The sequence below is a fragment of the Amycolatopsis sp. NPDC003676 genome, assembly GCF_053587275.1.
The window spans coordinates 1-55521 of the sequence record NZ_JBSFNS010000013.1 but is presented as its reverse complement, the minus strand read 5'-3'; the positions used below and the strand labels follow the sequence as shown (position 1 = coordinate 55521).

Here is a 55521-nt window from a genome sequence, read left to right as displayed (position 1 = left end):
CTCGCCCCACTGGTCGAGAATCTGCTTCGTAGCGTGGATCAGCAGCGGGACGGTGGCGTACTCCCATTTGGTCGCACTCATGACTCGGGAGCGTAACCAAGCGGGCAAGGCCCCTCCGGACCGCCGCCGCCGAAAGCCCGTCACCCGTCCAGGGCAACGCCTGGCTAGGCCGGGCGAGTGTGGGTCAGTTCACATCCGATCGTCGCTCGCTAGCGTGGGCACGTGGAGACCTGGCGGATCGTCGCGACCGTGCTGCTCGCCGTTGCCGGACTGCCGCTCGTGCTGGCCGTGATGGCCAAAGCCAGGGACCGGAAGAACGACTCCGGGCACGTGGCCGTGTCCGGCGCGGTCACCCTCACCGGGCTGATCGTGGTGGCAGTGCTCACGCTGACGGTGCTGCCCGCCCTGGTGACCTGGATCGTCGTCGCGGCGGTCGCGGCTGCGGTCAGCGTCATGATGCTGGCCAGCTGAGCACCGGTTTAGTGTTGAGGATGTGACCACACCCTCCGCCGGCTGGACCGACGAGCTCGCCAGGGCCCGGCTGCATTTCGTCACCGGCAAGGGCGGGACCGGCAAGACCACGCTCGCCGCGGCGCTGGGTCTCGCACTCGCCTCGCGCGGGCGCCGGGTGCTCTTGATCGAGGTCGAGGGCCGCCAGGGCATCGCACAGCTTTTCGACACCGAACCGCTGCCGTACGCGGAACAGCGGATCGCGTCGGTCCCCGGCGGCGGCGAACTGCGCGCGTTGCACATCGACGTCGAAGCGGCGCTGCTCGAATACTTCGAGATGTTCTACAACCTCGGGTTCGCCGGGCGGACGCTGCGCCGGATGGGGGCGATCGAGTTCGCCACCACGCTCGCGCCGGGCCTTCGCGACGTCCTGCTGACCGGGAAGATCAAGGAATGCGTCGGGCGCACGGAATCCGACGGCCGCCACACCTATGACGCGGTCGTCGTCGACGCGCCGCCGACCGGACGCGTGGTGAAGTTCCTCGACGTCACCAAGGCGCTCACCGACCTCGCCAAGACCGGCCCGATCCGCGGCCAGGCCGACGGCGTCGTCCGGCTGCTGCACTCCGGCGAGACCGCCGTGCACCTCACCACGCTGCTGGAGGAGATGCCGGTGCGCGAGACCGTCGAGGCGGTCGCCGAACTCGACGGCGCCGACCTGCGGCCGGGCGCGGTGCTGGTGAACCGGGTCCGCCCGCCGCGGCTGCCCGCGCGCTCGGTGACCGCGGCCGCCGACGGCCGGGTGGACGCCGACCGGGTGCGCTCCGGCCTCGCCTCCGCCGGGCTGAACCTGCCGGAGGCGACGCTCGACGCGCTCGTGGAGGAAACCGTGGAGCACGCCGTCCGCGTCGCCGCCGAGCAACGAGCCCGGGAACAGCTCACCGAGGCTGATCTGCCGACGCTGGAGCTGCCGGATCTCACCGACGGCGTGGACGTCGCCGCGCTCTACGAACTCGCCGAAACGCTGCAGGAACAGGGGGTGCGCTGATGCCCGCCGACACGGTGCTCGACGTGGACGCCCTCCTCGACGACCCGGCCAGCCGCGTGATCGTGTGCTGCGGCTCCGGCGGCGTCGGCAAGACCACCACCGCCGCGGCGCTCGCGCTGCGGGCCGCCGAGCGCGGCAGGCAGACCGTGGTGCTCACGATCGACCCGGCGCGCAGGCTCGCACAGGCGCTCGGGCTGCGCGAACTGGGCAATCACCCGAAGCAGGTGCAGGTCGAGGGCTTCGAGCCCAAGGGCGAACTGTGGGCGATGATGCTCGACATGCGTCGCACGTTCGACGACATGGTGCGCGTGCACGCGGGCCCGGAGCGGGCCGAGCAGCTCCTGCAGAACCCCTTCTACCAGACCATTTCCACGTCGTTCTCCGGCACGCAGGAGTACATGGCGATGGAAAAGCTGGGCCAGCTAGCGGCGACCGACGAATGGGATCTGATCATCGTCGACACGCCGCCGAGCCGGTCCGCGCTCGACTTCCTGGACGCGCCGACCCGGCTGTCCACCGCGCTCGACGGCCGGATGATCCGGCTGCTCACCGGTCCGGCGAAGGCGGGCGGCTGGGGTCTGCGCAAGGTGGTCAGCGCCGGGTTCTCGATGTTCGCGAAGGCCGTGTCGACGATCATCGGCGGCCAGCTGCTGGCCGACGCGTCGGCGTTCATGCAGGCCTTCGACAGCATGTTCGGCGGATTCCGCGAACGCGCGCGCAAGACCGCCGAGCTGCTGCGGTCGTCGGGCACGTCGTTCCTCGTGGTGGCCGCGCCGGAGCCGGACGCGCTGCGCGAGGCGTCCTACTTCGTCGAGCGGCTGGCCGGAGAGTCGATGCCGCTGGCCGGTCTGGTCGCCAACCGCACGCACCCGGTGCTCGCGCCGCTGTCCGCGACCGAAGCGCTGACCGCCGCCGAGTCGGTGCAGAACGCGCCGCTCGCCGAGGCCGTACTGCGGCTGCACGCCGACCGCGTCGCGCTGGCCGAACGGGAAAACCGCCTGCTGGCGCGCTTCACCCGCGCGCATCCGGAAGTGCCGCTGACCCGGGTGCCCGCGCTCGCCGGTGACGTGCACGACCTCGAGGGCCTGCGCGACATCGGAGCAAAGCTGACGTCGTGAGCGGCTGCGCCTGAGCACAGCCGCTCACGAGCAGGTTTTCAGCCCGCCGCGGCGGCCAGCGCGTCCCGCTTGGCCGCTTCGAGCAGGTCAGTCCAGCTGGTCACGTCCGGGCGACGGCGCAGCAGGGCGCGCCGCTCCCGTTCCGTCATCCCGCCCCAGACCCCGAAATTGATCCGGCCGTCGAGTGCCTCGGAGAGGCATTCGGTGCGGACCGGGCACCCCATGCACACGGCTTTCGCCCTGTTCTGTTCGGCGCCTCGCACGAACAACCCGTCGGGATCAGCGTCCCGGCACGAGGCATCGACCCGCCAGCCAACCTGATTGGTTTGCATACCCCCAGCTCCCTCATCTGGTGTATGGCACCAGCGAAGGCGAAGCTCCCGCTCCCACCCCCGCGAGCGTTTCCCACTGCGCCGCACGTCGGTGACGGCACCTCCCCGGTGCCGCTGCCGCTGTCCGGACCAGCCAGGCTCCCACCCGGGCTGCTCCGTCTGTCGGCATCTACGTGAGACGTTGACGGACTGTAGGGTCCCTCGGTTCCCTCCGTCGAGACCTAGCATGCATTCCGTTACCTGAGGTCACGTCACGGGGTCCCGTTATTGATCGCTCGCGGGGGGCGCGCGGGCGTGAGGTCACGAAGGCGACACGAGGCTTCAGTACCCTGGCTTTCGTGCGCAAAACGGATGGTCTTTTCAAGCTCATCGGCCTGTGCCTGCTGGCAGGGGTGCTGGTCGCCGGGATCATGTTCCCGGTGGTAGGCGCCGCGGGGGTCGTGTCCAACCAGGCGAGCGAGACGGTCGACAAGACGTCTTCCGACCTCGCCGACATCCCGCCGCCGCTGGTGACGACCATCACCGACTCCGGCGGCAAGCCGATCGCGACGCTGTACAAGCAGTACCGGATCCCGGTCCGGCCGGACCAGATCAACCCGGCGCTGAAGTGGGCGCTGCTCTCGGCCGAGGACAAGGCGTTCTACGAGCACCACGGGGTGAACTGGGGCCGGACGCTGCGCGCCGCCGTCTCCAACACCGCGGGCGGGGACACGCAGGGCGCCTCGACGATCACGCAGCAGTACGTGAAGAACTACCTGATCAACGTCGTCTACCGGGGCGACAAGAACGGCCAGGCCAAGGCGCAGGAGCAGTCGCTCTCGCGCAAGCTCAAGGAAGCCCGGATCGCGATCAACCTCGAGACCAAGCTCTCGAAGGACCAGATCCTCGCCGGCTACCTCAACATCGTCGAGTTCTCCCGGCAGATCTACGGGGTCGGAGCGGCCGCGCACGCCTACTTCAACACCACGCCGGAGAACCTGACCGTGCCGCAGGCCGCGCTGCTCGCGGGCATCGTGAACAACCCGATCGTCCTCGACCCGTGGAATCATCCGGACAAGGCGACGAAACGGCGCAACCTGGTGCTCGACCGGATGGTCAGCAACCAGAAGCTGGCGAAGGCGGACGCGGACAAGTTCAAGGCGGAACCGCTCGGCGTGGTGCCGGACACTCCGCAGAAGCCCGCGTCGAACTGCACCGGGGCCGGTACCGAGAACGGCTTCTTCTGCCAGTACGTCCAGGACTATCTGATCAAGGCCGGGATGTCGGAGGACCAGCTCTACACCGGCGGGTACACGATCAAGACCACGCTGGACGAGAAGGCCAACCACGAGGCGAAGGTCTCGGCCGAGCAACAGGTGAGCAAAACCCAGAAGAACGTCGCGAACACGCTTTCGCTGATCCGGCCGGGCAAGGACCGGCACGAAGTGGTGGCGCTCGCGGCGAACCGCGACTACGGCATCGACGCGGATCAGGGGCAGACGACGTACGCGCTCCCGTCCGGCGTGTTCAACACCGGCGGCGCGGGGTCGAGCTACAAGATCTTCACCACCGCGGCGGTGCTGAACCAGCACATCGCCGGGATCTACAGCAACATCCCGATCGGCAACAGCTACGTCTCGCACGTCTTCACCGGCAGCCAGCCGCACTGTCCGGCGACCGGCGCGCCGAACACTCGCTGGTATTGCGTGGGCAACGCCGGCAACGGCTATCCCGATTCGGGTTCGCTGCAGCAAGCACTGGCGACCTCGCCGAACACCGCGTTCGTGGCGCTGGAGGACAAGCTCGGCAGCACCGGGCCCGCCATCGACATGGCGACGAAGCTCGGCATGCGCGAGACGATGGCGAGCAACCCCGGCGGCGGCAAGGTCGACCCGAAGTCGACCGACACGGGCAAGAACCAGTCCCAGGCCCAGGCTTACGGGCCCAAGGGCAATTACCCGGGCACGGGTGCGTTCACGCTGGGCTTCAGCCCGACGAGCGGCCTGGAAATGGCGAACGTCGCGGCGACCATCCTGAGCGGCGGCAAATGGTGCCCGCCGACCCCGCTGGCGTCGGTGACCGACCGCGACGGAAAGCCGGTGCCGATCAAGGAAGCGGCGTGCGAGCAGGTCGTGCCGGAAGGCCTCGCGAACACCATGGCGGTCGGCATGAGCAAGGACGACCAGCCCGGCGGCACGTCCGCCAAGGCCGCTGAAGCAGTCGGCTGGAACCGGCCGCTCGTCGGCAAGACGGGAACGACCCAGAACAACGGTTCGGCGACCTTCGTGGCCGGCACGCCGCAGATGGCCGGTGCGGCCATGGTGTTCCGTCCGGAAGGCGGCAGCGGCGGTCTTTGCTACAACGGCGTCGGCGACGTGTCGACGTGCGGCACCGGCAACATGTTCGGCGGCAAGACGCCCGCGCAGACGTGGTTCGGCGCGATGACGAACATCATGAAGGACCAGCCGGTCGTTCCGTTGCCGCCGGAGGATCCGGCTTATACCAACTGAATCCGGTGAAAACGGGGCGGGAGACGCGATCTCCCGCCCCGTTTCGCTTGTCCGGGCTCAGCCTTTGAGCGCGATCCGGAAAAGCCGCACGATCGCGATCAGAAAGCCGGGTCCCAGCGTGATCAGCCACACCTGCGGCGCCCAGTGGCTGGGGATGCCGCGGTCCCAGTACTCGTAGGTGGGCCACCCCAGCGAAAACAGCACAACCGCGGTCAGCGCCCAGGGTTCTGTTCGCCGGCGCCACGGGAACGCCGCCAGCACCACCAGCAAAATGAGCACCGCCAGCAAAAAGAGAAACGTGATCGCCATCGCGAGGCTCCGCATCTCCGTCGGACTGGTCCAATCCAATTCGATCCAACGACGCCAGGAGCCGGATGTCGAGAGAGCACCGCTGAGACCTTCGCCCTACGCCATCCGGCACCGGCCACGGCGGACGACCCGATCGAACACGTATCCTCGACCTTGTGAGCACGCTCGGTAACGCCAGTCCGCCCGGGGGCACCGCGAAGCGGTTGGCCGCAGGGACCATCGCCCTCGGGGCCGCCACCCTCGGTTACGCCGTCGGCATTGAACGCCGCCGCTTCACCCTGCGGACCGCGGAACTGCCCGTACTCGCGCCCGGCACGCCGCCGTTCACCATCCTGCACGTCTCCGACCTGCACATGCTTCCCGGCCACCAGGCCAAACAACGCTGGGTCGCCGCGCTCGACGAACTCGACCCGGACCTCGTCGTCAACACCGGCGACAACCTCTCCCACCGCACGGCGGTCCCGTCCGTGCTTCGCGCGCTCGGCCCGCTGCTGGACCGGCCAGGGGTGTTCGTGTTCGGCAGCAACGACTACTACGCGCCCAAACCCAAAAACCCCGCGCGCTACCTCATGCCCCGCGGCAAAAAGAAGCGCATCCACGGCACCCAGCTGCCCTGGCGCGACCTCCGCGCGGCCTTCGTCGAACACGGCTGGGTCGACCTCACGCACGTCCGCCGCACTGTCGACGTCGGCGGCCGCGCCGTCTTCGCCGCCGGAGTCGACGACCCGCACCTGCACCGCGACCGGTACTCCGACATCGCCGGCCCCGCCGACACCACCGCGGCCGTCCGCCTCGGCGTCACCCACTCCCCGGAACCGCGCGTTCTGGACACCTTCGCCACCGACGGTTACGACCTCGTCCTCGCCGGCCACACCCACGGCGGCCAGCTCCGCATCCCCGGCTACGGCGCGATCATCACCAACTGCGAACTCGACCGCAGCCGCGCCCGCGGCGCCTCCCGCTGGGGAGCCCGGATGTGGCTCCACGTCTCCGCCGGACTCGGCACCTCCCCCTATGCCCCCGCGCGCTTCGCCTGCCCGCCGGAAGCGAGCCTGTTGACGCTGGTCCCGCGCGGATCCGGGGCCTCCGACCCCCGCAAACCAGCCCCGCGTAAAGCCGTGAAACCCGTCCGCTAGACTTACTCCCGACCCGCTAAGCAGTACCTCGGGGTGTGGCGCAGCTTGGTAGCGTGCCTCGTTCGGGTCGAGGAGGTCGTGGGTTCAAATCCCGCCACCCCGACGTATGAAGGCCGGGCAGTCACGAGATCGCGACTGCCCGGCCTTCACGTTTCCCCGGTTCCACTGCTCCGCGTGCCGATCGCGTTCGCGATGCGCATGGGGACAGGCAGCCGCGATCTTGATCCAGGTGGTTCCGCACCCTCGCTGCGAAATCGGAAAGCAATGGCCTTTCAGGGACCGCGGCTATTCTGCCGCGATGGTTTCCCGCGGCAAGGGCATCCGGACGGAGAGAACGGTAATCCTGGTTCTCGGGCTGGCCTTCTCGCGTTAAGCCGCAGCGGTCAAGGCTGGGTCAATCCGGACGCGGCGTTCACCACGTTCGCGGCGGGTGCGGGTCTTTTTCCGGCCACGCCCGGTAATGCCGCCCGCGGACTAGCAGGTAGCGGTCAGCTCTTGCCAGCACTGCTGGAAGTCTCCGACAGCGGCGGTTCTCGCCCAGGACCAAGCGGACCGAGCCGCGGAGGTCACCTGGTCGCGATCGTTCGCCCCGGCTTCCGACAAGGCGACGGCCAGCCGGGATTCCATGTAGGCGGCCAGGGACCGGTAAGACAGCTCTTCACGGAAGCGAGCGCGCTCGACGATGTCGGTGAATCCGGCGTCGGCGACGTGGGCGGCGATAGCGCGACCCGCGAAAGGGTCGCCGCCCGCGCGGCGGCGCACCAAGTAATAACCGCGCAGTGCGGCGTCCACGTTTGCTGTTCTGGGCCGGATTTTCGCCCGGCTCCAGTCCGGCGCGGCCAACGCCAGCCTGCCGCCAGGGCGCAGGATGCGGCGGATTTCGGTCAGAGCCGCGTGCGGATCGGACAGATGCTCGAAGAGCGAATGAGAGAACACCACGTCGATCGATGAAGCGGCAAAGGGAAGTGCGTAGACCGCTCCGGCCACGTAGTCCGTTGTGGACGGCGAAGCGGGTGCCGTTGGGCAGACGCTGACGCAGATCACCCGCACGTCCGGGGCCAGGGAGCTGAGGATCGAGCTTTGGCCGCAGCCCAGGTCCAGGACTCGGGAGCCTGGAGTGAAGAGTGATCGGGCGAACGCGGCGCGGTCACTCGCTGTGCGCGTGTTCATCATCGACAGCGCGTCTTGGGCACAGCCCGGCGCGTAACCCTCCAGCACCCCGCACAGAGTACGGGTGGAAGGTGGCAGGATCGAGGGGTGAGCACGCAGTCAGGCAACCAAAATCCGCCCGCGGTGGTCCCGGACCGCCTGTTCGACGACGCCGAAGCCGAAAAGCGCTGGCTGGCGCGGTTCCACGCGCCGCGCATCTCGGTGCCCGAATGGGCTCGCGACGCACCCGATGCCAACGTGTACGTCTCCAACGCCAGTGGCGTTTGGGAGGTTTACGCGTGGGACCGGGCCACCGACAGTCACCGGCGCGTCACCAGCCGGCCCAACGGCACCCTGCACGCGACGCCCGCGCCCGACGGAACGGCCATCTGGTGGTTCGACGACACCGACGGCGACGAGTTCGGATCGTGGCGCAGCCAGCCCTTCGACGGCGACAGTTCCGCGGCCGTCAAAGCATTGCCCGATATTCACGACGGATACCCGGCCGGTCTGGAGATCGGCCGGCGAGTGATCGCGGCCGGCGTTTCGACCGACGACGGCAGCGAACTGTTCGCGAAAATCGACGGCGTGACCGAGCGTTTCTACCAGCACTCGGACGACGCCGGGATCGCGTCGATGTCGCGTGACGAAAGCCTGCTCGCTATTTCCCATTCCGAGCACGGGGATTCGCGGCATCCGGCGTTGCGGGTGCTGTCCACCGACGGGTTCGCCACCGTCGCGGAGAAATGGGACGGCGAAGGAAAAGGCTTGCAGGCGCTGGAGTTCTCGCCGCTGCCGGGCGACCAGCGCGTCCTGGTCCTGCACGAACGCCGCGGCCGCGAAGAGCTGCTGGTGTGGGATGTGCAGGCGGACACCGAAACCGAACTGCTGATTGATTTGCCCGGCGAGGTCGTCGCGGATTGGTATCCGGACGCGCGCGCGTTGCTGGTCGTGCACTTCCACGAGGCGCGCAGTTCGTTGTACCGCTACGACCTCGACACCGGCGAACTGTCCGCTGTGGACACTCCGGCTGGCCGGATCGGCGGCGCGGGCGTGCGCCCGGACGGAACCATCGAGTACTCGTGGTCCAGCGCCGCGGAGCCCGCCGCGGTCCGTGCCCGCGCGGCCGACGGCACCGATTCCGTCCTGCTGACGCCGCCTGGCGAACGCGCACCGGGTTCGTCGCCGGTCACCGACGCGTTCGTCGAGGGTGTCGGCGGCCGGATCCACGCGCTGGTTTCCCGGCCGGCAGACGCTCCCGACGGCCCGTTGCCGACGGTGTTCTCCCTGCACGGCGGCCCGCACGCGGCCGACGAGGACCGGTTCTCCGCCTACCGCGCGACCTGGCTGGACGCCGGATTCGCCGTGGTCGAGGTCAACTACCGCGGCTCCACCGGGTACGGCTCGGCATGGCGCGACGCCATCGAAGGCCGCCCGGGACTGACCGAACTGGAAGACGTCGCGGCGGTGCACGACTGGGCTGTCGAAAGTGGACTGTCCGATAAGGACAAGTGCGTCGTGAACGGCGCTTCGTGGGGCGGATACTTGACCCTGCTGGCAATGGGCACCCAGCCGACCCGATGGGCCGCCGGCGTCGCGGGCGTTCCGGTGGCCGATTATGTCGCCGCTTACGAGGACGAGATGGAACAGCTCCGCTCGTTCGACCGCGCCCTGTTCGGCGGCGCCCCGGACGACGTGCCCGCGGTGTACCGCGAATGCTCGCCGCTGACGTACGTGGACGCGGTCGCCGCCCCGGTGCTGATCCTGGCCGGGGACAACGACCCGCGCTGCCCGATCCGGCAGATCGAGAACTACCTGGACCGCCTCGCCAAGCGCGACGCGCCGCATGAGTTCTACCGGTATGACGCCGGGCATGGCTCGTTGGTGATTGCTGAGACGATTAAGCAGACGTCTATTGAGGTGTATTTCGCGTTGCGGGCATTGGGAATGCGTTGATGGGTTGGGCCGTCCAGGTTCTCCTGGACGGCCCGGCTCACAGCCCGCGCTTAGCGCCCTTCAACCGCTCCACCGCAGCATCGTCCCCCTCGTAAGACACCTGCACCGCGTCCCTCCCGAAGACGAACAGCAGCAGTTCCACCGGCTCCCCCACCACGGTCACCACCGGAGTCCCTGACTTCACCGAAGCCGACTGACCATCCGGAGTCCGCAGCACCACCCCGACCGGCGACTTGCGCAGGTTCAGCTTCGCCGTCCGCGTAGCCAGCCGCCAGGCCGCACCGTCCCGCGAAGGGTCAGCCGGGCGCGGGGACCAATCCGGCTGCGCGCGGCGGACATCCTCGTGGTGCACTAAAAACTCAGCGCTGTTCGTGGCCTCGTCCACCGGACCGATGGACGTCGGCCAGAAGCGGGACGGGCCTCGGCGCACCTGGCCGACCAGGTCGTCCCACGGGCGCGCCGCGACGCCGTCTTGCACCTTCTGCGTGTGACCGGCGAGGGCGGGCACCACGATTCCGGGCATCGCGTCCGGCCGGTGCTCTCGCACGACCAGATGCGCGGCCAGATCCCGCGTCTGCCAGCCCTCGCACAGGGTCGGGGCGTCCGGGCCGAGCTGCTCGAAGAGGTCGCTCAGCGCTTGGCGTTCATCCTTGGCAAGGCCCATGCCAGCCAGGTTACTCGCCAGTTAGTGGTGGAAGCCGGTCGATGTGGCGGGATCGTGCTGCGGGGATGGCTGGCGGTTCAGCTCCGGCAGCACGCGCTTCAGGTCGGCGAGCAGCAGGTCGGCCAGGTCGTGCGTGAAACCGTTGCGGACGACGACGCGCAACACAGCCAGGTCGGTGCGGTTGTCCGGGAACGTGTACGCGGGCACGAGCCAGCCGCGTTCGCGGAGGCGGCGGGAAACGTCGAAGACATCAAACGCAGTGATGTCCGAGCACGTGGTGAAGGCGAACACTGGCAACTGGTCGCCGCGGGTGAGGAGCTCGAAGGGTTCCAGCTTGGCGATCTCGTCGGCCAGATACGTCGCCACGTCACGCGAAGCTTGTTGCACCGCACGGAAACCTTCGCGACCCAGCCGGACGAAGGTGTAGTACTGCGCGGCGACTTCCGAGCCAGGGCGCGAAAAATTGAGTGCGAAGGTCGGCATGTCGCCGCCCAGGTAGTTGACGTTGAACACCAGTTCCTCGGGCAGCGCGGCTTTGTCACGCCACACCACCCAGCCGACGCCGGGATACACGAGGCCGTATTTGTGCCCGGAGGTGTTGATCGACGCGACGCGCGGCAGCCGGAAGTCCCACTCCAGGTCCTCGTCGAGGAACGGGGCGATCATCGCGCCGGACGCGCCGTCGACGTGCACGGGGATGTCCCAGCCGGTCCGCTCCTGCAGCGCGTCGAGAGCGGCCGCGACCTCGGCGACCGGCTCGTAGCTGCCGTCGAAGGTCGAGCCGAGGATCGCGACGACGCCGATGGTGTTCTCGTCGCAGAGTTTCACCGCTTCTTCGGCGGACAGGTGGTACCGGTCGCCCTCCATCGGCACCAGGCGCGGCTCGACTTCCCAGTACTCGCAGAACTTTTCCCAGCACACCTGGACGTTGATGCCCATCACCAGGTTCGGCTTTCCGGTCCGGCCCAGCTTCGACCAGCGCCGCTTCAACGCCATTCCGGCGAGCATGCAGGCCTCGGACGACCCGGTCGTCGAACAGCCCATGATGTCGGTCGGATCGGGCGCGTGCCACAGATCGGCGAGGATGTTGACGCAGCGGCGCTCGAGTTCGGCGGTCTGCGGGTACTCGTCCTTGTCGATCATGTTCTTGTCGACGCATTCGGCCATCAGCTCGCGCGCCTGCGGCTCCATCCACGTCGTGACGAACGTGGCGAGGTTGAGCCGCGCGTTGCCGTCGAGCATCAGCTCGTCGCGCACCAGCTGCAGCGCGGTGTCCGGCGGCAGCGAATCGTCCCGCAGCCGGTCGCGCGGCATCGTGAAGTCCGCGGCGAGCGCCGGATTGCTCCCGGCGTACAACGGATTCGTGCCCGTCTTCCGGTCTGCCCGATCTTGTTTCCCCTGATGCAGCACCATGGCAGCGAACCTACTGCGGGGCGCCAGTGCCGACCACCGGATGCGGAAAAGCCGCCCGCGGAGAAGGCGGACGGCTTTTCTTCAGACGGAGCGGGTCAGGCTTGCTGCGCCTGCCACATCCAGTGCGCCTCTTCCAGCGCGCGAGTGATCTCGATGAGCAGATCCTGCGTCACGAGGTCGCTCTTGTCGGTCTCGTCGATGCGCTTGCGGAGCCGTTCGATCAGCGTCGCGAGCGTGTCGACGATCGCGGAGATGGTCGAGTCGACGGACTGCCAGTTGTCCGGGTACTCCGGAGCCCCGGAGGTCGCCACGACGGTTTTCGCCTTGCCGTTGGGCGAAACCCCGATCGCGGCGGCGCGCTCGGCCACCTCGTCGACGTACTGCCGCGCGGTCGACACCAGCTCGTCGAGCTGCAGGTGCGCGCTGCGGAAGTTCTGGCCCACCACGTTCCAGTGCGCCTGCTTCGCGATGAGCGAGAGGTCGATCAGATCGGTCAGCGTCGCCTGCAGCGCGTTGCCGGTGATCTCCTTGTCCGCGTCGGAAAGCGGGCTCTTGATGGGGGAAGTGGTCATCTCGGGTGTCCCTCCTCGGTCCTGTTTCAGACGGTGGTAGTCAGCTCCACCTCGATGTTGCCGCGGGTCGCGTTGGAGTACGGGCAGACCTGGTGCGCCTGCTCGACCAGCTGGTCGGCGTCGGCCTTCGCCAAGCCGGGCAGCGAGACGTCGAGCCGCACGCCGAGCTGGAACCCGGCGTCCTTCTTGAACACGCTCACCGAACCGGTCACCGTCGCCGCCGGCAGCGCGACCTTCGCCTGCCGGGCCACGGCTTGCAGCGCGCTCAGGAAACACGCGGAGTACCCCGCGGCGAACAGCTGCTCCGGGTTGGTTTTGTCGCCGCCGGGACCGCCCATCTCCTTGGGGATCGCCAGCGACTCGTCGATCACGCCGTCCGAGGACGTCACGTCGCCGTTGCGGCCTTCTCCTCGCGCGGTCGCGACGGCGGTGTAGATCGGCTCGGCCATGCGTGTTACCTCCTCATTGGGGACGCCTCCGGAGTCAGCGTCTCAATGAGTTCAACGCTCCGCATCCGCGGAACAGTGCCCCGGCATGGCAGTCATCACCCCAGGAATAACCGGGATATGAGGAGGCCAAACGTCAGCGCGCGCGAAGCAGCGCGTGCTCCGCGACCTGCTCTCCGATGAGCCGCAACGTGCGGACGCTCTTCTCGTCGGAAGCGCCGCCGCCCTCGTCGAACTTCGTCTCGGCGGAGTTGATCGAACCACCCAAGGGAGTGGACCAGCCGCGCAGTGCGTGCGTGATCGTGCGGAGCTGTTCGAGCGTGGTGACCGCGGCCTGCCAGCCGTACGCGACCGCGGCGAGACCGACCGCGCGGCCGTCGAGGTAGGGACGGGTGTCTTCACGGAGGTCTTCGACGTAGTCCAGGGCGTTCTTGACCAGCCCGGACAGCCCGCCGTGATAGCCGGGCGAGACGACGATGAGCCCGTCCGCCTGGCGAATGCCCTCGATGAGCTTCCTCGCGCGTTCGTCCCGTTCTGGGATGGCGGTGTCGTAGAACGGCAGGACCAGCTCGGGACCCGGGATCAGCTCGGTCACGACGCCGCGTTCCTCAGCGGCGGCGAGCGCGATGCGCAACGCGCGCTCGGATTGCGAGCCCTCTCGCAGCGAGCCGCCGATACCCAGCACCTTGACGTTTCGTCCCGAAGTCACAGGTCGAGGCTAACCCCTCCACCTAAGTAGAGGACCAGGATCTGAGACGGAGGCTTGAGTCACACACCGACTGGACCAACGTACCTACTGGCAAGTAGCCTCGGCTCATCCGGCGTTCGAGGAGGAACGATGGCGATTCCGCCGCAGATCCGCGTCCAGACTGCCGCCGCGCAGTTGTTGTTCTGGCTGCCCCGTCCGGTGCGCAGGCTGATCGCCGGAGCGCCGCTGCGGCTGGACGGCCAGGAACTCGCCCTCGACGCCCAGTTGCTGCTGCGGTTGCAGAAGCTCTCCGGAGCTTCGCTGGTCAACGGGTCGGTCGAGCGGTCGCGCGCGCTGCTGGAGGCGAGCCAGCACCTGGTGAACGGCAAGCGAGTCAACCCCGTCGCGACCCGTGACGTCGCCATCCCGTCCGGCGACGCGTCGCTGGACGCCACTCTCTACACCCCGGCCGGGCTGCCCGAACCGTCGCCACTTCTGGTGTTCTTCCACGGCGGCGGCTGGGTCATCGGCAGCCGGGCCACGCACGACAACGCCGCGCGCTACCTCGCGAAGCACGCCGGGGTCCGAGTGCTGTCCGTGGAGTACCGGCTCGCGCCGGAGAGCCCGTTCCCCGGGCCGGTCGAGGACGCGCTGGCCGCGTTCGACTACGCACACGCCAAGGCGGCTGACCTCGGCGCGGACCCGGACCGGATCGCGGTGGGCGGCGACAGCGCGGGCGGCAACCTGTCCGCCGTCGTCGCGCTGGAGGCGACTCGACGCGGCGGCCCGGCGCCCGCGTTCCAGCTGTTGATCTACCCGGCCGTCGACTTCACCACGCGACGCCGCTCTCGCGAACTGTTCGGCGAAGACCTCTTCCTCACCGACGAGGCGATGGTGTGGTTCGAAGGGCATTACGCGCCCGAGGGCGTCGACAAGGCCGATCCGCGGATGTCGCCGCTGCTCGCGTCTGACCACAGTGGACTCCCGCCCGCCTACATCGTGACCGCGGGCTTCGACCCGCTGCGCGACGAAGGTGAGGCGTATGCGGAAAAACTGCGTGCCGCGGGGGTTCCGGTGGCGCTCAGCCGGCAGGCCGACCTGATCCACGGATTCCTCAACTTCGCCGGGGTCGGGACGCGGTTCCGGGAGGCGATCGCGGAGATGGCCGGTGCGTTGCGGGTGGGACTCGCGAAGCGCTCGTGAGCGGCGAGGCCGGTTAGAACCGGCGCTCACGAGGCTTGACATGGAACGGAGCCTGGCGCGGCGAACCGCACCAGGCTCCGGGCCTTTTCCCCTCCTGTTTCAGGCTGCTCAGGTGCCAGGCACTGGCACCGGTGCGGGCACCGGCGGAGCCGGAAGCGGCGGCGTCGGTACCGGCAGCGGCGGCACCGGCACCCCGCCGAGCAGCCCGCCCAGCAGGCTGGTCACCGCGGCGAGCAGGCCCTTGACCAGGTCGCTCACCGCCTTCAGCGGTCCGGGAAGGTCGGGCAGCGGCGGGATCGGCAACGGCGGGATCTGCCGCGGCGTGGCCGTCGGGTCGGCGAGGAGCCGGTTGGACTCGTCCGCGCGGACCTTCGCCGCCGACGAGAGCTGCTGGGTTTCGGATTGGACCTGGTAGCGCTTGCCGGCCGCGATGTCGGCGAGCACCGGGCTGAGCTTGCCCAGGTCCGCCCTCGTCTTCGCGACATCGCCCGCGTACGCCACCTTGGTCAGGTCGTCCCGCATCTGCAGTACCTGCGCGGCGACGGCTTGAGTGGCCGAAGAGCCCTTGCCTCCCGCCGGGCTCGCGGAGGCCATCCCCGAAGTGCCGACGGCCAGCAGACTGCCCGCGGCGACCACGGCGATGATCCGCCCGATCTTGCCTTTCATTCTTTACCTCCCTGGCCTTTGGGACCTGCCGGGTAAATCGATACCCGCCGTGTCGGACGAACACCAGCCGATCACCGGATAGGGAGTTTTTCTAACCCTTACGTGCCGAATCCAAGAACGGGGAACCGGCCCGCAATTGATTAACGTGGACGGCTTGCGCGTCCCCCGACGATCACGGACCGCGGACCTGAATCTGACTCATAGTAGCCGGATTGCCCGAATGGCGGCACTGCTCACTCACACAGGCGTAGTTCGTGATCGATTACCTTCATCACCCCGTCGGGACGCGCGATCTCGCTCGTCCGACCGTGGTGGGTCCCCCACGCACGCACCGCCGCCCGCATTCGGGTCCGCACCCCTTTTTCCGGGGCTCGCCGCCGGTTCGACCGGAGAACTCCAAGGTCGGCGCGGAAATCTGAAAAACTGTTCGCGAATGGGCGGCGAGAATGCTTTTTCGCGTCGCCGATGAAGTTATCACCCAGGTCGCCACCGCATTTTCCGGCCCCGCCGAACGCCTGCGCGACACCCGACCGGGTGTCGAGGCGGCGCGTAGGGGGTGTGACGAAAAGAAGTTGCACGCTCGTACCAACTCTTGCTCTCATGGGGCACGTGCCTTTTCAGCCGTATCGCCGCGTCCTGAGCGTCCCTGGGGTCCGCCCGTCGATGGCGCTGATGTTCTTCGCACGCGTACCCATGACGATGACCGGCGTGACGCTGACGCTGTACGTCGTCAGCGGTCTCGGCCGGGGCTACGGCGCGGCGGGCGTCGTCGGCGCGGCGGTCACGCTGGGCATGGCACTCGGCGCGCCGTTGATCGGGCGCACCATCGACCGGTACGGCCTGCGTCCGGTGGTCGCGGTGTGCGGGCTGTCGTCCACTGCGTTCTGGTTCGCGGCTCCGCATCTTTCTTACGGCGCGCTGGTGGTGTGCGCGCTGCCGGCCGGCGTGCTGTCGGTGCCCGCGGGTTCGCTGGCGCGGCAGATCCTGGCCGCGCTCGTGCCCGCTGACCAGCGGCGCGCGGCGTACTCGCTGGACACGATCCTGGTCGAGGCGTCGTTCATGATCGGCCCGGCGGCCGGGATCGCGGCGATCTCGGGGCTGTCGGCGACGCTGACCCTGAGCAGCATCGGCACCATCTTCGGCGTCACCGCGCTGCTGATCTTCCTGCTCAACCCGCCGATCCGGAACGAGGACGAACTCGCCCCGATCGGCGCCGTGCGCCCGCCGCTGCGGTCCTGGCTGACCGGACGGCTGCTGGCGACCCTGCTGATCGCCGCCGGGACGCTGTTCTGCCTGGTCGGCACGGAGGTCGCGACGCTGGCCGCGCTGCGCTCGCACGGCGACGTCGGCTGGACCGGCCTGGTCATCGCGGTGATGTGCGCGGCGTCGATGATCGGCGGCATCGTGCACGGCGCGGTGCGGAAGTCCCTGCCGCAGGGGTTGCTGATGCTGCTGCTCGCGCTGCTGGTGATCCCGGTCGGGCTCGCGACGCAGCCGTGGTGGCTGCTGATGCTCCTGCTGATCCCGACGAACCTGGTCTGCGCCCCGACGCTCGCGGCCACCACGGAGGCGGTCAGCGAACTCGCGCCGCCCGCCGTTCGCGGCGAGGCGATGGGCCTGCAGGACGCGTCGACCCGGCTAGGGCTGGCCGCAGGGAGCCCCGTGGTCGGGTTCGCGATCGACAATTCGAGCCCGGCGTGGGGTTTCGCGGCGGCCGGGCTCGGCGGTCTGGCGCTGGCGGCGCTGGGACTGGTGTGGTCGCTGCGCCGGAGTTCGGTGCGGACACCTTCGCTGGCGGCCGCGGTCCGGGCGCGTCGCTGACCTGGGCTGACCTAGTTCCACCTCGGGGCACGCCAGGGCCGCCGGATCGGGCCGGGGCAAGCGGGGCCGGGCAGGCGGGCAGGCAAGTCCGGCCGGGCCAAGCGGGGCCGGGCAGGGGCAAGCCGAAGCAAGTCGGGCGGGCCAGATTGGGGCAGCGCAGGGCAAGGCACCAGTCAGGTGCAGGCTTTGCGCAGCCCGTCGAGCTTCTCCAGGTTCCGCTTGGTCCACCGAGCGATCACGCCGGCGTCCTCGAGGTGTTCCTTCTGCACCTGGACGTACGAGTCGGCCATGCCGAGGAGGGCGTTCTTGACGTTCTCCTCCTTGACGTTGGCCGCTAGTTCGCGCAGCCGCCGTTCCTTGTCCTGTGCGCGGGCCTTGAGCTTGTCGCCGTCCACCAACGGATTCAGGTCCGCCAGGCCCAGCGCTTCGGTGCACGTGGAGACCTTGTCCACCGCGGAATTCGTCTGATTGACCGCCGAATCGACCTGGTCGCATCCGGCCAGCAGCGTTCCGGCCGCCACTACCGCGACAGCCACCCCCCAGTATTTCATGCACTTCAGGGTAGCGGGTCCCGCGAGCGGACCAGTGCGGTTCGCCCGCGGGACTCCCTCATCCCTTCACGCACACGACCTGCTTGAGGTGCGCGACCACCTCGACCAGGTCGGTCTGTGCCTTGATCACCGTCTCGATGTCCTTGTACGCGGACGGGATCTCGTCGACGACCCCGGTGTCCTTCCGGCATTCCACGCCCTCGGTCTGCGCGACGAGGTCGGCGGCGGTGAACGTCTTGCGGGCCTTCGTCCGCGACATCCGCCGCCCGGCGCCGTGGGACGCGGATTCGAACGACGCGGTGTTGCCGAGTCCGCGCACGATGTACGAACCGGTTCCCATGCTGCCCGGGATGATCCCGAGATCGCCGGAGCCGGCGCGGATCGCGCCCTTGCGGGTGACGAGCAGGTCGACGCCGTCGTAGGTTTCCTCGGCGACATAGTTGTGATGGCACGAAACCGCGTCGTCGAAACTGGTGCCCGGGATGACCTCCGCGACCGCGAGCTTCACCAGCGCGATCATCGTCGCCCGGTTCCGTGCCGCGTAGTCCTGCGCCCAGAACAGATCGCGCCGGTACGCCCGCATTTCCGGTGTGTTCGCGACGAACACCGACAGATCGGGATCCGGCAGATCCCGGTTGTGCGGCAGTTTCCGCGCGATCGCCATGTGCCGCTCAGCGAGTTCCTTGCCGATGTTGCGCGAACCCGAATGCAGCATCAGCCACACGCGGCCCTCGTCGGCTCCGCCCTGTTCGAGGCAGACCTCGATGAAATGGTTGCCGCCGCCGAGGCTGCCGATCTGCCGCGCCGCCCGGTCGGCCAGGTCCTGGACGCCCTCGTGCAGATCGCCGAACGACTTCCAGAACGTGTCCCAGCCGCCGACGCCGTGCACCTTCGCGGTGTTGACCGGCGTCTTGTGCAGCCCGAACCCGACCGGCACCGCCGATTCGATCCGCTTGCGCAGCTTGCCGAGGTCGTCCGGCAGGTCGCTCGCGGTGAGCGACGTCCGCACCGCGCTCATCCCGCAGCCGATGTCGACGCCGACCGCGGCAGGCGAGACGGCGTCGCGCATGGCGATGACACTGCCCACCGTCGCGCCCTTGCCGTAGTGGACGTCGGGCATCACCGCGACGCCGTGCACCCACGGAAGGTTGGCGACGTTGCGCAGCTGACGCATCGCTTGGTCTTCGACCGACGCGGGGTCTGCCCACATCCGGATCGGAACCCGCTCGCCGTCCACTGCCGTGTACATGACTTTCCTTTCCCAGAACGAAGTTTGCCCGCTCAGCATCCGGCACCCCGGCGCTCGCGACAACGGGTTTTCTGTCATCGGGGCACGAGTGAAACGAAATCGGCCCCCGCGTCGATAACGCGCTCGGACGACCGGTTCGCCCAGGGTGCCGGTCTTGGGGAGGATTCCGTTTTTCGATGAAGAACTCGTCGCGGGCGTTGCTCGCTGTCTTGCTGCTGGCCGGTTTTCCGGTGCTGGTGCTCGCCGTCGCCGCGTCGATGATCTGGCTGGAGATCGCCGCGTACCAGCACAGTCCGTTCACCGCGGGACGGCTTGGCATCCTTGTCGTTCCGGTGCTGTACGTGCTGTTCACCGCCCTGCTGACGTTCGAGCGGACCCGCGACGACGACGTGCCCGGCCTGCCCGTCACGCCCGAGGAGCAGCCGGACCTGTGGGCGGCCGTTCGCGAACTCGCCCAGGAAATCGGCACTCGGCCGCCGGATGAGATTTACCTGATTCCCCAGGTCAACGCGTCGGTGTACGAGCAGACGCACTGGCTGGGGCTGCGCGTGCGGCGGCGCCGGATGTTCATCGGCGCGCAGCTTTTCGCCGGGATGCGGGTCAGTCAGCTCCGCGCCATTCTCGGGCACGAGCTTGGCCACTACAGCAATCGCCACACCCGGTTCGCCGGCGCGACTTATCGCGGACGGCAGACGATCGGCCGAGTCCTGAATGGACTCCACTCGACCTGGTCGGCCCGGATGCTGCGGCCGGTCTTCAGCACGTACGCCGCCCTGTACTTCCGGGTCTCGATGAGCGTGAACCGGCAACAGGAACTCGCCGCGGACGCCGCGTCCGCGCGGGTGGCGGGCTCCACCGCCGCGGCGACCGCGTTGCGCGAGGTCGAGGTGCTCGACACGGCTTGGCGGCTCTTCCTGAGCAAGTACGCGACCATTGCCTGGTCCGCCGGCTACCTGCCGCAACGGATGGCCGAGGGCTACCAACTTCTGCTCACCGACGAGAAACGCGCGAAGAAATTGGCTTCCGTGCGGGAGAATCCGCCCTCCGAGCCGACCTCGCAGTACGACAGCCACCCGCCGACTTCCGAACGGATCGCGCTGCTGGAGGCCGCGCCGGACGTCCCCGTGCCGCCCGGCGGCGAACGGCCGGCGACGGATCTTCTCCACAACGGGCCGGCGCTGCTGGAAGCGGTGCTGGCGACCGGTTTCACGGCGGGAGCGGCCTCGAAGAAGAAGGTCGACTGGGCCAGCCTGGTCGACATCGGGATGCGCAACTCGAATCAAGTCGAAGCGTTGCGGATTCGCCGCAGCCGCAGCCTCGACGAACTGCTCGACCTGCTCGACGCCGGACGCCTTGAGGACATCGCCGACCCCAACGCCCCGGTGACGGCCGGAGCACGGGCGAAGCGCGAGCTCTACCGGCCGCAAGTCCACAGTCGACTGTCCATTGTGGTGCACGCGGAACTCGCCAAAGCCGATGCGGCGCACTGGGAACTGTCCTGGTCCGGACCGGCGAAGCTGGTGCTGGCCGAACCGTATGCCACCGAACTTGATCCCGCCGTCGGCGCGGCCATCGACGGGGACACCGCTCCGCTCCGTGCGTTGCTCGCCCCGGTTCATTCCTGAGAGGAACCCCCTTGCTCGGCTTTATCAAGCTGTACACCGTTCCGAGGTATCGCCGGATGATGAAGGCGGTCGCGAAAGACGCGAAGAAGCGTGGAATGAGCACTTTCGACTTCATGGACACCCTCAGCCAGGAGGACATGGCCCGCTACCTCACCCCGCCGATCAAGCAGACCGACACTGCCCGCTTCGGCCTTCCCGCGGACGACGAAATCACCGAAGACCGGCTGCTGCCCGAACCGGTTCGCGCCGCCCGAGACGCCCACCGAGCCGGAGAATGGCGGCCGGGCGCGGACTTGCTGGCGGAAATCGGTACGGACTGGGACCGCCGCAGCACCGCGGTGGGCGTCCTTTCCGAGGCCGCGGCCGACGACGACACCGCGTTGAAAGCCTGGCGCACCGCCCGTCCCGACGACGCGGACGCCGCCATCGTCCACGCGGACTCGCTCACGAAGGTCGCCTGGCAGATCCGGAGTTCGCACCGGGCGAGCAAAGTCAGCGCGGAGCAATTCGCCGGTTTCCTGCGTGTTCTCGAACAAGCCGACGAGGCTTGCCAGATCGCCGCGGAACTCGCCCCGGAAGACCCGACGCCGTGGGAAAAGCGGTGCTCGATCGCGATGGGCCGCCAGTACTCGCACGACGATTTCCGCGAGGTATGGGCTGGCGTGCTGGAACGGGACCCGTTGCACGTCGCCGCACACGGCCGCGCGATGCAGTACTGGTGCGCGAAGTGGTTCGGCTCGCACGAGCTGATGTGGGAGTTCGCCGAGGAAGGCGCGGCGAAGCACCCGAAGCTGGCGTGGCTTCCGCTGGCGGCTGCTTTCGAAATGTGGGCCGCGGACGTCAAGGACCCGTGGCAGGACAAGCGGGTCACGCAGGCGCTCGAGGTTTTGCTGCCCTGGCTCGACGGGGACGGCCGCGATACGCCGGATGCCCGGGACAGCCGGGCGTTCGCCGCCCGCGCGCTGGTGGAGCTGAAGCGGGGCGAGGAGGCGATCGAGCAGTTCCGCCACCTCGGCGCGCATGCGGACGGTTTCGTGTGGTCGTACCACGCGTTCGGTTCGGTGCACGAGTTCCGGAAGTACCGGAGCAAGGCCTGCCGGCTGGCCAAGTAGCGAGGCCGGAACCGCGAAAGTGAAAACTGCCCGGCCCCTGAACCAGGGACCGGGCAGTTTTACTGGGAAGCTCAGCGGTTCTGCGCCACCAGCTCCGCGATCTGCACGGTGTTGAGCGCCGCCCCCTTGCGAAGGTTGTCGGCGGAAACGAACAGCGCCAGCCCACGGCCATCCGGCACACCCGGGTCAGTACGAATGCGGCCGACCAAGCTCGGGTCAATACCCGCGGCCTGCAGCGGCGTCGGCACGTCCGCGAGCTGCACGCCCGGCGCGGTCGACAACAGTTCCGTCGCCCGCTCGACCGACAGCGGCCGTTCGAATTCGACGTTCACCGACAGCGAGTGTCCGGTGAACACCGGGACCCGCACGCACGTTCCCGAAACCAGCAGATCCGGGATGCCCAGGATCTTCCGGCTTTCGTTGCGCAGCTTCTGTTCCTCGTCCGTCTCGAACGTGCCGTCGTCCACAATGGACCCGGCCATCGGCAGGACGTTGAACGCGATCGGCGCGACGTACTTGGCCGGGGCCGGGAATTCGACCGCCGAACCGTCGTGGGTGAGCGAGGCCGCGCGCGAGGCGACGGCGTTCACCTGCGCGGCCAGCTCGTCGACGCCGGCCAGGCCGCTTCCGGAGACTGCCTGGTAGGTGCTCGCGATGATCCGGACCAGGCCGGCTTCGTCGTGCAGCGGCTTGAGGACCGGCATCGCGGCCATCGTGGTGCAGTTGGGGTTCGCGATGATCCCCTTGCGCGCGTCCTTGATCGCTTCCGGGTTGACCTCGCTGACGACCAGCGGCACGTCCGGGTCGCGGCGGTAGGCCGACGAGTTGTCGACCACGATCGCGCCCGCCTCGGCGAACCGCGGGGCCTGCTCGCGCGAGGTCGCGCCGCCCGCGGAGAACAGCGCGATGTCCAAACCGGACAGATCAGCGGTCGCGGTGTCCTCGACGGTGATTTCCTCGCCGCGCCACGGCAAGGTGCGTCCCGCTGAGCGGGCCGAGGCGAAGTACCGGATCTGCTCGACCGGGAAGTTCCGCTCGTCGAGCAGCTTGCGCATCACGGCGCCGACCTGGCCGGTCGCCCCGACCACGCCGACGCGAAGACCCTGTGCCATCAGCGACCACTCCCCGCGTAGACGACGGCTTCCTCGTCGCCGCCCAGTTCGAACGCCTCGTGGATCGCGCGCACCGCCTCGTCCAGCTGCGCGTCGCGGATCAACACCGAAATGCGGATCTCCGAGGTGTTGATGATTTCGATGTTCACGCCCGCGTTGGCCAGCGCCTCGCAGAACGTCGCCGTGACGCCCGGGTGCGAACGCATCCCGGCGCCGACGAGCGACACCTTGCCGACGTGGTCGTCGTACAGGACCGACTCGAAGCCGATCTCCGCCTTGATCTTCTCGAGTTCCTTGACCGCCTTGGCCCCGTTGGCCTTCGACAGCGTGAAGGTGATGTCGGTGCGGCCGGACGACGTGCTGGACACGTTCTGCAGCACCATGTCGATGTCGATCTCGGCGTCGGCGACGACCCGGAAGATCTTGCCCGCGGCACCGGCGTGGTCCGGCACGCCGGTCACGGTGATCTTCGCTTCCGAGCGGTCGTGTGCCACACCGGTGATCAGCGCTTGTTCCACGGGGATCTCCTCGATCGATCCGGCCACCGTGGTGCCCGGCTTGTCGCTGTAAGAAGAACGGACTCGGATCGGCACGCCGTAGCGGCGCGCGTACTCGACCGAACGCAGGTGCAGGATCTTCGATCCGCTCGCCGCGAGCTCCAGCATCTCCTCGTACGGGATGGTGTCGAGCTTTTTGGCGTCCGGCACGATCCGGGGGTCGGCCGAATACACACCGTCCACATCGGAATAGATCTCGCAGACATCCGCGTTCAGCGCGGCGGCGAGCGCCACCGCGGTGGTGTCGGAACCGCCGCGGCCGAGCGTCGTGATGTCCTTGGTGTCCTGTGCCACGCCTTGGAAACCGGCCACCAGCGCGACGTAACCCTGCTCCAGCGCCTCGGTGACGCGGCTCGGAGTGACGTCGATGATGCGCGCGTTGCCGTGCACCGACGTGGTGACCACGCCCGCTTGCGAACCGGTGAACGACCAGGCCTGCGCGCCTTGGGCGGAAATCGCCATCGCGACCAGCGAATTCGAAATGCGCTCACCGGCGGTGAGCAGCATGTCCATTTCCCGCTCCGGCGGCGCCGGGTTCACTTGCTGCGCCAGATCGAGCAGCTCATCAGTGGTGTCGCCCATCGCCGAGCACACGACGACCACGTCGTTGCCCGCCTTCTTGGTCGCGACGATCCGTTCTGCCACGCGCTTGATCCGGTCGGCACTTTCCAGCGACGATCCGCCGTACTTCTGGACCACGAGGGCCACGCCCGAACCTCCTTGACGGGCCGGGGCGTACTCCTTGGAGGGCACCGAGGAGCGCCCACGGCCCTTCATTTGGAGAAGAGCCTACCGGCGCGAACGGCGCCCGCCACCCCATCGAGTGGTCCGCCACCGCCTCCTCGGAGCGTTTGGAAGTAAATTTTCCTTGACGCCAGGGGAAAGCTCGAAGCCCTTCCTCCGGAGTGACGGAGAGCACTCCCGGTCGTACTACGGTTCGCCGCATGCGCAAACCAGCCGAGACGAGCGTCCCCGTCGCGCCGGCCATCGCCGAGCGCTGGAGCCCGCGGGCCTACGACGAGACCGCCGAGATCACCACCGCCCAGCTGACCGCATTGCTCGAAGCCGCCAGGTGGGCGCCGTCTTTCGGCAACACCCAACCGGCGCGCTACCTCGTCGGCCGACGGGGCGATCCGGTCTTCCCGCGGCTGCTCGCGACCCTGAACTCCGGGAACCAGGCGTGGGCGTTCCGGGCGAGCGCGCTGCTGATCGGCGTGATGGTCACCACGAACGAGAAGGGCGAGGTGCCCTACACCGACTACGGGCTGGGCTTGGCGACCGAGAACCTCGTCCTGCAGGCGGTCGAACTCGGGCTGATCGCGCACCAGATGGCGGGGTTCTCCCCGGACGCGGTCCGCGAGGAGTTCGGCCTGCCTTCCGACGCAGTGGCCCGGGTGGCGATCGCCGTCGGATCGCCCGCCGACCCATCGGTACTGGAGGACCCGCGCCGCATCGAACGGGAACTCGCGCCCCGACGACGGCTGCCGCTCGAGGAGTTCGCATTCGGCGACCGATGGGGTTCACCGGCGCTGTGACCGATTCGTGAGCATTCCGGGGAACCGGCGCCCCGCTTCTGCGGTCAGATAGGCACCAAACCGGTCAGGCCACTGAATCGGTGGGAGATTCCTCAAGGAGTGACGAGATGCGTACTGGGGTGCCGGTTTTGATGGCGGTTTCCGCAACTGCGATGGCGTTCGCGCTGTCCGGATGTTCCAGCTCGGACGACAAGGCTCCCACTCCGGCGATCGCCACGCCGCCCGCCTCGTCCGCGGCCGCGCCTGCGTCTTCCTCGGCCGCCGCGCCCGCTGGCGACTCCGCCTCGGCCGAGTACACGAAGCAGGGCACGAAGCTGAAGATCGGCGAGAAGGCCGTGGTGCCGTTCAAGTCGCAGAAGAACACCGGCGCGATCGGCGTGACGGTGACCGGGATCGACAAGGGCGTCGAGGCTGACCTCGCCCCGCTGAAGCTCGGCGACCGGGCGAAGGGCATGACGCCGTACTACATCCAGGTCAAGGTCACGAACGAGACCGGCTCGGACTTCGCATACAGCTCGCTGGGCCTGATGAACGGCTTGCTCGCGGACGGCACCAGCGGCCCGCACGTGACGGTGATCGGCAAGTTCGAGAAGTGCGACAGCGGGAACTCCGGCAAGGCGTTCACTACGAAGGGCGCTTCGTACACCAGCTGCGTGCTGGCGCTGGCCCCGGCTGGCGCGGAGGTCAAGGGGGCTAGCTACGGGGCTAGCACTTATCGGGATCTTGCTCCGAACACTGACTACGGCAAGGACGCGGTGACCTGGCAGTAAGCTGGACGCGAGACCGCCGCGGGGGCGTCAGTCGAGGACTGGCGCCCCTTTTCGCGTCCTGGGGGAGAACTTGATGTCTGGCAGAAGACCGATCGTTGTGGTCGCGGCGTTGGCGTTCGCGCTGTCCGCGTGTTCGAGCGCGGCCGACGCGCCGCCGCCGGGCACCGCCACGGCCTCAGCACCTGCCTCGACCAGTGCGCCCGCGCGGAAGAAGATCGCCTACACCAAGCCGGGCACGAGACTCAAAATCGGCGAGAAAGCCGTGGTGCCGTTCACGACCGATTCCTCGCCCGTCGGCGCGGTCGGCATCACGGTGACCCGCATCGACCGAGGCACCGAGGCGGAGCTGGCCCGGATGAATCTCGGCGACGACCTCGCCTGGCTGGTGCCGTTCTACGTCCGGTTCACCGTGTCGAACGAGACCGGCGACGACTTCTCCGCCGCCCACGTGACCGGCATCAGCGGCCTGCTCGCGGACGGCTCCAAAGGCAGGATGGCGCTGGTCGGGGACTCGACAGAGTGCCACAGTGACGCCACCGGCGACTTCACGGCCAAGGGCGCGGCCTACGGCACCTGCACGATGGAACTGGCCGCCCCCGGTGCCACGGTGACCGGCGCGAAGTACGACAGCAGCAGCTTCGCCTGGCTGGCCAAGGGCACGGACTACCAGGAAAACCCGATCGTCTGGCAGCCGTGATCAGGCGCCAGCGCCCCCGACGCGCCGGATGATCTTCGCCAGAATCCCCGACACAACCAGCCAGAACACCGCCGCGATGCCGTAGTTCACCAGCACCCGCAGCTTCGCGTCGCTCGGCGTGAACAGGTCCCTGAAGCCGAGCGACAAGCCGTCGGCCCAGCTGCGGACGAACGAGACGATGCCGTTGCCCTGGTTGGCCTCGCCGATGACGAAAATCACGTGCAGCACCAAGACCGCGGCGAACAGCAGACCGACCCAGCGCACGAGTGACGCGATGAACGACACCGCGCGCTCACGAGTGCGCCGCCAGTCCACCGGGGTGCGCTGGGGTCGCGCCTTCGCCTCGGTTTCCTGCGCTTGTTCCGCGTGCTCGCCCATGCCGGGCAGTCTGGCACGTCGCCTCGCGGCCCGCTACCCGCTAGTAACAGGTATCAGCCACCCGACGTAACAGTTCGATCGCGGCGGGCGGCTTTCCTTTCGGCGCGTCGGGTGGTTACAGTGACCCCGTGGCGCGTGAACTCCTGCTTCGCTGCCGCGACGGGGCCTGATCTGACCGGCTCCTCGTCGCGGGGCTTTGTGGTGCCGGTCGTCCGCACCGAACCCGTCAGGAGATTTTCCCGCGATGAGCACCGACCCCCGCACCACTAACTCCCGTCTGCGCACGCCCTCTCGTCCCGCGCCCGCCGGACAGCCCTCGTGGAATCCGCAGCGCGGCACGTCCATGCCGGTGCACCGGTACCGCCCCTGGTACGACGTAGTCGAGAACATCGACGTACCCGACCGCACCTGGCCGGACAAGCGCATCGAGCGTGCGCCGCTGTGGTGTGCGGTCGACCTGCGCGACGGCAACCAGGCGCTGATCGACCCGATGTCGCCCGCGCGCAAGCGCAAGTTCTTCGACCTGCTGGTCCGCATGGGCTACAAGGAGATCGAGGTCGGCTTCCCGGCCGCGTCGCAGACCGACTTCGACTTCGTGCGCGAGATCATCGAAGAGGGCGCGATCCCGGACGACGTGCACATCCAGGTGCTGACCCAGTGCCGTCCCGAGCTGATCGAGCGCACCTTCAAGTCGCTCGAAGGCGCGCCGCGGGCGATCGTCCACATTTACAACTCCACCTCGATCCTGCAGCGCCGCGTGGTGTTCCGCGAGGAGCGCGAGGGCATCAAGAAGATCGCCACCTCGGCCGCGGAAATGGTCGTCGAGCTGGCGGCGAAGCAGCCGGACACCGACTTCCGCTTCCAGTACTCGCCCGAGTCCTACACCGGCACCGAGCTGTCGTACGCGCTCGAGGTGTGCAACGCGGTCACCGAAATCTGGCAGCCGACGCCGCAGAAGCCGGTGATCCTGAACCTGCCCGCGACCGTCGAGATGGCGACGCCGAACGTCTACGCCGACTCGATCGAGTGGATGAGCCGCAACCTGGAACGCCGCGATTCGGTGGTCCTGTCGCTGCACCCGCACAACGACCGCGGCACCGGCATCGCCGCCGCCGAACTGGGCTACCAGGCAGGCGCGGACCGGATCGAGGGCTGCCTGTTCGGCAACGGCGAGCGCACCGGCAACGTCGACCTGGTCGCGCTGGGCATGAACCTCTACAGCCAGGGCATCGACCCGCAGATCGACTTCTCCGACATGGACGAGATCAAGCGGACCGTCGAGTACTGCAACCAGCTGCCCGTCCCGGAACGCTCGCCGTGGGGCGGCGACCTGGTGTTCACCGCTTTCTCCGGCAGCCACCAGGACGCGATCAACAAGGGCCTCGACGCGATGAAGGACGCCGCGGACAAGAAAGGCGTCCCGGTCGACGAGCACCCGTGGGAGGTCCCGTACCTGCCGATCGACCCGAAGGACGTCGGCCGCACCTACGAGGCCGTGATCCGGGTGAACTCGCAGTCCGGCAAGGGCGGCGTCGCCTACATCATGAAGGCCGAGCACCAGCTGGACCTGCCGCGCCGGCTGCAGATGGAGTTCTCGAAGGTCATCCAGGCCTACACCGACACCGAGGGCGGCGAGGTCGACCCGGCCACCATGTGGCGCGCGTTCTCGGCCGAGTACCTGGAGTCGAAGACCCCGCTGGAGCTGATCAAGCAGCGGGTCACCGACAACGGCGGCGGCGAGTACGACCTCGAGGCCACGGTGAAGGTCGAGGGCGACGAGCACGAGATCACCGGCCGCGGCAACGGGCCGATCGCCGCGTTCTTCGACGCACTGTCCACTGTGGGCTACGACCTGCGGCTCCTGGACTACAGCGAGCACACGCTGAGCCCCGGCGACGACTCGCGCGCCGCGTCCTACATCGAATGCGCGATCTCCGACCGCGTGTTCTGGGGCATCGGCGTCGACCCGTCGATCGTCACCGCTTCGCTGCGGGCCGTGGTGAGCGCGGTCAACCGGGCGAACCGCTGACCCGAGCCTGATGCGCCCCAATGTGGCATTGGGTGCGTCACACGCACCCAATGTGGCGTTCGGTGCATCGCATGCACCCAATGCCACATTGGGGCGGTTAGGCGGGAGGTAGGTGTGCGGGCTGAGCGTCTGGTCGCGCTTCTCTTCACGCTGCACCGCAAACGCGCGGGCACCGTCGGGGAGTTGGCCGACGAGCTCGGCGTGACCGAACGGACGCTGCGGCGCGATCTCGCCGCGTTGCGTGAAGCCGGCGTGCCGCTCTGGAGTGAACCAGGGCGGCACGGCGGCATCCGGCTCGTCGACGGCTGGCGTTCGAAGCTCGACGGCCTCACCTCTCGGGAGGCCGTCGCGCTGCTGGCCCTCGACGTGCCGGACGCGCTGGCGGGGCTCGGTCTCGGCACCGCGGTGGCCGCCGCGCACGCGAAGGTTTCCGCGAGCATGCCCGCTCAACTGCAGGAACAGGCGCGGACGGTCGCCGGGCGGTTTCATCTCGACGCCTCGGCCTGGTTCAGCTCGCCGGACGACGCCGCCGCGCTGCCCGCGGTCGCCAAGGCGGTGTGGACTCAACGGCAGCTCGACGTGCGCTATCGGCGGCGCGACAAGATCGCTCGGCGGACGCTCGATCCGTTGGGGCTCGTGTTGAAAGCCGGGGTTTGGTATCTGGTGGCGCGGGTCGAAGGAGACCTGCGGACGTATCGCGTTTCTCGGTTAGAGGCGGTCGCCGAAACCGGCGAAACCTTTGCGCGGCCGGAAGAATTCTCGCTCGCTGACTGGTGGCGTGCGTCGTCGGCGGAGTTCGAGAAGATGCCGCTGCCGTTGAAGGTGACGGCTCGGCTCGACCCGTCCGCGGCGGGGGCGTTGCGGCGGGTTTTCGGGCCGGAGCACGTGAACGAGGTACTGGTGTCGCTCGGCCCGAAGGACGACGACGGGTGGGCCGAGGCCGAGTTCGCCATGGAGGGCAAGGAAGTCGCCGTCGGACAGCTGGTTTCACTCGGCCCCGGCGTCGAGGTGCTGACCCCGCCGGAGATCCGCGCCGCGGTCGCGGAATTCGGTCAGGCGCTCGCCGACCGCAACCGTCAGCGGTAGCCGCTGGCGTCGGCGGGCTTTCCGGGTTCCTGGACCTCCTCGATGTATCGCCACGCGTCCGGACGGCTGCCGTCCACGTCGTCGATCTCGTAGACCTTCGCCAGCTGTCCGCTGGAAACGGTCTGGCCGGTCCAGCGGTGCCGGTCCGCGTCGGCGGCGAGCGCGACGACCGTGCGGCCGGAGAAGACCGGCGACTCCGAGATCACGAAATGCGGCTCACGGACCGTCGCATCCCGCCAGTTTTCCTCGGTGACCTCGAAAATCTCCAGCATCGCCTCCGAACGCAGCCAACCCGGCGTGAACGCGATCGCCGTGCAGTCGTGCGCCTTGAGCTCGGCCGCCTCGCCGACCGCAAGGACGTTGATCGCCGCCTTGGCCAGGTAGTACGGCAGCGAAGTGCCCTCGCGGTACTTCCGGTTGTACTCGGCTGTGCCGTCGGTCAGCTCGATCACCAGTCCGCCCGGACGCCGGATGACCAGCGGAAACAGATGGTGGCTGGTGATCAGGTGGGCGTCGAGGGACAACCGCATCATCCGCAGGCTGGCGTCCAGCGAATGCTCCCAGACCGGTTTGCCCCACTCCAGGTAGCGGTCGCCGCCCCAGATGCCGTCGACCAGGATGTCGAGCCCGCCGTGCTCGGCGTCGATCCGCTGGGCGAGCGCGGCGACCTCGTCGCTCACCAGATGGTCGACCCGCAGCGCGCTTCCCTTGCCGCCGGCGGCCTCGATCTGCTCCAGAGTGTCCTCAATGGTCTCCGGACGGTCCACTTCGGACCGTCCGGCACGCGTCGTGCGACCGGTGACGTACACGTACGCCCCGGCCCGGCCCAGTTCGACCGCGATCGCCCGGCTCGCCCCGCGCGTGCCGCCCGCCACGAGCGCGACCTTGCCCGCCAGTTCCCCGCTCATTCCGTTCGTCCTCTTTCTCTCGGTGAACCACTAGCGTGCGTGCGAACCCTGACATCCCCTGTCCGGGTTCTGGAAATCTGTGTCCCGGCTGTGCCTTGCTGTGAAGTGCCGATGATTGGGACTCATCGGCGCTGGCGGAGCGGTTAATAGAGATATGAACGCTACGACGGCTGGGCTGGTGGTGCTGTTCGTCGTCTCGCTGGTGCCGTTGCTGCCCACCGAGGTGACGCTGCTCGGCATGGGCGTGGCCGCCGCGCAGCACGGGGCGTCGCTGGCTGTCGTGATCGCGGTCGCGAGCCTCGGCTGCCTGCTGTCTGACCAGGCGTTGTACGCGCTCGGGCGGTTCGGCGGGGCTCGGATGCTGACGCGGCTGGGCCGTCGGCGCAAGCTGGCCGCCGGGCTGACCTGGCTCGACGGACGCCTGCAGCGGCACCCGCGGCCGGTCCTGGTGGTCGCGCGGTGGTTGCCTTCCGGCGGGACGGTCGGAGCGCTGCTGGCCGGCTCGTTGCGGTGGCGGTTCGCCGAGTTTCTGACCGCGTCCGCGGTGGGCGTGCTGCTCTGGACGTCGTACGTCGCGTTTCTCGGCTACGCCGGTGGCCAGCTCGTTGCCGAGCCAGGAGTGAGCCTGGCGTTGTCGCTGACCATCGCGGTGCTGCTGGGCTCGGCGATCACGGTCGGGATTCGACGGCACGCAGCGCCGAGTACAGCGCCCTGATCAGCGGTTCGTTCTCCGGAGCGGCCGCGGCGGGGAACGGGATGCGACGGCGGGTGTAGCCGTACGCGATGCCGTTGCGCGGGTCGGCGAACGCCTGCTGGCCGCCTGCGCCGCTGTGGCCGAAACTGCCCTGGCCCAGCTCCGGGTAGCGCTCGCCGGTGGCGTGGAATCCGATGCCGAACGCCTTCTGCTCGCCCAGCACCACGTCGCGTCCGATGGAATGGATCTGCGCGAACTCGGCGGCGATTTCCGGCTTCAGCAAAGGCGATTGGCCGTCCAGCGGGCTGATCGCCGCCGCGTACATCCGGGCCAGGCCGCGGGCTGAGGCGACCCCGCCGAACGACGCCGAGCCGAGCCGTCGGACTTCCGGCAGGTTCGGCAGTTCCCACACTTCCGGGCCGTCCGGGTGGTGCCGGTTGAACGCGATGCCCTGGAGGCTGTTCGCGGCTGGCAGCGGTAGCTGCCGCTCAGGAGTCAGCACCATCGGTTGGGTGGCAACGAATCGCGGCTCCAGTTCGGCGGGCAGGCCGAGGTGAAAGTCCACTGTGTACGGATCGCGGACGCGGTCGGCGAAGTTTTCCTGGAGGGTGCGGCCGGTCGCACGGCGGACGACTTCGCCGCTGAGCGCACCGATTACCAGTGCGTGGTAACCGAATGCGGTGCCGGGCCGCCAGAACGGACGTTGCCGAGCCAAGCGTTCGGCGACGATGCGGTCGTCCGCGAGTTCCGCGCGGCTGAAGCCTTCGTCGGAGCCGACCAGCCCGGCTCGGTGCGCCAGGAGGTCTCGCAGGGTGACGTCTTGTTTTCCTTCGACGGCGAACTCCGGCCAGTAGTGGCTCACTCGCTGGTCCAGATCCAGCACGCCGTCCTGGACCAGCAGCGCGACGGTCAGGTGCGCCGCCCCTTTCGACGCGGAGTACGCGCCGATCAGGGAATCTCCGTCGATGTCCTCGCCGGTCCAGAGATCGACCACTTGCTCGCCGCGATGGTATGCCGCCAGTTGTGCGGATCCGTCGGCAACTGCCGCGAACTCGTCCCGCACCTGCTCGAAGCCGGGCCGCACGGTGCCCTTGATGTTTGCCATGCCGCCACGCTACACCCGTTTGTAACCAATGGTCACTAATTCTTCTCGGTAGAGTCCCCGGCTATGACCCGACCGCGGCCCGGCCGTCCCGCACAGCTCGATCGCGAGCGGATCGTCGACGCGGCGTTGTCGGCCGGGAATCTCGACACGTTGACGATGCGCGAGCTGGCCGCGCGGCTCGGCGTGACGCATGGCGCGCTCTACCGCTGGGTCGCCAATCGGGACGCGCTGTTCGATCTGGTCAGCGAGGTGGTGCTGGACCGGGTGCTTCCCGAGGAGGGGCCGCCGCGCCGGTCTTGGCGGCCATGGCTCGCGAAGGTCGCGTGGGCGATGCACGACCAGTTTCTCGCGGTACCCGGTTACGCGACCCGATTGTCGCGGCCGCATCGGCACAACGCGGATTCGTTCGGCCGGCTCCGCACCGAGGTCGTCACCGCGTTCACGAATGCCGGTGTGTCACCGGAACTGGCCGAGCAGAGCTGGTACATCTTCATCACCTGCACGGTCAGCTGGCTCGCCGTCCGGGAAAACCCGCTCGACCTCGGACCGGACGCGCCCCGGTTCGAGCTTTACCTCGACACGTTGCTGCGCGGTCTGCCCGCCCGGGAACCCAGCTAGGTCGTGAGGGCGGCTACTTCGGCGCGCATTTCGTCGATCACGGTCGCGACCGCTGGCCGGTTCGCCGCACCGGTGCGGCACACCACTTCCACCAGCCGCGCCGCGCGGATCCCCGCCAGCGGGCGGCCGACCAATCCGCTGCCGCGCCGGGTGTCCATTGTGTACCGAGGCATCAGCGCGATCCCGTGCCCGGCCGCGACCAGCCGTTCGGTGATGCGGAAATCGTTGATGCGCTGGACGATCTGCGGCCGCACGCCGGTGCGCACGGTCAGCGAGCGAAGGACGTCGTCGACCGGGAAACCGTGGTCGACCGAGATCCAGCGTTCGTCCGCGAGATCGGCCAGGCCGACGCGACGGTTGCGGGCGAGGCGGTGGCCGACCGGGAGGGCGACGTCCAGCGGTTCGCGCAGCAGCGGGACCACGTCGAGGCGTTCGGTGTCGAACTCGGCCGCGTGCTCGTCGCGGTGGGCGACGACGACGTCGTAGTCCGCGACCAGACCGGGCACCTGCGGCGGAACCATGTCGACGTCGCGAACGTCGACCTCGAGGTTCTCGTGCTGGTCGATGCGACGCAGCAGGCCGGGCAGGAGCATCAGGCCGGCGGACTGGAAGATCGCGATCCGCACGCGTCCGCGCGGGGCGCTGCGATAGGTGTCCAGCTCCGCCTCGGCGCGGTCCAGCGCGGCCAGCACGTCGTCGGCACGGGCGACGAGCGCGCGGCCCGCGTCGGTGAGCCGAAGGCCGCGACCAGCCGGTTCGGTGAGCGCGATGCCGACCTCCGTCTGCAACGCACGCAGCTGCTGCGAGATCGCCGACGGCGTGCAATGCAACGCCTGAGCAGCGGCGGTGACGCTGCCCCGATCGGCGAATTCGCGCAGCGTCCGGAGCCTGCCCAAGTCCATCCGGGCAGTGTATGTGAAGCAACGCTACACAGTCAGTGCAGTTATTCTCGCTAGTGCTTCAAAGTTTGCCTAGGCAGAGTAAGAAGCATGGCCATCCGGGACCGTTTGCTCGCCGTGTTCGTCGCCGTCCTGTGGGGCCTCAACTTCATTGCGATCCACGCCACACTCGGCCAGTTCCCGCCGATGTTCGCGGGCGCGCTGCGGTTCCTGCTGATCGCGATCCCGACGGTGTTCCTCGTGCCGTGGCCGCGGGTGAAGCTGCGTTACCTCCTCGGGTACGGGCTCGGGTTCGGCACCGGGCAGTTCGCGTTCCTGTTCGTCGCGATGCACCTCGGGATGCCGACCGGGCTGGCGTCGCTGGTGCTGCAGGCGTCGGCGCCGTTCACCGTGCTGCTGGGCGCGGTGCTGCTGCGGGAACGCGTCTCCGGACGGCAGCTGGCCGGGATCCTGCTCGCGGTGGCGGGGATGACCGCGATCGCGTGGCAGCAGTCCGGGCAAGCGGCGCTGGTGCCGGTGGTGCTGACCTTGCTGGCCGCGCTGAGCTGGGCGATCGGCAACCTGAGCATGCGCCGCGCGGAGCCGGACAACCCGCTGCACCTGACGCTGTGGATGTCGGTGGTGCCGCCGCTGCCGATGCTGGCGCTGTCGAGCATCTTCGAGGGCCCCGGTGCCGCCTGGCACTCGCTGACGACGCTCGGCACCAAGACCGGCCTGATCGGCGTCGCGGGGCTGGCGTACGTGGTCATCTTCGGGACAGTCATCGGGTCCGGCATCTGGACCACCCTGATGCGCCGCAACCCGGCGGGCGTGGTCGCGCCGTTCTCGCTGCTGGTGCCGGTGGTGGGGCTGACGGCGTCGTTCTTCATCCTCGGCGAGGTGCCGACGGTCCTGACGCTGGTCGCGGCGGCAGTGGTGATCGGCGGGGTGCTGCTGGGGTCGTTGCGGCGGAAGCCCGCGGTCACGCCGGAGGAATTGCTGCCGGTGTGAGGGTCACCGGCAGCGGGCCGCGCCTTGGGGCGTGAATACGAACCTGTCGATGAACTTCGTCCCGCCATAGCGAGTCGCCAGCAGCACTGCCTCCGGCTCGTCAGGCGTCCCGGTGGCGCTTGTTCCTGGCTCGGTTCCGCTCCCGAGATGGAAAAAGACAAGCGGGTCGTCGAGGTGCACGGTGCCGTAAGCGAACGTCTTCGAGAAAGCCGGGTTGGGCCCGCCGAGAAGTACCGACGGTGGCCCGGCCTCGGCGAGGACTTCGCTGTGGCTCCGGTCGCGGGCACACCACGACCGCATCCGGTTTCGGAGGCGGTCGTAATCCGCTCGGGACAGCGTGTTGTCCAGGGTGAGCCAGCCGCGGCGGTGCGCGATCTCGGCGTAAACCGACGCCATGATGTGCGAGTCCCTCTCGCCCATTACGAGTTCGACCGCGCCGCTCACCCCGGTGGAGACGAACGCTCCCCGTGCCCGGAGTTCGGTCAGGTCATCGGCCAAGAGCCGCTCACATCCGTCGGCGAACGCGACGGCATCGAGAAACAGCCGGAGCGCGCTTTCCCCGCCGTACATGCCCGGCCTGCGAAGGGCGGAGTTCAGCTGACGAAGCAGATAGTCGCGGACCTCGCCGATTGTGCGGCTCGTGCCGTCGTCACTGGTCATCGTTCGCTCTCTGTTCTGTTGCCCGGGAACAGAAATCCCCCGGTGAGTCCGCGGACTCACCGGGGGATTTCAGGGGCGAAAACCTCAGGCCACCGCGTCGTTCTTCTCGTCCGACGAAGAGGACGAGGACGACGCCGAGTCCGCCGCGTGGCGGGCCATGCGCTTCTTCAGCACCAGCGTCACCACCACGCCGATCACCAACGCCGCTCCCAGGCCTGCCCACTGGAAGCCCTTCAGCCACTTGTCGGCGACCACGCCCAGGTAGTAGATGAGCGCCGTCGTTCCGCCCGCCCACACGATGCCGCCGAGGGCGTTCGCGATCAGGAAGCGCGGGTAGTGCATGTTGAGCGACCCCGCGAGCGGGCCGGCCAGGATGCGCAGCACCGCGACGAACCGGCCGAAGAACACCGCCCACATGCCGCGTTTGTGGAACATCCGTTCGGCGCTCGCGATGTGATCGGGGCCGAAATGCTTGGGGAACTTCCGGCCCGCCCACGCGAACAGCCGTTTGCCGCCCTTGCGGCCGATCAGGTATCCGATGCTGTCGCCGATGATCGCGCCCGCGGTGGCCAGCGCGCCGATCCACACCGGGTTCAGCCCGCTGTGCGACGACGCCAGCAGCGCCGCGCTCACCAGCACGATCTCCCCCGGCAGCGGGATGCCCAGGCTTTCGACCATCACCACCAAGCCCACCAACAGGTAGACCGAGAGCGGAGGGATCGCCTCCAGCACGTGGTCGATGTTCACTGCCAACCCCCTTGTGATTCGTGCCTGGTCTCCGCAGGGTACCCAGCTCGCGGCGATCCTCGCGTCCACCTGGAGTCGGGGGTGGGGTCCGCCTTCCGGCAGGGGTTTTTCAGGGTTTTTCCGACATAACACGCAAAGCGCGCGATTCGAAGTACTCCCGTTCCGGCAGGCTCAAGGTGCGCTGCGCGGCTCGGACGTAGCAGTCGTGCGCGCCTCGCGGGTCTCCGGACAGTTCCAGGAGATGTGCGCGGACGACGTCGGCGCGGTAGTGGTCCACGTCGGCGGCGTCCAGTTCGCTCAGCGCGAGCGCCGGGCCTTCGACGCTGGCGAGCGCGACTAAGCGGTTGAGCGTGACCATCGGGCCGGGGGCGATCTGCTGGAGAAGGTCGTACAGCACCAAGATCTGCGGCCAGTCCGTGGCGGCGGCGGTCGGGGCTTCGTCGTGCACCGCGGCGATGGCGGCCTGCAGTTGGTACGGGCCGACTGGGGTGGTCGCCAGCGCGTGTTCGATGAGTGCGCTGCCTTCGGCGATCGCGGACGCGTCCCAGAGCGAGCGGTCTTGTTCCGCCAACGGCACGGGGATTCCGTCCGAGCCGGTGCGGGCGGGGCGGCGGGCGTCGGTGAGCAGCATGAGGGCGAGCAGTCCGGCGACCTCGCCGTCGGCAGGCCGCAGCGCGTGCAGTTGCCGGGTGAGCCGGATGGCCTCGGCGGTCAGCTCGACCCGGTTCACCGCGTCGCCGGAGCTAGCGGTGTGGCCTTCGGTGAACACCAGGTACAGCACCTGCAAGACCGCGGCGACGCGTTCCGGCAGCTCGTCCTGCGGCGGCAGAGCGAACTCCGCACCGCGCAGTTTGTGTTTCGCCCGGCTGATCCGTTGGCCGATCGTCGGCTCCGGGACGAGGTACGCCCGCGCGATCTCGGCGGTGGTCAGGCCGCCGACGGCGCGCAAAGTGAGGGCCACTTGCGACGGTCGGGTCAACGCCGGATGGCAGCAGAGCAACAGCAGGGTGAGGGTGTCGTCCTGCTGCGGCACGAGTTCGAAGGACGGCGGTTCCAGCGCGGCGACCGTCTCCTCACGACGGATCCGCGCGGCTTCGTTGCGCCACATCTCGATCCGCCGCCGGGAGGCCGTCGTGATGAGCCAGGCCTTCGGATTGTCCGGGACCCCGTCCTTCGGCCATTGCACGGCGGCGGCGAGCAGCGCCTCCTGCACGGCGTCCTCGCATTTGCCGAAATCGCCGTAGCGGCGCACGAGCGCGGTCAGCACCTGCGGGATGAGATCGCGCAGGAGGCCGTCGATCACAGCTCGAAGTCCACGTCGCCGGTCAGGCCCATCACCGGCCGCACCTCGATCGTCGCGAACGGGGCCTCCGGGATCCGCGCGGCGATCTCCAGCGCGCGGGCCTCCGAATCGCATTCGAGCAGGTAGAACCCGGCGAGCTGTTCCTTGATCTCGGCGAACGGGCCGTCGGTGGTGCTCACACCGTCGGTGCGCACGTGGACCTGCTTCGTCAGTTCCGGCGCGGCCAGCCGCTCGGAGACAATCCGCTCGCCTTCCAGCTCCTCGTGGAACCGCTGGTAGGCGCGCAGGCCCTCAGCCTTCTGCTCGTCGGTCATCCCCGCCCAGGCCGCGCGCGACGCCGGGTTGCCGTAGATCAGGACCAGATACTTCATCCGAAGCCTCCTCGAAAAGTTTTCTACCCCTGATGTCGAAGCCGCGCGGACAGCTTCGACGTCCCGGACGTAACCCGCATCCGGGAAAAGGAGAACACAAAATGTCCGAGAACGAGATCCGCGACCTGCTGGCCGAGCACACCGCCGCGACGCACGCGAAGGACCCGCAGCGGCTCGTCGCCTGCTACGCGGACAAGGCGGTCCGGTTCGACCTCGCCCCGCCGCTGCGCACGACCGGCGCTTCCGCGGAGTACGTCACGCAGTGGTTCAGCACCTTCGATGGTCCGATTTCCCGCACCTACCACGACGAGGAGATCACCGTGTCCGGCGATCTGGCGGTGGTGACAGCGCTGACCAAATTGACCGCGACCCCGCAAGGCCAGAGCGAATCGTTCACTCTCTGGTTCCGCAGCACGTTTGCCTTGCAGCGTCGCGAAAACGGCTGGCTGATCTCGCACGAGCACAGCTCGACGCCGTTCCACATGGACGGTTCGTTCCGCGCCGCCGTCGATCTCCAGCCCTGAAAAGCCGTGAGGGGAACCCTGAGGGAATCAGATTCCCTCAGGGTTCCCCTCACGGACGGTTCAGAGGATCTCGGCGGCCGAACCGACGTCCGGCGGTCCGAGGTCGGGGTTCAGCGCCCCGGCGTCGACCAGCTCCACCTCGACCTTGTGCGGCTGGATCCGCCCGTCGCGGATGTCCTCCGCGTAGTGGCACGCCACCCGGTGCCCGGCCCCGATCTCGCGCAGCTGCGGACGATCGGTGTCGCACAGGCTTTCCTGCTTCCACGGGCAGCGCGTGTGGAACCGGCAGCCCGACGGCGGATTGGCCGGCGAAGGAAGGTCACCGGCGAGCAGGATCTGCTCCCGGCTGTCCTCCACCACCGGATCCGGCACCGGGATCGCCGACAGCAGCGCGCGCGTGTAGGGATGCAGCGGGTTCTGGTACAGCTCCTCCGACGTCGTTTCCTCGACCAACGCGCCGAGGTACATCACGCCGATCCGGTCGGAGATGTGCCGGACCACCGCGAGGTCGTGCGCGATCACCACGTAGGTGAGACCGAGCTCTTCCTGCAGATCCTCCAGCAGGTTCACCACCTGCGCCTGCACCGAAACGTCCAGCGCGGACACCGGTTCGTCGGCGACGATCAGGTCCGGCTCCACCGACAGCGCACGCGCGATGCCGATGCGCTGGCGCTGACCGCCGGAGAACTCGTGCGGATACTTCCGCAGCGCGGTCTCCGGAAGGCCGACCGCGTTCAGCAGCTCGCGCAGCCGTTTCGCGGTGGATTCCTTGTCCTTGTCGAGCCCGTGCGCGCGCATGCCCTCGACGAGAATCGACTCGACCGACTGGCGCGGGTCCAGGCTCGACATCGGGTCCTGGAACACCATTTGCATCCGCCGCCGCGCCTTGCGCAACTGCTCGCCCTTGAGCTTCGCGACGTCGGTGCCGTCGAAGACGACCTTGCCGTCGGTCGGCTCGTTGAGCCGCAGGATCGCGCGGCCCAGCGTCGACTTGCCGCAGCCGGATTCGCCGACCAGGCCGTAGGTTTCGCCGCGGCGGATCGACAGGTCGACCCCGTCGACCGCGAACACGTGGCCCACCGTGCGGTCCACGACGATGCCGCGCTTGATCGGGAAGTGCACCTTGAGGCCGGTGACCTCGAGCAGCACCTCGTCGGTGTTCGCCACCGTCATCGGGTTCCTCCTCCTGCCGCCACGGCGGGTTGCACCGGGTTGTGGCAGCGCAGCAAGCCGTTCCGGTCGGGAACGAGCTCCGGCGAATGCTCCAGGCAGGCCGCGACCGCGTTCGGGCAGCGCGGCGCGAACGCGCAACCGCCGTCCCACGGGATGTTGTCGGCGACCGAACCGCGGATCGGCACCAGCTTCTCGCCGCGGCCCTCGTCGAGCCGCGGGATCGAGGCCAGCAGGCCGTGCGTGTACGGATGCCTCGGCTGCGCGAACAGCGAATGCCGTTCCTGGCGCTCCACGATCCGGCCGCCGTAAAGCACGTTGACCTCGTCGCAGAGCCCGGCGACGACGCCGAGGTCGTGCGTGATCATCACCAGCGCGGTTCCGGTGTCCTGCACCAGTTCCCGCAGCAGGGCGAGGATCTGCGCCTGGATCGTCACGTCGAGCGCGGTGGTCGGCTCGTCCGCGATGAGCAGCCGGGGACGGCACGCCAGCGCGATCGCGATCAGCGCGCGCTGGCGCATCCCGCCGGAAAGCTGGTGCGGGTACTCGGAAAGCCGCCGCGTCGGGTCGGGAATGCCGACCTTGTCGAGCAGTTCCGCCGCTTCGATCCGCGCCTTCTTGCGCGGCATGTCGCGGTGGCGCTCCAGCACCTCGGTGATCTGCAGCCCGATCGGGATGACCGGGTTCAGCGAGGACAGCGGGTCCTGGAACACCATGCCGAGATCGCGGCCGCGCCGGTCGCGCATCTCGCGGTCGGACAGGGTCAGCAGGTCGGTGCCCTCGAAGCGCACCGAACCGCTGACGGTGTTGCCGCGCTTGGCGAGCAGCCGCATGATCGCGAGCGAGGTCACCGACTTGCCGCAGCCGGACTCGCCGACCAGCCCGACCGTCTGGCCGGGTTCGACGTCGAAACTCACGCCGTCGACCGCGGTGAACGGGCTTTCGCCGCGGCGCTGGAACACGACCTTCAGGTCGCGGACTTCGAGAAGTGCCACGGGGTCACCGCCGGTTCTTCGGGTCGAGGGCTTCGCGGAGGGACTCGCCGAGCAGCGTGAACCCGAGCGCCACGATGATGATCGCGATCGCCGGGTAGTAAGCCAGCTCGGGCCGGATGTCGAGGAAGTGCTGGGAAGCGTTGCCCAGCATCAATCCCCACTCCGCGCGGGTCGGGTCCGGGTCGCCGAGACCGAGGAACGACAGCGCCGCGGCCTCCAGGATGGCGGTCGCCAGGGTCAGCGTCGCCTGCACGATCACCGGGCCGAGCGAGTTCGGCAGCATGTGCCGGAACACGATCGTCGTCCGCTTCACGCCGAGCGACGTCGCCGCCAGCACGTGGTCCGCCTCGCGCTGGGCGAGCATCGAACCGCGCAGCAGCCGGGCGAAAATCGGCACGCCGATGATCGACACCGCGATGATCACCGTCCACTGGCTCGGCTTCGCGAACAGCGCCGCGATCGAAATCGCCAGCAGCAGCGAGGGAAACGCCAGCAGCACGTCGACGATGCGCATGAGGACGGTGTCGACCCAGCCGCCGAACGCGCCCGCGAGCCCGCCGATGAGCGCGCCGAGCAGCACGCCGATCACCGTGGCGAGCACGCCGACCAGCAGCGTCTGCTGCGCGCCGATCAGCAGCCGGGACAGGAAGTCGCGGCCGAAGTCGTCGACGCCGAGCGGGAATCCGGGCTGTGCGCCCGGAATGATGCCCCGGCCGAGGATGACCTTGTCCTGCAGATACCGGACCTGCGGGTCCTTCGGCGCGAGCAGCGGCGCGAAAATCGCCAGCAGCAGGAACAGCACGGTGATGACGCCGCCGACGATCGCCACCGGGCTGCGCAGCATCCGGCGCAGCGCCTCGGCGCCGAGGCTGCGCCCGCCCGCCGACGCGGCGGCGAGCTTGTCGATCGGCTCTTTCTTCTTGTTCAGCAGAGTGTTCACCGCACACGCACCCTCGGGTCGATGAGCCCGTAGGAAATATCCACGAGCATGTTCACGAGCACGTAGACCAGTGCCCCGAGAAGCAGCAGCGCCTGCAGCCGCGGGTAGTCCCGCTTGTCGATCCCTTCCGCCAGAAGGAATCCGAGGCCGCGGAAGTTGAAGACCCGCTCGGTCAGCACGGCGCCGCCGAGCAGCGCGCCGGTCTGCAGGCCGATCGTGGTGATCACCGGCAGCAGGGCGTTGCGCAGCACGTGCCGCTGGCGGACCACGGGCTGCGTGAGGCCCTTGGAGTTCGCGGTGCGGATGAAGTCCTCGTTGAACACGTCGAGCACCGACGCGCGGGTGATCCGGGTGATCACCGCGAGCGGAATGGTGGCGAGCGCGAGGGCGGGAAGAATGAGGTGCTTGATCGCGTCCCAGACCGCGTCCCATTCGCCGGTCATCATTCCGTCGAGAATGGCGAAATGCGTGACGACGGTGGCGTCGATGCCGGGAGCCTGCCTGCCCTGCGACGGCAGTCCGAGCGGCGTGGAAAGCAGGTCCTGCATCATGTAGCCGAGGAAGAAGATCGGCACCGCGACGCCGACCAGGGTCAGCACGATGATGACGTTGTCGACGATCTGGCCGCGGAACCGGGCGGCGAGATAGCCGAACGAAATGCCGGCCACCACGGCGATGATCATCGCGGTGATGCCCAGTTCAATGGTGGCGGGAAGGAACGTGCCGATCTCCGACATCACCGGCCGGGACGACACGAGCGAATTGCCGAAATCCCCGGTGACCGCACGGCCGAGGAATTTGAAGTACTGCACGAAAATCGGCTGGTCGAGGCCGAGCACGTGGTTCAGGTTCGCCAGTTTTTCCGGCGTCGCCTTGTCCCCGAGCAGAGCGGACGCGGGCCCGCCGGGGAGTGAGCGCAACCAGGCGAACACCAGGATGGACAGGATGAGGAGCGTCGGGATCGCTTGTAGCAGCCGACGCACGAGAAAACGGAGCACGAGTAGTCCTTTGTGTACAGCCCGGGAACGAGGCCAAGGGCAGGCGCGGTAGCGCCTGCCCTTGGCCTGGCTGCTCAGTGGTGCACGTCAGCCGATCGTGACGGTGTCGAAGCGTTCGTCGGTGAGCGGGCTGGCCACCACGCCCTTGATCTTCGGGCCGACCACGATCGCCGGCGTCGGGTAGGCGATCGGGATGGCGGGCAGGTAGTCCATGATCTTCTTGTTGGCGTCCTGGTACGCCTTGGTGTGCGCGTCGCCGGCCGGCGCGGCGTCCGCGTCGGCGAGCGCCTTGAACAGATCCGGGTTGTCGAAGCCGAATTCCGGCTTCTTGCGACCGAAGAAGGTGCCGACGAAGTTGCCCGCGTCGTTGTAGTCACCGGTCCAGCCGAGCAGGTGGATGTCCTGCTTGCCGTTCTGCTGCACGTCGTCCTTGTACCCGCCGTTCCACGACTCGGCGACCGGCTGCACGTTGATGCCGATGGCCTTCAGGTCCTCGGAGATCGCGGTGTAGGTGTCGGCCGGGTTCGGCATGTAGGGCCGGGTGACCTCGGTCGGGTAGTAGAACTTGATGGTCATGCCCTCGGCGCCGGCTTCCTTCAGGAGCTGCTTGGCGCGGTCCTTGTCGTACGGGTACTTGGTCACGTCGTCGGTGTAGCCGGAGATCGCCTTCGGCACGAACTCGGTCGCGACCTCGGAACCCTCGGCCAGCTTGGAGCGCACGAACTGCTCGCGGTTGATGCCGTAGGCCAGCGCCTGGCGGACCTTCGGGTTCTGCAGCTTCGCGCCGTTGGGGCCGCTCTGGTTGATGCCGAGGTAGAGCACGTTGAACGACGGGCGGATCAGCACCTGCTCGCCGTCGTTGCGCAGCAGCCCGTAGTCGGCGGGGGCCGGGAAGTCGTACCCGTTGATGTCGCCGGCCTTGAGGGCCTGCTTGCGGGCGTTCTCGTCCGGGATCACCTTGAACACGAGCTTGTCCAGCTTGGCAGGCTGCGGCATCGTGCTGGTGTCGTTGCGCACCAAGGTGATCTGGCCGTTGCCCTGGTCCCAGCTCTCGAACTTGAACGGGCCGGTGCCGGTCGGGTGCTTGTAGCCGTACTCCGGGTACGTGATCGACGTGCCGGAGCCGGTGACCTTGTCCGCGTTGTACTTCTGCAGCGCGGTGGGGCTCTGGATCGCGAACGACGGCAGCGTGAACGCGGCCGGGAAGGCGCCCTTCGCGCGGGTCAGGTTCAGGACCGCGGTGTGGTCGTCCTTCGCCTCGCAGCTCTGGTAGACCGGCTTGCCGGTCGTGGTGCCCTCGTTGTTCTTGAAGCCCTCGAAGACGTCGCCGTAGTAGATCATCTGGCTCTGGGCGGTGGCGCCCTTCATGTTGTACCAGCGATCGAAGTTGAAGCAGACGGCCTTCGCGTCGAACGCGGTGCCGTCGCTGAACTTCACGCCCTGCTTGAGATCGAACGTCCAGGTCTTGCCGTCGTTGCTCGGCGTCCACTTCGTGGCGAGCGACGGGGCCAGGTCAGCGGTGCCCGGCTTGTTCTGGATCAGCGTGTCCAGCATCTGCCGGGTGATCCGGAACGTCTCGCCCTCGTCGTTGAAGATCGGGTCGAACATCTTCGGGTTGCCGGTGTTGCCGAAGACCATGGTGCCCCCGGAACCACCGCCTCCGGACTCGTCGCGCTTCGATTCCGCGCACGCGGACAGCGAGACCGCGAGCGCGCCCGCGAGTCCGATCAGAGCTGCCCGGCGTGTTCGGGTCAGCCGCAATTGCTGCATCTGGCACCCCTTGGGAATGTTCGGTGTATCGAAATTCACCGTCGGCGGTCAGTTCGGGAAGACCAGTGCGATCGGTGTGTTCGGTGACACTAGCGGGAACTCGGCCCCCGCTTAAGCACGTGAGGTTACGATCGCGCTACGTAAACCCCAAATTGACCGCAACGTGTCGGCAATTGTGCGCTCTGCGTAGCGAAAACCGCCGGTTTGGTACGTTGAGTGGCGGTTTGCTCACCCGGTTGGCCTAGCGGAGCGGGTTGTCCGTTCCGGGTGCCGTGGATGTTCCGGAACCCCTGCGACGGGCCTTCGGAGTTGCCCGCGAAGGGCACTGAAACAGCCCGAATGCACTCGAGTTTCCAGTGCTCGCGCATTCCGCGCAATAGCCGTTTTCGCTGGCCGCAAACCGATGTCGAGCAGGCATTCCGGTTGTTCAGACCAGCTGGTCCGCGGCCTCGCGAGTGCCGTCGACAGCGAACCAGCCGCGTTCGAACAACTGCCAGCGCCGCAGTTCGCCGCGGGCCGCTTCGCCGTCCCGGGCGACTGCCCTGGACAACCGTTCAGCCTCGGTGCCGCCCTCGATCCAGCACAGCCGCGAAAGCCGGGACCGGACCGCCTGACGTCCACTCGAGACGCCTTCCAGCACCAGCACCTCGGGCACCTCGACGCGCACCAGCACACCGGGCCGCGGCGTGCCGGAGGTCCAGTCCACCTTGCGGTACTCGCCGGGCCTGCCTTGCGCCAGCGGCGTCAGCACGCCGTCTTCCAGCTGCGGCCACCACGCGACGGGATCGTCCCAAGTGGCGAAGGCATCAGTACTGACCAGCGCCGCGCGCGAGCCGAGAGCGTCGACCGTCTCAGCGGCGAGAGTGGACTTCCCGGCCCCGGACGGACCGTCGATGGCGAGCACCCGGACGCCGCCGAGCCGGGGCGGAGCGGCGAGCAGTGCGGAGATCAGAGCACGCGTGCCGGGCTCGCTTCGGGCAGGCCGTCCACATTGTCAGGCGCGGACGTGCGCTTCTCCAGCTCGGCGATGCGCGCTTCCAGGTCGCGCTGGGTGTCTTCGAGTTCGCAGCGCAGCAACGCGGTCTCCTCGACCGCGGTCCGCACCTCTTCCTCCAGGTGCCCGACCTCGGTCGAAAGCTGCAACGCGACCAGCGCCAGCACCACGCCGGCCAGGAAAAACACGAAGTTCGACGGGGTGGCGACCCCGGTGAGATGCGCCAGGAACTCCGCGACTGGCGGGACCACCGCGAGCACCACGACGCCGAGCGCGACCACGAGCCAGATGCCGGCGTACTTCTCGCGCAGCTTGCGCCGCCGCATCATCTCGACGACGACGAGCAGCACCAGCGCCGCGATGACGATGCTCAGTACCTGCCAGCCTGCCATGGCAGCCTCCCTACGCCGCTGCGGACGAGTCGACGGACGGACGACGGCGCACGAGCGCGAGCAGCAGGGCGAGCCCCGCGCGGCCCAGGTACACCGCGGACTTCACCGGCGAATGGCTCGGCTTGCCGCCCGCCCGTTCGCGCATGACCACCGGAGTCTCCCGAATGGACAGCTGCGCCCGGATCGCCATGACCAGCGCCTCGACCGTGTCGCCGAGGTACTCGGCCGGGTAGTAGCCGGCGAACAGGCGGATCGCGCGCGGGCCCATCGCCTTGAACCCGGAGGTGACGTCGGTGAGCTTGCTGCCGGACAGCCTGCTGAACACCAGCGACAGCGCGACCATCGCGTACTTGCGCGGCCCGACCGCGCGGTAGGCGCCCTTGCCGGCGAACCGGGAGCCGATCGCGATGTCGGCGCCCTCGTCGAGGAGCCGCAGCAAGGCACCGACCTCGTCCGGGTCATGCTGGCCGTCCGCGTCGACCTGGACGACAGCGTCGTAGCCGCGTGCGGCGGCGTAACGGAAACCGGTGCGCATCGCGCCGCCCACGCCGAGGTTCACCGACAGCCGGGCCACCCGGACGCCGCAGGCGCGGGCGAGTTCGGCGGTGCGGTCGGTCGAACCGTCGTCGACCACCAGCACGTCCGCAGCCGGCAGCGACTGCTTGACCTGGGTGAGCACCGAAGCAACGCTGTCTTGTTCGTTGAGCGCGGGCATCACGATGAGCACGCGTCGAGTGCTCACGGATGTGCTGGACACGGCAGTCACCATAACCGCTTACTGACCGTTCGCCGTGGTAGGGGCGGTCACGCCGGACTGTCCGGCGATTTCGTAGATCGTCGCGCCCTCGTTGTGGAACACCACGCGGAACTGCGGTCCGGGCCGGACCCGCGCCACGCCGACGGACTCGATCGCGTTTTCCGCGGCCTTCCCCCTGGCCTGGATCAGATAACGCACCCGCAGGTCGGTGAGGTCGGCGCGGACCTGCTGGTACTTGTCGATGTCGTTGACCCACGCGCTCAGGTACGCGGCCTTGGTGTTCGCCTCGGCGCCGTAGAAGGTCCACTCGACCGGCTGAACTCCGGCCAGCGCGTACATCCACGCGGACCCGTCGGACCGGTTGTTCATCACCCGCTCGCCCGGCACGGTGTGCTGGCCCAGCCAGGCGAAGGCGGCTTCCTCCGCCTTGGAAACGGTCGGCCCGTCCTGGTAGGTGACGGCCAGCCGGCTCGCGTTGCGGCCGGCGTAACCGCCCTTGCTCAGGCCGCCGCACACCACCAGCAGCAGTGCGACCCCGACCACGCCGAGCATGGCCGGCTTGAGGTTGACCCGCGGCTGCACCTTCCGCGCGAACCAGGCGGCGGCGGTGTGCGCGAACTCTCCGAACGCGACCGCGCCCGCCAGCGGCACCAGCGCGGCGATCCGCCAGTGGTCGTTGTAGAAGAGGCTGGTCATCTTCTGCATGATCGGCGAGTTGATCGACACCGTCAGCATGAAGAGGCCGCCGAACACGACGTACGCGGCGACCAGCCACAGCATCCGCCGGTGCCGCACCAGCAGGACGAGCCCGACGAACGCGGGCACGCCGATCCACCACTGCGGGAAGTCCGACATCGGGGAAAACGTGATCGTCTGGCCCAAGCCGCCGGCGAGCGTGGTCTCCGGCGCCCAGTACGCGCTCGTGACCCCGCCGGCGTTGTACAGCGAGGGCAGCACCAGCGGCACGCCGAGCACGATCGCCAGCACTCCGGTCGCGATCAGCGAAGGCAGGCTGCGCCGCCATTCGATCTTCTCGAAACGGCAGAGAACGGCGACAAGAATGAGCAGGAAATAAACAACGACCACGAACACGACACTGGTGTGCAGACCGCACAACCCGGCCACGCCGACCCCGATCGCGACCGGACCGGCGATGCCGTTCGGCTTCAGCAAATAGCGGCCGAGCGCCAGCATCGCCGGAACCAATGCGACCCCGGCGACGTAGGGCCACAACGGACCGCGCCACAACGAGTCGTACGGGAAGGCGCTGAACCACGTGCTGACCGCGGCGGCCGCGGCGGTGCCGAGCGCGGGCATTCCCCAGACCCGGCACAGCGCGGCGACCCCGAACGGCACGGTGAAAATCACCGCCAGCGCGGCAAGGTTCAGCGTGGGCATCATGGTCAGCCCGCCCTTGCCGAAAACCAGCGCGAGCAAGGCGTGATACGTGTCGGGATAGAAGTAGTTGCCCTGGTTCGGCAGGTTGGCGATAGTGCCCACAGTGGACGGCCGGGCGTCGCCGTGTTCGGCGATCCAGCGGATCAGGTTGCCGTGGAACGGCGCGTCCCAGCCCTGCTGGACGGTGTTGATCCCGTTGGCGCCGCGCAAGAAAGTGACCGTGCCCACGCCCAGTGCGACGACGACGCCCGCCGCCATCACGAGGTGGTCGCGCAGCGGCAGCTTCTCCGGCTCCTCGCCCGCCCAGTCCGGGTGCCTGCGGGCACGCAGCCGTTGTGCCGCGAACGCCAGGCCGAAGCCGACGGCGGCGAGCACCAGTGTCCACAGCACGACGTCGAGGAGCGACCAGCGGATGCCGAGGCCGCCCAGCACCGGGACGCCGAGCGCGATGATCCCGAACGTCAGCAGCGGCGCCGCCGCCGCGAGCGTCCACCCGCGCAACCGGATGGCCGCTCCGAAGACGAGCCCAGGCACCCAGAATGCAAGCAGCACCAAAAGAACGTTCATCGAATTCGAATCCAACCCTGATTGGCTTTCGCCATCCGACGCGCGCCGGGAACCGGCGGCTCGGAACTCACACTACTGCGACGCTAAGAACACGCTTCACCCGTGTCAGACGTTGCTTCCGCGGACGAATTGGCGAGTACGAACACCAGTACGACGACGAGCCCGGCCATCGGAGCGACGGCGAGCGAAACGACGGCGCGCAGCACGGTGTCGCCCGGAACCGCGAGCAACAACGCGGACGCGGTGACCGCGACCACTGCCCAGGTGATCAACACGCGGTTGGCCTGAGCGCGCGCCACCAGCACGGCGGTGAGCAACTGCATCGGCACCAGCAGCACCGAGGACCACACGAGCCCGGCGACCGCCCAGCCGTCCACCTGGTACTTCGGGCCGTTGACGAACTGCACCGCCCACGGCCCGATCAGCATGCCGACCAGCGCGCCGAGCGCGGCCAGCGCGAGCGCGGCGAAGGTGCCCAGCAGCAGCACCCGGCGCAGCCTGCTCCGGCCGTCCGCAGTGGCGGAAAGCCGCACCACGAACGGCACAGCGAGCGACTGCACCGGCGCGACCAGCGTCAGCGGCAGCCGGGCGATGACCAGCGCGGCGAACACCGCGCCGAGCCGCTCCCGGTCGCCGCCGGGGGCGAGCAGGCCGACCAGCGCGGGGTACCCGGTGATGACCGTCGCGGTAAGCGCCGCGCCGAGCAGCAGCATGAGCATCCGGCGGCTGGTGACCCCCCAGCCGTCGCCGTCCGCGCGGACGTCCAGCAGCCGCCACGCCTTGCGGATGAACAGCAGCCAGGCGAACGATCCGGCCGCGACCGCCAAGGCCAGCGGCACCAGCCGGTACGCGGTGGCGATCACCAGCAGGCCCAGCACCAGCGCGCGGACCGCGGGTTCGGCGACGATCAGCCCGGCGAAGTGCTTGACCTGGTGCTGGCCGATCAGCAGGCCGCGCACGCCGAACTGGCAGGCGAACGCGACCCCGCCGGCCACCACCACGAGAGCGAGTTCCCAGGTGCCGTGGAACAGCCGGTCGTTGATCGGCGGGATGAGCAGCGCCAGCCCGAACGCCCCCGCGGCCGCCGCCGAGACGGCCACCGCGCGCAGCGCTCCGCGACCCGCGACGCCGCCGGTCAGCGCCGCCGTCGCGGACTGCCGGGAGAGCTCCTGCTCCAGCGGGGACAACGCGCTGCCGAGGCCCATCAGGAGGCCCCAGAAGGTGAGGAAGGTCGCGTACTGGTCCGGCGGCAGCAGCCGCGCGCAGGCGACGGTGAGGACGTAGCCGAGGATGATCGCCACGATCAGCGAACCGCCGAGCTTGCCCGCGGTGCGATGGGTGTCCCGGACGACACCGTTGGCCGCCTCGCCGGTGTCCGCCACGCTCATCGGCGCCGCAGCCGAGCGCGCAAGGCGAGGAACAACCCGCGGAACACACCCGAACCGAACCCGGCCGCGAACACCGGCAGCAAGGTGCCGACCGCCCGCGCCTCGGCGGTGCTGGCCCCGCACTTCTTGACCGCGGCCGCAGCCGCCGCCGACCCGGCGATCCCGAGCGCGGCAGTCGTTTTCGGCTTCTTCACCGCCAGTCCGGCTCCGACCGCGCCGACCGCGAGCGCGCCGAACAGCGCGGTGCGCGCCGGCCCGGGCGAACCGAGGTAGGAATCCACGTATGTGGTCCCCCGGAAGAACGACTGCGCCCAGAACTTCTTGAGCGAATCGCGGCCGTGGTAGGTCCCGGAGAACTGCGGGGCAAGGTGAATGCGCGCGCGTTCGGCGATCCAGCGCAGCATGCGGGTGTCGTCGCTGGCCAGCCGGACGTCGTCGAACAGCGATTCGAAAGCGGCGGCGGAGCCCTCGAGCAGATCGCGGCGGGCGCAGAAAAATCCGGTGCCCTTCGGGTACAGGTCGAATTCCTCGATACCGAACGACGTCAGCTTCGGATCCGCGAAGTACTTGCGCCACGAGAATGCGACGAGCCCGGCCATGAAACCGGCGTAAGGATTGCGTTCGGACGCGACGTTGATGTGGCCGTTCCAGGCCGTGCGTTCCGGGTGGCCGGTCAGCTGGTCGCGCAGAAAACCGAGGCTGCCGGTGTCCACGAGCACGCGACTGTCCAGCAGCAGCAGCCATTCGCCGGACGCCTTCGCCATTCCGGCCCGGCGAGCCTCGAACCGGCCGCTGTTGGACTGGCTCAGCACGGTGATGCCGTGCTGGTCGCGCAGCCGGGCGAGCCGGGCGGGCGTGCCGTCGGTGCTCCCGTCGTCCACGACAAGGATTTCCACCGGCCACCGCGCCGCCTCGGCCGAGGCGATCAGCGCGCCGACGCTGCGGTCGATCCAGTCTTGTTCGTTGTAGACCGGAATGACGACGCTGAGCGACGGGAGGGGCGGATTCGCACTCACCCCGGCGAGGCTACCCTGTACCGGGCGGGGCGGAGCGCACAGCATCCTGGCCCGCGCCGTTGACCTGCTGTTCACCCGGCTGTGGCCGGCCCGGAGATTGGGTGATCCACGGTGATTTCGTTCATTGTCGGCACCACCGCGGAACTGATCAAAATCGCGCCGGTCTTCCATCGCGTCGCCGAACGCGGAGCGAAACCGGAGATCTGGTTCACCGCACAGCACGTGGACGAGGTCGCGGACGTGCTCTCGGATTTGAAGCTCCCGGAACCCGCGCTGTGGTTCGTGCCGCGTGCGCAGGCGCACAATCTCGAATCCCCGGCCCAGGTGCCGGGCTGGGCGGCGCAGGTCATGCGCACCGCGTGGAGCCGCCGCGCCGAACTGCGCGCACGGTTGTCGTCGGACGGCCGCCCGCCGCTGGTGCTGGTGCACGGCGACACGTTCACGACGCCGTACGGGGCGTTGATCGGCAAGAAGGTGCTGAAGGCCCGCGTCGGCCACATCGAGGCGGGCACGCGGTCGGGCAGCATTCTGTCGCCGCTGCCGGAAGAACTGAACCGCAAAATCGCCGGGAGGCTGGTGGACATCCACTTCTCCCCCAGCGAGCGCGAGGTGCAGAATCTGCGCAACGCCCGCGGTGTCGTGGTGAACACGGAAGCGAACACGGCGATCGACTCGATGCGCCAAGTCGTAGACCAGCCGCTGGATGTCCCTGGTTTGCCGGAAAAGTTCGGCCTGGCAACCCTGCACCGATTCGAACTGGTCTCCCGCGCGGATAAGTACCGTGAGGTCTTGGAAATCCTGCGCGCGCAGAGCCGCAAGATGCCGATCCTGTACATGGCAGGCGCCCCCGAGCGGGAAAAGATCCGGGCCCTGGGCTTGGACAACCTGTTCGACGACAAGTTCATCGCCCAGCCGAAGATGCGGTATCTGAAGTTCCTGCCGCTAGTCGCCCGAGCCGAGTACGTAGTCACGGACTCCGGCGGCCTGCAAGAAGAATGCGGCTACCTCGGCCTGCCGTGCGCCGTCCACCGAGCCCGCACCGAACGCCACGTAGGAATCGGCGAAAACGTAATCCTGACCGAAATGCGCGGCGACAAACTGCAGGAATTCCTAGACACCTACGAACACCGCCGCAGCGATTCCTGGATGGACAAATACCACCCGTCCGACATCGTAGTGAACTCACTCGCACAACTAGGCTACTGCTAACCCAGCCACAACCAGCCACCCCTAACCAACGCGCCCACAACGCGGGATCGCGTCGGCGTCTGACGGAGCTGCGCACCATGATCGAGCCGATCGACGCGCACAGCACGCCCAGCACGCCGCCTTCGGCGCAGGACGGGACCATCCCGGGGGGCGGCGGCTCGGGGTAGAGATCCCGGTAGTTGAGACCCTTGCCGTTCGGGGCGTCCTCCCAGAAGACGCTCACCTGGCCTTCGAACCGGAAGATCGAACCCCACACGTACGGCTTGCCGAGCAGCACCGCGGCGTCGTTCACCAGGTAGCGCGTGGCGAAGTTGTCGGTGCCGTCGAGGATCAGGTCGTACTGCTCGAAGATCTCCAGCGCGTTCGCCGATTCGAGGCGCTCGGTGTGCAGGTGCACCTTGACCAGCGGGTTGATCTCGGCGATCGACTCCTGCGCCGACGCGGCCTTGAGCTTGCCGACGTCGGACTGGCCGTGGATCACCTGGCGCTGCAGGTTGGATTCGTCGACGACGTCGAAGTCGATGATGCCGAGCGTGCCCACGCCGGCGGCCGCCAGGTACAGCAGCGCCGGGCTTCCGAGGCCGCCCGCACCGATGACCAGGACCTTCGCGTTCTTCAACCGCTTCTGCCCGACCACCCCGACGTCCGGGATGATCAGGTGACGGCTGTACCGGGCCACCTCTTCCTTGGTGAGCTCGGCTGCCGGCTCGACGAGCGGCGGCAGTGCCGTGTCTGACATCGGGTCCTCCATACTCGCGCGGGTCGCGTAGTCGATCCCAGTATCCCCAACGCGCGCTGGCAAGAGGGACTTCCCTGCTCCCAGATGGTGAGACTCTGTTACTGGCCCGGCGGGGTCGGGTTCGGCCACGCGTTCGGCTTGCACACGTGATGGTCCGCGGCGACCTTGCCCCGGTCGCCGCCGGGGATGTTGTTGAGCATCGCGACGTAGTCGTCGTTCACGCCGAACGACTGCTGCATCATCACCGGCGCGGGCTGGTCGTTTCCTGGGCAGCCCACGTGGTTGTTGCCCAGCGCGTGCCCGACCTCGTGGTTGATGGCGTACTGCCGGTAGCCCGTCATGTCCGAGCCGTAGACCTTCGCGCCGCGCACCCACCGCGACAAGTTGATCAGCACCCGGCCCATGCTTCGCCGGTAACAAGACGCTTCGAATTTGATCTGGAACCCGCACGCGTCCGGCCGGTGCGTGGTGTCCGGCGTGGTGAGGCTCACCCGGAAACTCGGGTTCGGATAGCTCGCGTCGACCCGCTGCAGCCGGATCTCGCCGTTCCACGTCCAGCTGCGCGGATCGGACAAAATGCCCTGCACCGCGGTGCCGAAGCTGTCGTCGCCGGCATAGCTCGCCGGATCGATGCCGTCCTCGACCTCGACTGTGTACGTGTAGAGCTTCCCGGACTTGCCCACGACGTCGCCGGCCCCCGGCACGACGTGCCAGGTGCCCTTGCCGGTCTGGGTGAAATTGCCGCCGTTGGGCAGGTCAGCGGTGGGCACGTTGAGGTTCACCGGCTGCGCGGGGTTCTCCGGGATGCCACCGCCGCCGTCGATCGCGCCCGAGGACGAATCTCCGGACGCGACCTCGCCGCTGCTGCCCGCCGTACCCGCGTCGGACGGGCCGGAAGCGGTGTTGACCGCGACCAGCACGGTGATCACGGCCAGGATCGGCAGCGCGTACACGCGCCAGCCGTAAGTCTTCACGAACCGGGCGAACGGCGACTGCTTCTTCTTCGGCGCCGGACGCTTCTCGGCGTCGTCCTTGGGTTTCCAGGCGGCGGCGAGCGGCTCCGCGCTGGTACGCCGTCCGCCCGGCCGGTATCGGTCCTCGCCGACGCGCTGCGCGGGCTTGCGCGCGGGCCGGTACTGGCCGACGCGCGGGGAGTCGGACTCCGGATCGCTCGAACCGGAAGAACCGGACGACCCCGAAGACCCTGAACGCCGGGCCGACCCGGCGGTCGGGCCCCGCCGGTCTTTCGCTCGCGCGTCCTGCTTCAGCCGGTCCACCGATCCAGGGTGCCACACGGCGGCGACGTTCCCGGCAGCGACTGGCGGGCTCCCCGGCGACGAGTGGTCCCCCGTTCGGGCTACCAGGTACCCCGGTCCGCGCCCTCCCACAGACCGAGCACGGCCCGCGCGACCACCTGCGGACGTTCCATCTGGGCAACGTGTCCGGTGCGCGGGAGGACCAGCATCCGGGCGTGCGGAATCGTCTGCGCGGTCCGCAGCGCGCGCTTGACCGAGATCACCCGGTCGTGGAGTCCCCAGACCACCAGCGTCGGAGCCTGGACCTGTTTGGCGACCGACCACAGCGACCCGGCGCCGAGCGCGGTCCAGCGCCGGAAGATGCCGAACGTGCTGCGCTCCATCGCGGCCAGCGCCCACGGGAAGCCGGCGCGCGCGGCGTGCTCCTCGACCAGTTCGTCCAGCCGGGCGTCCGGAAACCGCGACGGATCGTGGAAGCACAGCTTGATGACCTGCGCGGCGCGTTCGCGGGCGGTCATCCCGGCCATCCGGCGGCGCACCCGCGCCCCGACCACCGGGAGGTAGGCCAGCGCCATCAGCGGATCGGACAGCCGGCGCGGGTCCGGGCGGCGGTCCGGCATCGCCGGGGAGATCAGGGTGAGAGTTCTCACCAGCTCCGGCCGCCGCGCCGCGACCAGCAGCGAGATCGCGCCGCCCATCGAGTTGCCGAGCAGATGGACCGGCTTGCCGATCCGCTCCAGCCTGCCCGCGATGACCTCGGCGTGGTCGTCGAGGCTGTACGCGAACCCGTCCGCCGGTTCCGAATAGCCGAATCCAGGCAGGTCAACGGCCTGTCCGGGCGCGGTCGGGGCGAGCAGCGCGGCGAGGTCGGTCCAGTTCGTGGACGATCCGCCGAGCCCGTGCACGTACACCGCGGGCGTGCCGTCGGGACCGGGCGTGTGCCGGATGTGCA

55 protein-coding genes, 1 tRNA gene and 1 pseudogene (1 of these 57 only partly in view) are annotated in these 55521 nt (G+C 68.6%); 21 read left to right on the top strand and 36 right to left on the bottom strand.

Translation table 11 applies throughout. The annotated features are described in order from the left end of the window. On the bottom strand, positions 1-81 hold the 5' end (the start) of the coding sequence (locus ACWDNU_RS11200) for a DUF4177 domain-containing protein (protein WP_020664158.1). The gene continues 81 nt to the left of window position 1, outside the view; only the first 81 of its 162 coding nucleotides appear in the window; the start codon lies at positions 79-81; its stop codon lies off the left edge, out of view. Between the two features lie 141 nt (positions 82-222). Here ACWDNU_RS11200 and ACWDNU_RS11195 point away from each other — a divergent pair, with 141 nt between their 5' ends. The 3 genes from ACWDNU_RS11195 to ACWDNU_RS11185 are packed head-to-tail and all read left to right on the top strand — an operon-like array spanning position 223 to position 2616. Further along, positions 223-471: a hypothetical protein gene (locus ACWDNU_RS11195; RefSeq protein WP_370933473.1), complete on the top strand. Its 249-nt coding sequence runs from the start codon at positions 223-225 to the stop codon at positions 469-471. Between the two features lie 22 nt (positions 472-493). Next, positions 494-1498: an ArsA-related P-loop ATPase gene (locus ACWDNU_RS11190; protein WP_370933472.1), complete on the top strand. Its 1005-nt coding sequence runs from the start codon at positions 494-496 to the stop codon at positions 1496-1498. Beyond that, positions 1498-2616, top strand: coding sequence for an ArsA family ATPase (locus ACWDNU_RS11185; RefSeq protein ID WP_370933470.1), 1119 nt, complete (start codon positions 1498-1500; stop codon positions 2614-2616). The genes ACWDNU_RS11190 and ACWDNU_RS11185 overlap by 1 nt, the downstream gene beginning before the upstream one ends. Before the next feature lie 38 nt (positions 2617-2654). Here ACWDNU_RS11185 and ACWDNU_RS11180 read toward each other — a convergent pair whose 3' ends face one another. Continuing rightward, a complete protein-coding gene (locus tag ACWDNU_RS11180; RefSeq protein ID WP_116205781.1) occupies positions 2655-2948 on the bottom strand; it encodes a WhiB family transcriptional regulator in 294 nt (97 codons plus the stop codon). Positions 2949-3286: 338 nt separating this feature from the next. On the opposite strand from ACWDNU_RS11180, the gene ACWDNU_RS11175 reads away from it, so the two are divergent. After that, complete coding sequence (locus ACWDNU_RS11175; RefSeq protein ID WP_370933468.1) at positions 3287-5437, top strand: transglycosylase domain-containing protein; 2151 nt, start codon at positions 3287-3289, stop codon at positions 5435-5437. A 57-nt stretch (positions 5438-5494) separates the two neighbouring features. Here ACWDNU_RS11175 and ACWDNU_RS11170 read toward each other — a convergent pair whose 3' ends face one another. Next, a complete protein-coding gene (locus tag ACWDNU_RS11170) occupies positions 5495-5746 on the bottom strand; it encodes a hypothetical protein (protein WP_449668674.1) in 252 nt (83 codons plus the stop codon). 203 nt (positions 5747-5949) lie between these two features. Here ACWDNU_RS11170 and ACWDNU_RS11165 point away from each other — a divergent pair, with 203 nt between their 5' ends. Both ACWDNU_RS11165 and ACWDNU_RS11160 read left to right on the top strand, forming a co-directional pair. Further along, the gene (locus ACWDNU_RS11165) at positions 5950-6882 is read left to right on the top strand and encodes a metallophosphoesterase (RefSeq protein WP_449668746.1); all 933 of its coding nucleotides are present in this window, start codon (positions 5950-5952) and stop codon (positions 6880-6882) included. Between the two features lie 29 nt (positions 6883-6911). After that, a tRNA-Pro gene (locus ACWDNU_RS11160) sits at positions 6912-6985 on the top strand. A 371-nt stretch (positions 6986-7356) separates the two neighbouring features. On the opposite strand, the gene ACWDNU_RS11155 is transcribed toward ACWDNU_RS11160, so the two are convergent. Further along, positions 7357-8100, bottom strand: a complete 744-nt coding sequence (locus ACWDNU_RS11155; RefSeq protein WP_449668673.1) for a methyltransferase domain-containing protein — start codon at positions 8098-8100, stop codon at positions 7357-7359. 39 nt (positions 8101-8139) lie between these two features. On the opposite strand from ACWDNU_RS11155, the gene ACWDNU_RS11150 reads away from it, so the two are divergent. Beyond that, complete coding sequence (locus tag ACWDNU_RS11150; RefSeq protein ID WP_449668672.1) at positions 8140-9987, top strand: prolyl oligopeptidase family serine peptidase; 1848 nt, start codon at positions 8140-8142, stop codon at positions 9985-9987. A 37-nt stretch (positions 9988-10024) separates the two neighbouring features. On the opposite strand, the gene ACWDNU_RS11145 is transcribed toward ACWDNU_RS11150, so the two are convergent. The 5 genes from ACWDNU_RS11145 to ACWDNU_RS11125 all read right to left on the bottom strand — a co-directional run bounded on the left by ACWDNU_RS11145 (position 10025) and on the right by ACWDNU_RS11125 (position 13791). Further along, positions 10025-10651, bottom strand: a complete 627-nt coding sequence (locus ACWDNU_RS11145; protein WP_449668671.1) for a TIGR03085 family metal-binding protein — start codon at positions 10649-10651, stop codon at positions 10025-10027. A gap of 21 nt (positions 10652-10672) precedes the next feature. Continuing rightward, positions 10673-12064 (bottom strand): glutamate decarboxylase, encoded by a 1392-nt coding sequence (locus tag ACWDNU_RS11140; protein ID WP_449668670.1) that lies wholly within the window; start codon positions 12062-12064, stop codon positions 10673-10675. A 95-nt stretch (positions 12065-12159) separates the two neighbouring features. Then, a complete protein-coding gene (locus tag ACWDNU_RS11135; protein WP_354747488.1) occupies positions 12160-12636 on the bottom strand; it encodes a Dps family protein in 477 nt (158 codons plus the stop codon). 26 nt (positions 12637-12662) lie between these two features. Continuing rightward, positions 12663-13085 (bottom strand): organic hydroperoxide resistance protein, encoded by a 423-nt coding sequence (locus ACWDNU_RS11130; protein WP_370933457.1) that lies wholly within the window; start codon positions 13083-13085, stop codon positions 12663-12665. Between the two features lie 133 nt (positions 13086-13218). After that, positions 13219-13791 carry an NADPH-dependent FMN reductase gene (locus ACWDNU_RS11125; RefSeq protein WP_449668669.1) on the bottom strand — a complete coding sequence of 191 codons (573 nt, stop codon included), beginning with the start codon at positions 13789-13791 and terminating at the stop codon, positions 13219-13221. Between the two features lie 129 nt (positions 13792-13920). Here ACWDNU_RS11125 and ACWDNU_RS11120 point away from each other — a divergent pair, with 129 nt between their 5' ends. Continuing rightward, a complete protein-coding gene (locus ACWDNU_RS11120) occupies positions 13921-14973 on the top strand; it encodes an alpha/beta hydrolase (protein WP_370933453.1) in 1053 nt (350 codons plus the stop codon). A 108-nt stretch (positions 14974-15081) separates the two neighbouring features. Here the strand turns inward: ACWDNU_RS11120 and ACWDNU_RS11115 are convergent, their stop codons facing one another. Next, a complete protein-coding gene (locus ACWDNU_RS11115; RefSeq protein ID WP_344265858.1) occupies positions 15082-15639 on the bottom strand; it encodes a hypothetical protein in 558 nt (185 codons plus the stop codon). A 672-nt stretch (positions 15640-16311) separates the two neighbouring features. Between ACWDNU_RS11115 and ACWDNU_RS11110 the strand changes: the two genes are divergently transcribed. Further along, entirely contained in the window at positions 16312-17460 is a 1149-nt protein-coding gene (locus ACWDNU_RS11110; RefSeq protein WP_449668745.1) for an MFS transporter, read from the top strand. A 173-nt stretch (positions 17461-17633) separates the two neighbouring features. Here the strand turns inward: ACWDNU_RS11110 and ACWDNU_RS11105 are convergent, their stop codons facing one another. Next, positions 17634-18011: a hypothetical protein gene (locus tag ACWDNU_RS11105; protein WP_449668668.1), complete on the bottom strand. Its 378-nt coding sequence runs from the start codon at positions 18009-18011 to the stop codon at positions 17634-17636. A 58-nt stretch (positions 18012-18069) separates the two neighbouring features. Next, entirely contained in the window at positions 18070-19260 is a 1191-nt protein-coding gene (locus tag ACWDNU_RS11100; RefSeq protein WP_370933450.1) for an RtcB family protein, read from the bottom strand. Positions 19261-19436: 176 nt separating this feature from the next. Between ACWDNU_RS11100 and ACWDNU_RS11095 the strand changes: the two genes are divergently transcribed. Both ACWDNU_RS11095 and ACWDNU_RS11090 read left to right on the top strand, forming a co-directional pair. Then, complete coding sequence (locus ACWDNU_RS11095) at positions 19437-20885, top strand: M48 family metalloprotease (RefSeq protein WP_449668667.1); 1449 nt, start codon at positions 19437-19439, stop codon at positions 20883-20885. A 95-nt stretch (positions 20886-20980) separates the two neighbouring features. Next, positions 20981-21997, top strand: a complete 1017-nt coding sequence (locus tag ACWDNU_RS11090; RefSeq protein WP_449668666.1) for a DUF4034 domain-containing protein — start codon at positions 20981-20983, stop codon at positions 21995-21997. 71 nt (positions 21998-22068) lie between these two features. Here the strand turns inward: ACWDNU_RS11090 and ACWDNU_RS11085 are convergent, their stop codons facing one another. Together ACWDNU_RS11085 and ACWDNU_RS11080 are read right to left on the bottom strand one after the other, a co-directional pair. Beyond that, positions 22069-23109, bottom strand: coding sequence for an aspartate-semialdehyde dehydrogenase (locus ACWDNU_RS11085; RefSeq protein WP_449668665.1), 1041 nt, complete (start codon positions 23107-23109; stop codon positions 22069-22071). Continuing rightward, positions 23109-24374, bottom strand: a complete 1266-nt coding sequence (locus ACWDNU_RS11080; protein WP_037808437.1) for an aspartate kinase — start codon at positions 24372-24374, stop codon at positions 23109-23111. Before ACWDNU_RS11080 ends, ACWDNU_RS11085 begins: the two co-directional genes overlap by 1 nt. Before the next feature lie 236 nt (positions 24375-24610). Between ACWDNU_RS11080 and ACWDNU_RS11075 the strand changes: the two genes are divergently transcribed. The 3 genes from ACWDNU_RS11075 (at position 24611) to ACWDNU_RS11065 (ending at position 26668) form a co-directional block, all read left to right on the top strand. Continuing rightward, a complete protein-coding gene (locus ACWDNU_RS11075; RefSeq protein ID WP_449668664.1) occupies positions 24611-25201 on the top strand; it encodes a nitroreductase family protein in 591 nt (196 codons plus the stop codon). Positions 25202-25308: 107 nt separating this feature from the next. Then, on the top strand, positions 25309-25971 hold the full coding sequence (locus ACWDNU_RS11070; protein WP_449668663.1) for a hypothetical protein: 663 nt from the start codon (positions 25309-25311) through the stop codon (positions 25969-25971). Positions 25972-26044: 73 nt separating this feature from the next. Beyond that, positions 26045-26668 (top strand): hypothetical protein, encoded by a 624-nt coding sequence (locus tag ACWDNU_RS11065; RefSeq protein WP_449668662.1) that lies wholly within the window; start codon positions 26045-26047, stop codon positions 26666-26668. On the opposite strand, the gene ACWDNU_RS11060 is transcribed toward ACWDNU_RS11065, so the two are convergent. After that, on the bottom strand, positions 26669-27046 hold the full coding sequence (locus ACWDNU_RS11060) for a hypothetical protein (protein WP_370933439.1): 378 nt from the start codon (positions 27044-27046) through the stop codon (positions 26669-26671). It abuts the gene before it with no gap. Between the two features lie 244 nt (positions 27047-27290). On the opposite strand from ACWDNU_RS11060, the gene leuA reads away from it, so the two are divergent. Further along, positions 27291-29075 carry a 2-isopropylmalate synthase gene (gene leuA / locus ACWDNU_RS11055; protein WP_370933437.1) on the top strand — a complete coding sequence of 595 codons (1785 nt, stop codon included), beginning with the start codon at positions 27291-27293 and terminating at the stop codon, positions 29073-29075. 114 nt (positions 29076-29189) lie between these two features. After that, positions 29190-30161 carry a helix-turn-helix transcriptional regulator gene (locus ACWDNU_RS11050; protein WP_449668661.1) on the top strand — a complete coding sequence of 324 codons (972 nt, stop codon included), beginning with the start codon at positions 29190-29192 and terminating at the stop codon, positions 30159-30161. Here ACWDNU_RS11050 and ACWDNU_RS11045 read toward each other — a convergent pair. Beyond that, positions 30152-31069: an SDR family oxidoreductase gene (locus ACWDNU_RS11045; protein WP_449668660.1), complete on the bottom strand. Its 918-nt coding sequence runs from the start codon at positions 31067-31069 to the stop codon at positions 30152-30154. The two genes, ACWDNU_RS11050 and ACWDNU_RS11045, sit on opposite strands and share 10 nt — an antisense overlap. 154 nt (positions 31070-31223) lie before the next feature. Between ACWDNU_RS11045 and ACWDNU_RS11040 the strand changes: the two genes are divergently transcribed. Then, the gene (locus ACWDNU_RS11040; protein ID WP_449668659.1) at positions 31224-31784 is read left to right on the top strand and encodes a DedA family protein; all 561 of its coding nucleotides are present in this window, start codon (positions 31224-31226) and stop codon (positions 31782-31784) included. On the opposite strand, the gene ACWDNU_RS11035 is transcribed toward ACWDNU_RS11040, so the two are convergent. Beyond that, entirely contained in the window at positions 31738-32868 is a 1131-nt protein-coding gene (locus tag ACWDNU_RS11035; protein WP_449668658.1) for a serine hydrolase domain-containing protein, read from the bottom strand. The two genes, ACWDNU_RS11040 and ACWDNU_RS11035, sit on opposite strands and share 47 nt — an antisense overlap. A gap of 63 nt (positions 32869-32931) precedes the next feature. Here ACWDNU_RS11035 and ACWDNU_RS11030 point away from each other — a divergent pair, with 63 nt between their 5' ends. Beyond that, the gene (locus tag ACWDNU_RS11030; protein ID WP_449668657.1) at positions 32932-33486 is read left to right on the top strand and encodes a TetR/AcrR family transcriptional regulator; all 555 of its coding nucleotides are present in this window, start codon (positions 32932-32934) and stop codon (positions 33484-33486) included. Here the strand turns inward: ACWDNU_RS11030 and ACWDNU_RS11025 are convergent. Beyond that, positions 33483-34388: a LysR family transcriptional regulator gene (locus ACWDNU_RS11025; protein WP_449668656.1), complete on the bottom strand. Its 906-nt coding sequence runs from the start codon at positions 34386-34388 to the stop codon at positions 33483-33485. The two genes, ACWDNU_RS11030 and ACWDNU_RS11025, sit on opposite strands and share 4 nt — an antisense overlap. A gap of 87 nt (positions 34389-34475) precedes the next feature. On the opposite strand from ACWDNU_RS11025, the gene ACWDNU_RS11020 reads away from it, so the two are divergent. Next, entirely contained in the window at positions 34476-35375 is a 900-nt protein-coding gene (locus tag ACWDNU_RS11020; RefSeq protein ID WP_370933424.1) for an EamA family transporter, read from the top strand. 3 nt (positions 35376-35378) lie between these two features. Here the strand turns inward: ACWDNU_RS11020 and ACWDNU_RS11015 are convergent, their stop codons facing one another. From ACWDNU_RS11015 to ACWDNU_RS11000, 4 genes are all read right to left on the bottom strand, one after another. Further along, on the bottom strand, positions 35379-36035 hold the full coding sequence (locus ACWDNU_RS11015; RefSeq protein ID WP_449668655.1) for a hypothetical protein: 657 nt from the start codon (positions 36033-36035) through the stop codon (positions 35379-35381). A gap of 84 nt (positions 36036-36119) precedes the next feature. Further along, positions 36120-36782: a DedA family protein gene (locus ACWDNU_RS11010; protein WP_370933420.1), complete on the bottom strand. Its 663-nt coding sequence runs from the start codon at positions 36780-36782 to the stop codon at positions 36120-36122. A gap of 109 nt (positions 36783-36891) precedes the next feature. Continuing rightward, positions 36892-38085 (bottom strand): RNA polymerase sigma factor, encoded by a 1194-nt coding sequence (locus ACWDNU_RS11005; RefSeq protein WP_449668654.1) that lies wholly within the window; start codon positions 38083-38085, stop codon positions 36892-36894. Continuing rightward, on the bottom strand, positions 38082-38456 hold the full coding sequence (locus ACWDNU_RS11000) for a YciI family protein (protein ID WP_370933416.1): 375 nt from the start codon (positions 38454-38456) through the stop codon (positions 38082-38084). The genes ACWDNU_RS11005 and ACWDNU_RS11000 overlap by 4 nt, the downstream gene beginning before the upstream one ends. Before the next feature lie 101 nt (positions 38457-38557). On the opposite strand from ACWDNU_RS11000, the gene ACWDNU_RS10995 reads away from it, so the two are divergent. Then, positions 38558-38980 (top strand): YybH family protein, encoded by a 423-nt coding sequence (locus tag ACWDNU_RS10995; RefSeq protein ID WP_449668653.1) that lies wholly within the window; start codon positions 38558-38560, stop codon positions 38978-38980. Between the two features lie 60 nt (positions 38981-39040). Here ACWDNU_RS10995 and ACWDNU_RS10990 read toward each other — a convergent pair whose 3' ends face one another. The 11 genes from ACWDNU_RS10990 to ACWDNU_RS10940 all read right to left on the bottom strand — a co-directional run bounded on the left by ACWDNU_RS10990 (position 39041) and on the right by ACWDNU_RS10940 (position 51365). After that, entirely contained in the window at positions 39041-40153 is a 1113-nt protein-coding gene (locus tag ACWDNU_RS10990; RefSeq protein ID WP_370933413.1) for an ABC transporter ATP-binding protein, read from the bottom strand. Beyond that, positions 40150-41145, bottom strand: a complete 996-nt coding sequence (locus ACWDNU_RS10985; RefSeq protein WP_370933411.1) for an ABC transporter ATP-binding protein — start codon at positions 41143-41145, stop codon at positions 40150-40152. Before ACWDNU_RS10985 ends, ACWDNU_RS10990 begins: the two co-directional genes overlap by 4 nt. A 4-nt stretch (positions 41146-41149) precedes the next feature. After that, the gene (locus ACWDNU_RS10980; protein ID WP_370933409.1) at positions 41150-42085 is read right to left on the bottom strand and encodes an ABC transporter permease; all 936 of its coding nucleotides are present in this window, start codon (positions 42083-42085) and stop codon (positions 41150-41152) included. Next, positions 42082-43083, bottom strand: a complete 1002-nt coding sequence (locus ACWDNU_RS10975; protein WP_370933408.1) for an ABC transporter permease — start codon at positions 43081-43083, stop codon at positions 42082-42084. Before ACWDNU_RS10975 ends, ACWDNU_RS10980 begins: the two co-directional genes overlap by 4 nt. Before the next feature lie 87 nt (positions 43084-43170). Further along, complete coding sequence (locus tag ACWDNU_RS10970; protein ID WP_370933406.1) at positions 43171-44853, bottom strand: ABC transporter substrate-binding protein; 1683 nt, start codon at positions 44851-44853, stop codon at positions 43171-43173. Positions 44854-45280: 427 nt separating this feature from the next. Next, entirely contained in the window at positions 45281-45757 is a 477-nt protein-coding gene (locus ACWDNU_RS10965; protein ID WP_370933404.1) for a uridine kinase family protein, read from the bottom strand. Positions 45758-45801: 44 nt separating this feature from the next. Then, positions 45802-46239 carry a DUF2304 domain-containing protein gene (locus ACWDNU_RS10960; protein WP_370933403.1) on the bottom strand — a complete coding sequence of 146 codons (438 nt, stop codon included), beginning with the start codon at positions 46237-46239 and terminating at the stop codon, positions 45802-45804. 10 nt (positions 46240-46249) lie between these two features. Beyond that, positions 46250-47008 carry a glycosyltransferase family 2 protein gene (locus ACWDNU_RS10955; RefSeq protein ID WP_370933401.1) on the bottom strand — a complete coding sequence of 253 codons (759 nt, stop codon included), beginning with the start codon at positions 47006-47008 and terminating at the stop codon, positions 46250-46252. A gap of 6 nt (positions 47009-47014) precedes the next feature. Beyond that, on the bottom strand, positions 47015-48961 hold the full coding sequence (locus tag ACWDNU_RS10950) for a DUF6541 family protein (RefSeq protein ID WP_449668652.1): 1947 nt from the start codon (positions 48959-48961) through the stop codon (positions 47015-47017). An 83-nt stretch (positions 48962-49044) separates the two neighbouring features. Next, on the bottom strand, positions 49045-50349 hold the full coding sequence (locus ACWDNU_RS10945) for a hypothetical protein (protein WP_449668651.1): 1305 nt from the start codon (positions 50347-50349) through the stop codon (positions 49045-49047). Then, entirely contained in the window at positions 50346-51365 is a 1020-nt protein-coding gene (locus tag ACWDNU_RS10940; protein WP_449668650.1) for a glycosyltransferase family 2 protein, read from the bottom strand. The genes ACWDNU_RS10945 and ACWDNU_RS10940 overlap by 4 nt, the downstream gene beginning before the upstream one ends. 111 nt (positions 51366-51476) lie before the next feature. Here ACWDNU_RS10940 and ACWDNU_RS10935 point away from each other — a divergent pair, with 111 nt between their 5' ends. Beyond that, positions 51477-52574 carry a UDP-N-acetylglucosamine 2-epimerase gene (locus tag ACWDNU_RS10935; RefSeq protein WP_449668649.1) on the top strand — a complete coding sequence of 366 codons (1098 nt, stop codon included), beginning with the start codon at positions 51477-51479 and terminating at the stop codon, positions 52572-52574. 58 nt (positions 52575-52632) lie between these two features. Here ACWDNU_RS10935 and ACWDNU_RS10930 read toward each other — a convergent pair. The 3 genes and pseudogenes from ACWDNU_RS10930 to ACWDNU_RS10920 all read right to left on the bottom strand — a co-directional run. Continuing rightward, a pseudogene (locus ACWDNU_RS10930) lies at positions 52633-53313 on the bottom strand (ThiF family adenylyltransferase); the annotation flags it as partial. A gap of 98 nt (positions 53314-53411) precedes the next feature. Beyond that, positions 53412-54590: a DUF3152 domain-containing protein gene (locus ACWDNU_RS10925; protein ID WP_449668648.1), complete on the bottom strand. Its 1179-nt coding sequence runs from the start codon at positions 54588-54590 to the stop codon at positions 53412-53414. An 80-nt stretch (positions 54591-54670) separates the two neighbouring features. Continuing rightward, the coding region (locus ACWDNU_RS10920) for an alpha/beta hydrolase (protein ID WP_449668647.1) at positions 54671-55521 on the bottom strand (851 nt) is incomplete at its 5' end.

Coding starts and splice junctions, on each gene's coding strand:
- ACWDNU_RS11185 (WP_370933470.1), top strand. CDS start 1,498: ATGCCCGCCGACACGGTGCTCGACGTGGACGCCCTCCTCGACGACCCG.
- ACWDNU_RS11180 (WP_116205781.1), bottom strand. CDS start 2,948: ATGCAAACCAATCAGGTTGGCTGGCGGGTCGATGCCTCGTGCCGGGAC.
- ACWDNU_RS11170 (WP_449668674.1), bottom strand. CDS start 5,746: ATGGCGATCACGTTTCTCTTTTTGCTGGCGGTGCTCATTTTGCTGGTG.
- ACWDNU_RS11145 (WP_449668671.1), bottom strand. CDS start 10,651: ATGGGCCTTGCCAAGGATGAACGCCAAGCGCTGAGCGACCTCTTCGAG.
- ACWDNU_RS11140 (WP_449668670.1), bottom strand. CDS start 12,064: ATGGTGCTGCATCAGGGGAAACAAGATCGGGCAGACCGGAAGACGGGC.
- ACWDNU_RS11135 (WP_354747488.1), bottom strand. CDS start 12,636: ATGACCACTTCCCCCATCAAGAGCCCGCTTTCCGACGCGGACAAGGAG.
- ACWDNU_RS11130 (WP_370933457.1), bottom strand. CDS start 13,085: ATGGCCGAGCCGATCTACACCGCCGTCGCGACCGCGCGAGGAGAAGGC.
- ACWDNU_RS11120 (WP_370933453.1), top strand. CDS start 13,921: ATGGCGATTCCGCCGCAGATCCGCGTCCAGACTGCCGCCGCGCAGTTG.
- ACWDNU_RS11115 (WP_344265858.1), bottom strand. CDS start 15,639: ATGAAAGGCAAGATCGGGCGGATCATCGCCGTGGTCGCCGCGGGCAGT.
- ACWDNU_RS11110 (WP_449668745.1), top strand. CDS start 16,312: ATGTTCTTCGCACGCGTACCCATGACGATGACCGGCGTGACGCTGACG.
- ACWDNU_RS11105 (WP_449668668.1), bottom strand. CDS start 18,011: ATGAAATACTGGGGGGTGGCTGTCGCGGTAGTGGCGGCCGGAACGCTG.
- ACWDNU_RS11100 (WP_370933450.1), bottom strand. CDS start 19,260: ATGTACACGGCAGTGGACGGCGAGCGGGTTCCGATCCGGATGTGGGCA.
- ACWDNU_RS11095 (WP_449668667.1), top strand. CDS start 19,437: ATGAAGAACTCGTCGCGGGCGTTGCTCGCTGTCTTGCTGCTGGCCGGT.
- ACWDNU_RS11090 (WP_449668666.1), top strand. CDS start 20,981: ATGAGCACTTTCGACTTCATGGACACCCTCAGCCAGGAGGACATGGCC.
- ACWDNU_RS11085 (WP_449668665.1), bottom strand. CDS start 23,109: ATGGCACAGGGTCTTCGCGTCGGCGTGGTCGGGGCGACCGGCCAGGTC.
- ACWDNU_RS11075 (WP_449668664.1), top strand. CDS start 24,611: ATGCGCAAACCAGCCGAGACGAGCGTCCCCGTCGCGCCGGCCATCGCC.
- ACWDNU_RS11070 (WP_449668663.1), top strand. CDS start 25,309: ATGCGTACTGGGGTGCCGGTTTTGATGGCGGTTTCCGCAACTGCGATG.
- ACWDNU_RS11065 (WP_449668662.1), top strand. CDS start 26,045: ATGTCTGGCAGAAGACCGATCGTTGTGGTCGCGGCGTTGGCGTTCGCG.
- ACWDNU_RS11060 (WP_370933439.1), bottom strand. CDS start 27,046: ATGGGCGAGCACGCGGAACAAGCGCAGGAAACCGAGGCGAAGGCGCGA.
- leuA (WP_370933437.1), top strand. CDS start 27,291: ATGAGCACCGACCCCCGCACCACTAACTCCCGTCTGCGCACGCCCTCT.
- ACWDNU_RS11045 (WP_449668660.1), bottom strand. CDS start 31,069: ATGAGCGGGGAACTGGCGGGCAAGGTCGCGCTCGTGGCGGGCGGCACG.
- ACWDNU_RS11040 (WP_449668659.1), top strand. CDS start 31,224: ATGAACGCTACGACGGCTGGGCTGGTGGTGCTGTTCGTCGTCTCGCTG.
- ACWDNU_RS11035 (WP_449668658.1), bottom strand. CDS start 32,868: ATGGCAAACATCAAGGGCACCGTGCGGCCCGGCTTCGAGCAGGTGCGG.
- ACWDNU_RS11030 (WP_449668657.1), top strand. CDS start 32,932: ATGACCCGACCGCGGCCCGGCCGTCCCGCACAGCTCGATCGCGAGCGG.
- ACWDNU_RS11025 (WP_449668656.1), bottom strand. CDS start 34,388: ATGGACTTGGGCAGGCTCCGGACGCTGCGCGAATTCGCCGATCGGGGC.
- ACWDNU_RS11020 (WP_370933424.1), top strand. CDS start 34,476: ATGGCCATCCGGGACCGTTTGCTCGCCGTGTTCGTCGCCGTCCTGTGG.
- ACWDNU_RS11015 (WP_449668655.1), bottom strand. CDS start 36,035: ATGACCAGTGACGACGGCACGAGCCGCACAATCGGCGAGGTCCGCGAC.
- ACWDNU_RS11000 (WP_370933416.1), bottom strand. CDS start 38,456: ATGAAGTATCTGGTCCTGATCTACGGCAACCCGGCGTCGCGCGCGGCC.
- ACWDNU_RS10995 (WP_449668653.1), top strand. CDS start 38,558: ATGTCCGAGAACGAGATCCGCGACCTGCTGGCCGAGCACACCGCCGCG.
- ACWDNU_RS10990 (WP_370933413.1), bottom strand. CDS start 40,153: ATGACGGTGGCGAACACCGACGAGGTGCTGCTCGAGGTCACCGGCCTC.
- ACWDNU_RS10970 (WP_370933406.1), bottom strand. CDS start 44,853: ATGCAGCAATTGCGGCTGACCCGAACACGCCGGGCAGCTCTGATCGGA.
- ACWDNU_RS10960 (WP_370933403.1), bottom strand. CDS start 46,239: ATGGCAGGCTGGCAGGTACTGAGCATCGTCATCGCGGCGCTGGTGCTG.
- ACWDNU_RS10955 (WP_370933401.1), bottom strand. CDS start 47,008: ATGGTGACTGCCGTGTCCAGCACATCCGTGAGCACTCGACGCGTGCTC.
- ACWDNU_RS10950 (WP_449668652.1), bottom strand. CDS start 48,961: ATGAACGTTCTTTTGGTGCTGCTTGCATTCTGGGTGCCTGGGCTCGTC.
- ACWDNU_RS10945 (WP_449668651.1), bottom strand. CDS start 50,349: ATGAGCGTGGCGGACACCGGCGAGGCGGCCAACGGTGTCGTCCGGGAC.